This is a genomic window from Lysinibacillus sp. FSL R5-0849 (assembly GCF_038595075.1).
Lineage (GTDB): Bacteria > Bacillota > Bacilli > Bacillales_A > Planococcaceae > Lysinibacillus > Lysinibacillus fusiformis.
The window spans coordinates 4,204,766-4,262,436 of record NZ_CP152004.1 but is presented as its reverse complement, the minus strand read 5'-3'; the positions used below and the strand labels follow the sequence as shown (position 1 = coordinate 4,262,436).

Genomic DNA, 57,671 nt, shown 5'->3' with positions numbered 1-57,671 from the left:
AGGTTGGTTTAGCTAATACAGCTACATTAATTGAACAAGCTCGTGCTAAAAATCCCAACACATTACTATTTGATAATGGGGATTTAATTCAAGGTACGCCACTTGGCTCTTATAAAGCATTAGAAAGTGTATTAAAGCCAGGGGAAGTACATCCGGCTATTGCGGCACTTAACGCTTTAAAATATGATGGTGGAACTTTAGGAAACCATGAATTCAACTATGGTCTTGATTTCTTAAATGAAGTTTTAAATGATGCCAAATATCCAGTCGTAAATGCTAATACTTACGATGCTAAAACAAAAAAGCGTATGTTTACACCTTATGTTATTCTTGATAAAGAAGTAGTGGATAGCACAGGTAAGAAACATACACTGAAAGTTGGTGTGACAGGGATTGTACCAACAAAAATTGTTGAATGGGATGCCATTCATTTAGCTGGTAAAGTTGACATGCAAGAACCTGTTGAAGCAGTAAAAGAAGTAGTTCCTGAAATGCAGAAGGCTGGAGCAGACGTAATTGTTGTTCTTTCACATTCAGGTATTGGTGAGGACACTTACGTGGAAGGTGCTGAAAATGTTGGCTATCAACTAGCAGGAATTGACGGAATTGATGCTTTGATTACAGGGCACTCGCATTTAACATTCCCAGGTGACTACAAAGATTTGAAAGATGTAGATCAAGAAAAGGGAACGATTCACGGTGTTCCAACAGTTATGGCAGGTAGCTATGGTAGCCATCTTGGTATCATTGATCTAAAACTAGAACAACAAGGATCAGAGTGGGTTGTAGTAGATGGTAGTGGGTCATTACAATCAATCAAGCAAGAAGGTTTACAACCATCCACTACGGTATTAAAAGCTGTGAAACAAGCACATGAAGGCACTTTAACTTATATTCGCCAGCCTGTTGGTGAAACAACTGCGCCAATCCATAGTTATTTCTCAATGGTGCAAGATGATCCTTCTATTCAAATCGTCACACAAGCACAAAAATGGTTTATTGAACAGGAATTAAAGGGAACGGCTGATGAAAAAACGCCGATTCTTTCTGCTGGGGCACCTTTTAAAGCCGGTTCACGAAATAATCCATTAGATTATACAAACATTCCAGTTGGTCCACTTGCCATTAAAAATATGGCAGACATTTATCATTACGATAATACTGTAGCCACAATTAAAGTTACAGGTGCACAAGCCGTCGAGTGGTTAGAGATGGCTGCAGGTATTTTTGCAACAATAGATCCGAATAAGACAGAAGAGCAAAATATTATTGATTCAGAAGCACGCTCTTATAATTTTGACGTGTTAGATGGCTTAACCTATCAAATTGATGTGACATCTCCATCTAAATATGACCGACGTGGTAATCTTGTTGATGAAAAGGCGAACCGTATTAAAAATGTACAATATAATGGTAAACCAATTGATTTAAAACAAGAATTCATTATCATTACAAATAATTATCGTGTTGGTGGTTCTTATGGAGCGACATTTAAAAATACGGACGGCTCGAATATAACTAACTATGCCTATGAAAATCGTCAAGCTGTAGTTGATTATATTATGGCAAATAAAACAATTAACCCTGCTGCGGATAAAAACTGGTCATTTGTACCATTCCCAGCCAAGACGAAAGTTGTTTATCTATCTGCGAAAGATGCACAAAAATTTATCTCAGCAGATAGCAACATTGAATATTTAGAAGATGCAGAGGCAGGATTTTCCAAGTATTTAATTAAATAAAACTAAAAGGGAGAGTACGAGTTAATCGCTACTCTCCCTTTATTGTCTTTCGAAAGTATGAAAGCGTGTACCCTGATACGTTAAAAGACCAATGTCACCCTCCACTAGCTGTCCATAATTACGACCATTCACTTTAAATTCCTGACGCTCCCCATGTCGTTCTTCAAACGTTATGAAATAGGAAGTATATGCCGCAGAATTAGTAGAGCCTCCCCGAATATTTGTACGTTTTGACACAACCTTAGCGGGTACAGTTAAGGTTTGTGATTGGTTATTAATAGACCAAGTGACAATAGCTTTAATAAGGCTGAAGGCGATGCTACCAAAAACAATAAAAAAGACGATTGTAATAAAGCTCGATACAAATGTAATTTCGTTATCAAACCATAGCATGTAAAGTTCCCTCTTTCCTTAAAGTAAATCAATAACTAAAGGGGGCTTAATTCGACATCTACCACAATGTCAATCTCATCACTGATTAATACGCCACCTGTTTCTAGAATTGTATTGTAGACTAAATTAAAATCGCGGCGATCAATTTGTGTCTTTGCCTGAAAGCCATATACTTGTGCCCAAGGATTAACACCGTTTCCTGTATATACTGTTGTAAATACGATAGGCTTTGTTATGTTTTTAATCGTTAAATCCCCATGTATCAAAAAAGTTTTATCATTTTGTTTATCAATATATGTAGAGGTGAAAACTATTTTTGGATAGACGTCTGCATCAAAAAAATCTGGAGACACAAGGTGTACATCACGGTCATGATTTTTTGTGGAGACACTAGCCACGTCAATGGTAATAGAGATACTTGCATCCTGCATATGCTCAATATTGGCTGCAGCAATTTCAGCGTTGTACGATTCGAAAGTACCGTGAATTTTAGATATCATCATATGTCGTACAGAAAAACTAAGTGTGGAATGACTGATATCAATAGTGTATTTTTTCATTTAAAAACCCCCTAAAACAGCATTCTACAACGAATGATAAAGGAAACAAATACCATATTCAATGGGTTTTTCATAAATAGGAATGGATAATCACCAATAAAAGTGTAAACTGTGAACATTTACAAGACTTAAAATAAATAGTTAGTCATATTACTGATATCTAGGGCATTGTATTATTAGGAGGACGGACGGTTTAATGATGGAAGGTTCCACCGTAATTGAAAAAGACTGAAAACTAAAGTTACTTTTTGTAATTAAGTATATAAAAGTATATTAATTATGTTATGTAAATAAGTTACTCTAAATTTACATTTCCTGCAATAATCGTTACAATAGTTACATAGAGGTGAAGAAATATGAATGAGACAACTTTATGTCCTCGTTTAGCTAAAGCAATGGATTTAATCGGAAAACGATGGACGGGTTTAATATTATATCAATTATTAGATGGACCACAGCGTTTTAATGAAATAGAGTCTGCATTACCTGTTAGTGGCCGTTTATTATCAGAACGTTTGAAGGAACTGGAAAAAGAAGGACTTGTTGAACGTAAAGTGTATTCTGAAGTCCCAGTACGAGTTGAATATTCATTAACGGATAAAGGGCAAGCACTAGAAGGCGCTATCCGTAATATTGAAACATGGGCAAGTAGCTGGCTTTAAAGTGAATGGCTTGTTCTTTAGGTAGTATTGTGCCAAAAACGACACTTGGAATGACTGTCAATTTTCTTTATAATATTCATCATCTCTGCACAGGACTTACCTGTCTTTTTATGTGAGATAAAAATACCCTTCATTTTACTTGTCAAATTGGGGTTCTAAATCCATACTGGTGTAGAGTAAGAAGGACGTTAGAAAGGAATTAGCTCTCATGACAAAACAACAATGGGCAAAGGATTTAGCGAAGAGCATTAATCCTGCCAATATTAAGTTAGATGAATCATTACAACAATATACAATGACAAAATTAGGTGGCAAAGCAGATGTTTTTGTTCTTCCTGATACAGAAGAAGAAGCAGCATTTGTAATACGCTATGCATATATAAATAATATTCCTTTATTAATGTTAGGTAACGGATCTAATATGGTTGTTCGTGATGGTGGTCATAGAGGAATCGTTGTAACATTTTCAAATTTAGATGAGATTCGTATTAATGGTGAACATGTTTATGCTCAAAGTGGTGCGCTAATTAAAGATGTGTCGAAGCTATCTGCTAAAGCATCTTTAACAGGCTTCGAGTTTGCCTGTGGTATCCCTGGATCAATTGGTGGTGCAATGGCTATGAACGCAGGTGCTTATGGCGGTGAGATTAAAGATATAATTATTTCATCTAAGGTGTTAACAAAAGAGGGAGAAATTTTAACCTTGTCAAAGGATGAGCTTGAACTTGGTTATCGTAAAAGCGTTATTGCGAAGAAAGGCTATTACGTGTTATCCTCTGAGTTCCAATTAGCTCCTGGCGAACAGGGGGAAATTGATGCGAAGATTGCTGACTTAACATTTCAGCGAGAATCTAAGCAACCATTAGAATATCCATCTGCGGGAAGTGTTTTTAAACGCCCACCAGGTCATTTTGCAGGTAAGCTTATTCAAGATAGTGGCTTGCAAGGCAAAGGAGTAGGCGGTGCAGAGGTCTCTACGAAGCACGCAGGTTTTATTGTCAATAAAGGAAATGCTACTGCTTCTGATTATATTGCAACTATTCAAATGGTACAGCGGATTGTGAAAGAAAAATTCGGTATTGAATTAGAAACAGAAGTTAAAATTGTTGGTGATGATCTATAATGTGACGCTCTTCGCTTGAGTCGAAGGGCGTTTTTTTAAGGAGTGAGTATGAGATGAAATTTATATCATGGAATGTTAATGGAATTAGGGCTTGCCTGGGGAAAGGCTTTCTAGATTTCTTTCATCAAATAGAGGCAGATTTTTTTTGTATCCAAGAAACCAAATGTCAGGCTGGACAAGTAGAGCTTGCACTAGATGATTATGAGCAATATTGGAACTATGCCCAAAAGAAAGGCTACTCGGGGACGGCTATATTTACAAAGCATACACCATTATCCGTTATGTATGGAGTTGGCGATGAAGATTCTCAGGATGAAGGTAGAATCATTACTTTAGAATATCAAAATTTCTATTTAGTAAATGTCTATACCCCCAATGCACAGCGAGATTTAGCGAGATTACCACTTCGACTAACTTGGGAAGATCGTTTAGCCGGCTATTTACAAGACTTGAATAGTAAAAAGCCTGTTGTCTATTGTGGTGACTTAAATGTTGCACACACTGAAATAGATTTGAAAAATGCTAAATCGAATGTGGGAAATTCCGGATTTACATATGAGGAGCGTGCTAAATTTTCGGAGCTTTTAGCCAGTGGTTTTGTAGATTCTTTCAGATACAAGCATCCTAATGAAACTGACCATTTTACATGGTGGTCCTATATGAATAAAGTACGTGAACGAAATATTGGTTGGCGCATCGACTACTTTATTGTGTCGGAGCAATTAAAAAATCAGATTGATCAAGCGACTATTCACCCACACATTATGGGCAGCGATCATTGCCCTATTGAATTACAACTACATGTCTAGCATTAAAAATCGTATTTTCTATTGGAAATACGATTTTTTTGTCTTTGCAATAATACATAGAATGAATAAAAAAGGAGACTAATGAAAGGAAAGCCATTTATCTATAAATACGTTTTTTAACAATGCTCTGTAGCCTTCATATAGCCAATTGTTTATACTAGTCTAATAGCGAATGGTGACGAAATTTTGTATTTAAAGATGGATTTACTTACATAACGCACAAATATTTGCTATCGACAATCTTTTAAACCTTGTTTTAAGGATTTTAAGAGGTAGGAAGGAATATAGTGCACAGAGGGGGTAATGAGATGGAAAAGAGAAAGTTCAAATGGAGAAAGTGGCTTATCGTCCTTGCTGGGATCGTAGCGACTTTAGCTATCGTAGCTTTTATCGGATTAACATGGTTTATGAATAAATCTAAGCCGATAATTGATGGCGAATTAGCTGTCAATATTTTAGAGCAGGATGTGTCGGTTACAAGGGACGACAAAGGGGTTCCTCATATTTTTGCTAAGACAGATGCTGATTTATATCGTGCGCAAGGTTATGTTCAGGCACAAGATCGATTATTTCAAATGGATTTAGCACGAAGACAGGCGAGTGGTCGATTATCAGAAATTATTGGGGAAGCAACAATAAATACGGACAAACACTTTCGTACTTTTAGCTTACGCGATGCCGCTGAGAAATCACTCGCAGCCTATGATGAGGAAAGCAAGCAAGTACTAGAGTGGTATGCAGAAGGGGTAAATGCATTTATTGCACAAGCTAAGGAAAATAAAACTTTAAGCTATGAATTTTCATTATTGGGCTACGAGCCAGAGGAATGGACAGTTGTGGATTCTTTAACGATTGGGAAGTATATGGCATATGATTTGGGAGGGAATTGGAATACACTTGCCTTCCGTCATTGGGCTTTACAAAATTTTGATGAAGAAAAGGCCAAAGAATTATTTATTAAATATCCTGAAAATGCTTCATCTATTATTGAGGCAAATATTAAAAACCCTGTAGCGGTAGCAGGACAATTTAATGCAGATCTACTGCCTAATGAATTTAACGGCAGTAATAACTGGGTTGTTTCTGGTGATAAAACTAAATCAGGTACACCTATTTTGGCGGACGATCCTCACCTAGGATTGAGTACTCCATCAATTTGGTATCAGATGCATCTGCAATCTCCACAACAAAATGTTAGTGGTGTTATTTTTGCAGGAATTCCAGGTATTATTTTAGGTCATAATGATGATATAGCATGGGGTGTGACGAATGTTGGCCCGGATGTGCAGGATTTATATATTGAAATACCTAATCCAGATAATCCAACACAATACCGCTACGATGGAAAATGGGAGCAAGCCGAGGTACGTGATGAATCTATTAAGGTGAAGGACGGAGAAACTGTAGATTTTGAAGTGGTGGTGACACGCCATGGTCCGATTATGACGGATCTAGCATTCAAAGATACCAAGCCAACTGCACAATTTTCAATGCAGTGGACAGCGCTTCAATCAACTGCAGAATTACGTGCAGTAATTGGTTTTAATAAGGCGGAATCTTGGGATGACTTTGAAAAAGCTTTAGAAGACTTTAAGGCACCTGCGCAGAACTTCGTTTTTGCCTCAAAGGATGGCACAATTGCTTATAAAGCAAATGGTCAAATTCCTATTCGTAAGCAAGGTGATGGTCAATTGCCAGTTCCAGGTGATTCTAGTGATTATGGTTGGGATGGTTTTATTCCATGGGATGAGCTGCCAACAGTAGTGAATCCAGAGGAAGGCTTTATTGCTACCGCCAATAATCAAGTCGTAGGAGAGGAATATCCTTATCACATTACAGATTTCTGGGCTCAGCCTTACCGTTTTGAACGAATTAAAGAAGTACTTGAGGCGAATGATTCGATAACGGTAGAAGATATGATGAACTTGCAAATGGATCAACATAATCTCTATGCTAGGGAATTTCTTCCTAGTTTATTAACATCTATGAAAGCGCAAGATCAGGATGGTACGTACACAGAGATTATTGCCATGCTGGAGAATTGGGATATGGTGGATGCTAAGGAATCAGGTGCACCACTCGTATTCCATACGCTTATGACCAAATTACAGGAAGTATTGTTTAAAGATCAAATGCCTGCAGATATGTATGACATCATGCATGGTAAATTTAATATTACAGACCAGCTTTTACGCACAGCCTATGCAGGGGGCAAGAGTATTTGGATCGAGGAGCAAGGTGGAGTTGATGCAACAGTTTACAAGGCACTAGAGCTTACCATTGCACAATTAGAAGATCAATTTGGTAAAAATGCATCCAAGTGGCAATGGGGAGATTTCCACCAGCTCACTTTTGATCATACGTTAGGTAGTGCTTCTCCAATTTTAGCTGCCTATTTTAATGCTAAAAAGGTTCCAATTGGAGGATCCAAAGTGACGGTACAGGCTGCTGATAATGATCTTTCTGGTAATGTGGATCATGGTGCTTCTTGGCGTTTTGTTGTGGATGTGGGTGATTTAACTTCTGGCTATCATATTGTTGGACCTGGTCAAAGTGGTCATGTAAAGTCTGATTGGTACCAAGATCAAGTACTCGATTGGGCAGATGGTGATTATCATCGAACTTTTGTAAAACAGGAAGATATTAAAGGTAAAACATTAAAATTAAAAGCGAAGTAACAAAAATGATTAGCGTACTTTTTAAAGTACGTTAATTTTTTTTACTAGGATATAAATCACAACATTCAAATATTCATTTGAATAAGATGGAATAATATGTTACATTGAATACAATCAAACGAATATTTGAATGAGGTGAGGAACAATGCCAAAAGAAATTTGTGAGGTGACGCAAGTACATGAAGAAGCAGTCACTAAGGTACAACAACAAATGCCTGATCTATCAGGGGTAGCAAAGTTTTTAAAAGCATTATCTGATGAAACAAGGCTTAAAATCGCCTTTGCTTTAACGGTAGAGGATGAATTATGTGTTTGTGATGTAGCATCGATTATTGGCTCGTCAGTCGCAACAGCATCACATCATTTACGTTACTTAAAAGATAATAATTTAGCAAAGTCACACCGCAAAGGGAAGCAAATGTATTACTCTTTAGCGGATGAGCATGTATTTCAAATTGTAACAATTGCCTATGAACATGCGAAAGAGGGGATTGCGAATGGTAGCGACGCCAACTAAACAAGAATACAGATTGCAAAATCTTTCCTGTGCTAGCTGTGCAGCGAAGTTTGAGAAAAATGTAAAGGCTATTCCTGAGGTGGAGGATGCACAAGTCAACTTTGGTGCTTCTAAAATAACGGTAGTCGGCAACATTAGTGTGAATCAAATTGAAGAAGCAGGTGCCTTTGATGGGATCAAGGTGTCGCAATCAGCAGTGAGAACAGTCGAAAAATCTACACCTTTTTACCGTAAAAAAGAGAATATTTTGGCAGGGATATCTTTGTTCTTTGTCATTCTAGGCTATTTATTTGTTTCTATGCAGGGAGAAACAAACCCGATTCCAATAGCCATGTTCATCATAGCTATTCTTGTAGGGGGAATTGGTATTTTTAAAACGGGCTTCCGTAATTTAGCTCGCTTTGAATTTGATATGAAGACCCTTATGACAATCGCTATTATTGGAGCTGCTATTATTGGGGAATGGGAAGAAGCGGCAGTTGTAGTCTTTTTATTTGCCGTAAGTGAAGCACTTGAAGCTTACTCTATGGATAAGGCAAGACAATCGATTCGAGGGTTAATGGATATCGCTCCACCGACAGCTATCATTAAAAGAGCGCATGGCGAGCATTTTCATGAGCTTGAACTGCCGACAGAAGATATCGAGATAGGGGATATTTTACTTGTAAAGCCTGGGCAAAAGATTGCGATGGATGGCATTGTCATTAGCGGGCTATCTGCAGTGAATCAAGCAGCTATAACAGGTGAGTCCATTCCAGTGAATAAAACAGTGAATGATGAAGTATTCGCAGGTACATTAAATGAAGAGGGTGCGCTTGAGGTTCGCGTGACAAAGCGAGTAGAAGACACAACAATTGCTAAGATCATTCATCTTGTAGAAGAGGCGCAGGCAGAGAAAGCACCTTCTCAGCAATTTGTAGATCGCTTTGCGAAGTATTACACACCAGCTATTATCATTGTTGCTTTTTTAGTAGCTGTTATTCCACCTTTATTTATAGGAGATTGGCAGCACTGGATTTACCAAGGCTTAGCAGTGTTAGTAGTAGGATGTCCTTGTGCACTCGTTGTTTCTACACCGGTGGCTATTGTTACTGCGATTGGGAATGCTGCAAGACAAGGTGTCCTTATTAAAGGCGGAATTCATTTAGAACAATTAGGACATATTGAAGCGGTAGCCTTTGATAAAACAGGTACATTAACCGAAGGACAGCCAGCTGTTACGGATATAGTGACAATGGATGGTTGGTCAGAGGAATATGTATTACAGCTAGTGGCAGCAGTAGAAAAACAGTCCCAGCACCCTTTGGCAAAAGCTATATTAAATAGATTACATGATAAAAATTTACCTGAGTTAGTGCCTACAGAATTCCAATCAGTCACAGGCAAAGGAGCCTTTGCAACAGTTGATCAGCAGATTATTTACGTAGGTAGCATGAAATGGGTGTCCACATTAGCCTTTATCGATAAAAATATAGAAAATCAGGTTAAAAAGCTACAGGAACAGGGTAAGACAGTAGTAGCAGCGGTTTCGAAAAGCCAACTCATTGGATTAATTGGGATTGCTGATCAATTGCGTCATGAAAGTAAGGATGTCTTACAAAAACTTAATGCCCTAAAAGTAAAACATATGGTGATGTTAACAGGTGATGCAGAGCCTACTGCTAAGGCCATTGCTACATCATTACAGGTAACAGATGTGCGTGCTGGTTTATTACCAGAGGAAAAATTAATGGCGATTAAAGATTTACGTGCACAGTTTGGAGCCGTAGCAATGGTTGGGGATGGCGTAAATGATGCGCCAGCATTGGCCACTGCAAATGTGGGAATTGCAATGGGGGGAGCAGGCACAGATGCAGCTCTCGAGACAGCCGATATTGCCTTAATGGGTGACGATTTAACAAAGCTCCCATACACAATTGGATTAAGCAGAAAAACACTACGCATTATTAAGGAAAATATTATTTTTGCCCTAGCCTTAAAATTAATTGCGTTGCTGCTAGTTATCCCAGGATGGCTAACGTTATGGATAGCAATTTTTGCAGATATGGGCGCAACCCTATTAGTTGTTTTTAATTCATTAAGACTAATAAAAGCAAAAAAATAGTAGGTAAGATGTGATTTGATAGGAAAAAGCAGGAGATTAATCTTACTTTGACACTACTAATTTTGTGCGAATAGATGCTACTAGTGATTCTTGAAAAAGTACTTTTTAAAAGCTATTATAGTTTCAGGAGTAATGTAACCATTCAATATAAAATGAGGCGAAAGTTTGAATAAGTCAGATCCTATTTTAGTAAATGTTACAGAAGAGATTGTGCGTGGTTTAGTAAGCTTTTTACTACGAGGACCGGAATATCAAACATTTTGTAAATGCGAAATCTGTGAACTCGACACGGTGGCACTTACACTAAATGCATTGCCGAGTAAGTATGTTACATCTATGGAAGCTAGAGACGAGGCATTTAAGGAAATGAATACTCCTGAAAGTATTGAGCGCATCAACAAAGAGATTATTCACGCGTTACATGTGGTAAATAAGTATCCTCGACACAAAGTGGAGCCTACTTCTTAAATGAAGAGGCTCTTTTTAAGTTGTACAGGTCGTGATTTTCTGGCATATGTATTTTCAGTTAACTTTTAAGCCAAGCTTGTAGTAAACTAGAGAGTAAGAAAAGGAAAGAGAGGGAAAAGGATATGCCAACACCTAGTATGGAGGACCATATCGAACAAATTTATTTACTAATCGCTAACAAAGGATATGCGCGAGTGTCTGACATTGCTGAAGCATTATCTGTTCTTCCTTCTTCTGTTACAAAAATGGTTCAAAAATTAGATAAAGATGGTTATTTAGTTTATGAAAAATACCGTGGACTGACATTGACGCCGAAAGGTGAAAAGCTAGGAAAGCGTCTTGTGCAGCGCCATGAATTGCTCGAGCAGTTTTTACGAATGATTGGTGTGGATGAAGAGCGTATATATAATGATGTTGAAGGAATTGAGCATCATTTAAGTTGGAATTCAATCGATCGTATAGCGGATCTTGTGCAAGTAATGGAAGAGAATCCAGACATCGTGAAAAAATTAGAGGCATCAAAGACACAGCACAATCTATAAAATGATAGTGTGGAGGAAAGGGAGACAATATGGACGCATTAAAATCAGGTGAAGTCGTTACATTAACGGTATTAGAGCAACAAACATCAAAATGGATTTTAACAAATGGAGTTGAAGAACTACCTTTAAATGCTTCAGAGGTAACAGAGCCGCTAACAGTAGGTGACCGCCTTGAAGTATTTTTATTTGTAGATCGACGAGGGGATTTAGCTGCTACAACAGCAATCCCAGCTTTTACACAAGGAGAATACGGTTGGGCGAAAGTGCTAAAAGTAGTAGAACGTGAAGGGGCTTATGTAGATATTGGTTCCTCTCGAGAAGTGTTAGTTAAAGCAGAGGATTTACCACCATTAAAAGAAGTATGGCCGGTTCCAGGTGATCATTTATTTATGACACTACGCACAGATCGTAACGGTGATTTATTTGGACGATTAGCAACGGAAGAAAAGATTTTGGAGTTATATGAAGGTGCATTTGAAGATTTGCATAATAAAAACATTCAGGCACGCCCATACCGTTTGTTACCAGTTGGCTCGTTTTTATTAGGTGTAGAACATCCATATCGTATTTTTGTGCATGAATCAGAGCGTAATGCAGAGCCACGCTTAGGACAAGATGTAGTAGTTCGAATTATTGATGTAAAAGAAGATGGCTCCATGAACGGTTCTCTTTTACCGAGAAAACATGAGCGCCTTTCCGATGATGCGCAGCAAATTTTGAGCTATCTACAGGATGTTGGGGGCAAAATGCCATTTGGCGATAAATCCTCTCCTGAAGAAGTTCAAGAAATGTTTCATATGAGTAAGGGTGCCTTTAAACGTGCCTTAGGAACATTGATGAAAGCTGGTAAAGTGAAGCAACAGGACGGCTGGACTGAAGAAGTCTAGTGGACGATTAATTAAATTAAGTAATAGCGACAAGAGACATCCTTGAAACCTTCTCTGCTTTTTTACGTACTAATAACTGTATAGTGGTATACATTATACAGGCTAATTATGAGGTTTTATCGAAAGGGGTCACACGATTTGAAAAAAACTTGGATGAAAATACTAACAGCTACTATGTTGGTATTTGGTGTGATGGCACCAGCGACAGGGTTTGCATCTGATAATACGCCTCCGAAAGCAATTGATGAAAAGTTAGGCGTTCCAATCGTTGTATATGGAGCAAATTTATCTGAAGCTGAAAAAGAGTCAGTAAAAAAATCATTAAAAGTCAATGAAGAACCTGAAATCGAAGAAATAACGGTATCAGGTCAGGATCTAGTTAAATACATTAAAGATAGTAATTCAAGTTCCCGCATGTATTCTTCTGCTAAAATTACACGAAGAGATGTAGGGGAAGGTCTAGTAATAGAAATTGTCACACCAACAAATATTACACAGGTGACATCAGAAATGTACGCGAATGCAATGTTAACGGCGGGGATTGAAGATGCTACAGTACAGGTGGCTGCACCTAAGGCGGTAACAGGGCATTCGGCGTTAGTTGGTATTTACAAGGCATACGAGGTTACTACAGGTGAAACGCTTGATATTGAACGAACAGATGTAGCAAATGAGGAGTTATCGGTTGCAACATCTATTGCTGAATCTGCCGGTGTGGATGATGCAAAGGTAGCTGAATTACTAACAGAAATTAAAAAGCAAATTGCTGAATTAAAGCCAGCTACACGTGAAGAAGTTGAAAAGATCGTTCAAGAGCAATTAAACAAGCTTGACATCAATTTAAGTGAAAAGGACCGTCAATTGCTCGTAGATTTAATGGATAAAATCAGTAAGCTGGATATTGATTTCAGTAAATGGTCTGAACAATTAAACGATATTAGTAATACGATTCAAGAAAAGTTCGGCTCTCTTATGGAAGATAAAGGATTTTGGGAGAGTGTGAAAAGCTTCTTTGCTAATTTAAAAGATACTATATCTTCTTGGTTTAACTAACAATGAATAATAAAAGAATCTGTCATACTCATCTACTAGAATGAGTGGACAGATTCTTTTTGTTTAGAACAGTCGCAAGTTTTGTGAAAATCTAAAAGGCTATGGTACTATGAATAAAAGGAGTGGTGAGAAATGGAATTTCAATTACAGCAATTAGCAGGAAATAAATTTGCATTTTTGAATGAGCAAGCAGGGGAAAGACTTGCAGAAATTACTTGGCAGCAAAACGGGCAAGTAATGGTAATGGATCACACATATGTATCAGATAAGCTCCGAGGTCAAGGGGTGGCCAAACAATTGCTTGATCAGGCAGCACAGTATGCGCGTGAACATGGCTATAAGATGGAAGCAGTTTGTTCCTATGTAGTTGCGGCCTTTGCCAAATCAGATGCTTATAATGATGTAAAACGATAAAATAAAGGCAATCTGCTTATAAGGTAAGCGGATTGCCTTTTAATTGCTAAGATAACTCATTCAAGTAGCTCCTTACAGAAGTATCACACCATAAATTAGTACGGTTAAAAGGCCTGCCCCACCTACTAATGAAGCCATGTCTATCCAATCATACGCTAAATCGAAATCCTTCATCATAATCACGCTCCTATTTTTAGTATTAATTCATTAATTCCCTTTACTTGCCTATTATAATCATAAAAAATTACATAATTATGATAAATGTCGAAAATTGAGCTGAATGTTAATAGAAGAATGGTTAGTACGGCGGATATGTAGGCAAGTATATTTCTTATTCTTATATATATGCAGATAGAGATAAAAAAATAAATGTTTATTCTTCTAAGAATAGGGAAAAACTATAGTACAGAGCTAGTTTCTATATTTTTAGGAGGTAATAAATTATGGCTAAACGAAAAGGAACAGGTGTTGTCATTGCAGGATTAGCGGGATTAGCAGCATCTTATTTAAGTAAAAAAGAGAACCGTGATAAAGCACTATCGATGTTTAATAATATGAAATCAAGATTAGAATCTTATCTGACAACAGGTCCTGATATGCACGACAATATTGCAGAACGCGTATCAACAGAGGTGGCAACAGAGGCTGGTACTTCTCCAACGAAGATAGCATCAAATGAAATGGTCGCTGAAGGTGGAGGACATACTGGTGTCCACTTCTATAATGAGGAAATTCAAGATAAGGAAAAATAATGACAAAACCTTCTCATCTATGCATGAGAAGGTCTTTTGTGTGGGAGTAGTATTACTCCAGCAAATATTAATAATACAATTCCCGTAAAGATAAAGCCGCTGATCACTCCAAGTGATAGCCATCCTAACAAGGAAGAACCTAATACTACACCAAGAGAGAAGAATGCATAGAAATAACCATATGCTTTTCCTCGTATTTCAGCCGTTGTAGAATCGATTAAAAGTGAATTGACGGAAGGGAAAAGGAATCCAAACCCAATCCCATAACATGCCATTGCTAGATAAAGAAAAGAGCTAAAATCGGCTTGGCTTATTAATAATTGGCTTAATCCCATTAATCCAATACCGAGTGACAATGTTTTTAGAGGGTTAACCTTATCAAAGATACGATTAGTTGGTAATAAAAAAACAAGTACAGCGATAATACCAAATGTGCTCATCAATGTGCCACTTAAACGAGAGTCAAAGCCTAGAGATTGAACTTTGAGCGGTAGAAGATATGCAATTACACCTTGTGAAAACATTAAGAAAAAGGCTCCTGAAAATGCCTTTAATGTTCCTGTATTATTAAAAAATACACTTATCGGAATATATGTACTTGGTGCCGCTTTTTCTTTTTTTACTTGATTTGCTCTTAGTAAAAAGAAAGAAAGAATCCCTAATAAAAGCATAAAGCTTGCAGTAATATTAAAAACAAATGGGACACTTGTCCGGCTTGCTAGAATACCACTAAAAGCAGGGCCAATAATAGCAGCAATACCAACAAATGCGCCAGAAATAGCACTACCCTTACCTCTTTTTTCTTGCTCAGTAGCGTTTGCTAAAAATGTAAAGGCGGCAGGGACAATGAAGCCTGCAACAAGTCCATGAATAAAACGGACTACTAAAAGCGCAATAGGCTCCTCTACTAAGTTATAAAGTGTTAATGATAAACCTGTTGTTAAGAGACCAACGATGAGTATGATAAAAGGTCCTTTGCGATCCGTTAAAAAGCCTGAAATTATATTACCAAATGTATTGGATAACGAATACATACCTACTGCAAGACCTGTAAGGAATGCTGATGCTCCTAAAGACTCAGCATATGTACTCATAACAGGTAGCTGGGTAAATAGGTCGAAAAAAGAAAAGAAAATAATTACATAAATAAATTTTTTCATAGCTCCTCCCATGAATTAGAACAAATTAGTAAGTTAGTTGCATATATTCCTATTATAACATTTCCAATAAAAAAGAACGCCCAATAAGTTTTCACTTAGTAGGCGTCCTGAAAATTGAAGATTAAGCTTTTGAAACTTCTTTTTTCATTGTTTTGTTTTTAGCAAGATTTACATGCCAAGAAAGTGCTTCCTCTAAAAGGTGAGGCGTTTGATGGCTACCAGTTGCTTCGACAGCACGGTTGTAGTAATCCCATAATTGCTCTTTATAATCTGGGTGTGCACAGTTTTCAATAATTAAAGGTACACGTTCTTTTGGTGCAAGACCACGTAAGTCAGCGATACCTTGTTCTGTTACGATAACATCTACATCATGCTCAGTATGATCAACGTGAGATACCATTGGCACGATAGAAGAAATTGCTCCACCTTTTGCGTATGATTTTGTAACAAAAATACCAAGGCGTGCGTTACGAGCGAAGTCTCCTGAACCACCGATACCGTTCATCATACGAGTACCAGAGACATGCGTTGAGTTTACGTTACCATAGATATCTAACTCAAGAGCTGTGTTGATTGAGATTAGACCCAAACGACGGATAAGCTCAGGGTGGTTAGAAATTTCTTGTGGACGTAAGCAAATTTTATCAGCATATTTTTCTAAATTGCCATATACTTTTTGCTGTAATTCTTCAGTCAATGTAATTGAAGTTGCAGCGGCAAATTTAACCTTACCTGCATCGATTAAGTTAAATACTGCATCTTGAAGTACTTCTGATGCCACGATTAAATCTTCAAATTCTGAATCTGCAAAGCCATCAAGTACAGCGTTTGCAACAGAACCAACACCAGATTGTAATGGCATTAATTGTTTGGTTAAACGACCTGCTTTAATTTCATTGCTAAAGAAGTCTAATAAAATGTTTGCCATAGTTTGTGTTTCTTCATCTGGAGGTACGATTAATGAAGGAGCATCTGGCTCTTCAGAAATAACAATTGCTTTAATTTTAGCTGGATCCACTTTAATACCGATATCACCAATTCGTTGCATAGCGTCTGTCATTGGAATAGCTTCACGCTTACCTTGTTCACCAGGTACATAAATATCATGGATGCCGATTAAAGCTTCTGGATGTGAGATGTTTAACTCGATAATAATATTTTCTGCATATTCTGCAAAGATAGGTGAGTTACCTACAGAGTTTGTTGGAATGATTAACCCATCTTCAGTAATAGCAACCGCTTCAAGAATTAAATACTTAATTGGTCCGATAATTCCTTGGCGCACTAGCTCAGCATTATGAGAAAGGTGAGCATCTACATATAAAACATCACCAGAGTTAATTAAATTACGGATACCAGCGTCTCCTTGGAATGGTCCACGTTTACGAATGGCACCAGCTTCTGCTAAGTACTTATCCACTTCTGGTCCTAATGATGCACCTGTATATACATCAATTTTGAATTCTTCATTTTTTGCTCGCTCAACTAAAGCCATTGGCACAACTTTTGCGTCCCCAGCACGAGTAAAACCACTCATCCCAACTACATCACCATTAGAAATAAGCGCTGCTGCTTCTTCAGCAGTGACAATTTTACTCTCAAGCTCTTTTAAACCTAGGCGTTTTTGAACATTTGCATCCATAAAAAAATCCTCCCCTAAATAATTTTGATGGAAACCGATTACAAAACTAGAAAAAACATTTGAGAATTTTCTGTTTATTCAGTTGTAGTATGACTCCAACCATTTGAATAATACTATCACCAAATTGTCACAATTACTTTATGAATAGCATTAAATTGAGTAAAAAAAGGAAAATCGAGCATTAAGATGATTTTTCGACAGAGAAAACGTTTTATTGTAGAGCTGTATAAATATAGGTAATTTCTACATAAAAACTATGCAAAAATTGTTAATAGGGGACATGAGGGGATCTATTTCGGATTAAAAAAATACAGCGAACAATCCACATAGATTGCTCGCTGTATTTAAAATTAGAAACCTAAAGAACGGCGGAAATAGCTTGCATAGCGTTGGCTAACAGGGATACGAGTACCGTCTTTCATAATTAATAAAAACGTTGAGTGAGAATCTGGTTGAATTTCATCGATGTAGTCAATGTTAACGATGTAAGAGCGGTGACAACGAATAAATGAATCAGGTGCTAAAAATAGCTCTAAATCACTTAGGTTTAAACGGTGATAACCTTCACGAGACATTGTTTTAACAAATGTTTTACGGAGTTGTGTTTCTAAATAAATCACTTGATCATGCTTAATTGGGTACCAGCAATCATCGATTTTAATGGTAATGTAGTTTGTTAAGAATGCTGATGGTTTTTGCGGGAAGATAGCAGTAATAGCTCCTTTAGTTTCGCCTTCCTCCATTAAAGGAATACTCATACCGTAATAAGCTACACCGAAAACATCAGGTTCGATGTACGAGCTAATTTTTTGACCATAGCTTAGGGCTTTGTGAGCCGCTGAACCTTCTTTAATAGGGTCGCCAGGTTTAATTTTTAAATCAACCTTTTTACTTGGCTGGTAATACAAATACTCATTGGTATCAGAGATAGCAATGGAAGTATTCTCGGGAAAGAATTCCTTAATAATCTCCATAATTTCTTCTATTTGTTTTGGTTCCACTTTAAACACCTCGTCTAAACTTTTAAAAATAGTATTATCATCTATTTTACTACATAATCATATAAATTATATAGAGAAGATTTAGGAATAAAATAGAAAAATGTCGATTGACTCATTAGAATGGTGAAATTTGTCTTGTATAATTTGTAAATACATTTAGATAATGACTAAAATATTTTAATACGTATATGGTAAAATTTAATTGTTAGGAATAAGTTTACAAGGTTTCTACTATGGCTATGTGATAAATTAGAACTAGAGTAGCAATTAAAATGTGGTTGAAAGGAAATCGCAGAATATGGTAAAATTCACTGTATAGTCTATTTTCTTGTGTTCTGGTGTTTAAGTTAGGTTATTTATAAGGTAGTTTTTTTAAAAAAATGTGAAATAGGACTCAGTTCTTAAGATAAATTAATAAATACTATTTTCTTATTTTTTATTCACTGGGATTGATGTCAAATATTGTAATGCAGTTCGTGCACTCTGAGGAAAGATGGGGAAGATTATGCAACTACATCAACATTCTATGTCAGAAACGATTTCCAAAAGATACTTCCAAGAAATCGATAATATAAATCAATATATCGGCGTCGAAGAATTTTTTAATATTGAGTCGAAATTAATTTTTGAAATTTACCATTTAGAATCCACCAAAGCGAAAAAATCTTTACATGAATTAATTGATATTCTTTCAATTCGTTTTGGGAAGCAGGTCATTAAAATTGTTCGAGGTTATTTTTCCGTTTTGTCTTCGATCGTTGCTCGAAAATTGCTAGACAATCAAGTACCTTCAAAAAAGGCATTTGCTTTCAATATTGCTTGTAATGATATGATCGAAAACCAAATGAAAGACGCAGAATTTTTGCAATTTGCCGATGATTTAATTGATTTCTTTGTTTATTTTATTGCAGATCGCAAACAACCGACTTTCCGACATCAAACTGTCAACAAAGTGATCATGTATATAAATGATGAATTAGAAAATGATTTAACTGTGGAAAGTATAGCTAATAATTTCCACATAAGTACTAGTCACTTATCACGTATTTTTAGAGAACATGTAGGTATTACATTAGTTGAATACTTAAATGTTCGACGTGTAGAAGAGTCACAATACTACTTACGACATACCAACAAAAGTATCACATCTATATCTGATCAATTCCATTTCTGTAACCAAAGTTATTTTACACGTATTTTCAAAAAGTATACTGGTGTTACGCCGAAGCATTTTAGAGATGAGCTTCATCATGAATTTTACCGATTTGAAATGGCTGAGACAGAATTACAAAATGCATAGCTTTTGAGCATAGAAAAATATGAGGTGCAGAGGTGTTAGCTATACTGCTATAGCTCGCACCTTTTTTTATGAAAATAACAAACATAAATAGTAGCACTTGCTATTTGATAAAGATAGACCCTATAAGGTATACTTCACAGTAGTTGATAAATTATAGTAGGTGGAAAAATGAAAAATTTGAAACTATTTTCAATGCTTGGGCTGGCTGTTTTTGTACTTAGTGGCTGTCAAGCAGTGCAAAACAAAGAAGGTTTTTTCTATAGTATCTTTGTAAAACCTATGGAATTTTTATTGGAATTTTTCGGGAACAATATCTTTGCAGGCAGCTATGGTTTAGCAATCATTGCGATTACTGTTCTAATCCGTTTAGTCTTAATGCCAATTATGTTGAAAAATTATCGTCAACAACAATTGATGAAAACAAAAATGGATGCATTCAAGCCTGAAATGGAAGCAGTTCAGAAGAAAATGAAAGAAGCTAAGACAAAAGAAGAGCAAACGCAATATCAACAAGAAATGATGGCTCTCTATCAAAAGCATGGCATTAATCCATTAAACATGGGATGCTTACCAATGTTAATTCAAATGCCGATTATTATGGGTCTTTATTTCTCAATTTTATATTCAACAGATGTGAAGTCACATGAGTTTTTATGGTTTAGCTTAGGGTCACCTGATATCGTCATGACGATTGTAGCGGGTATTGTGTACCTCGTTCAGGCACGAGTATCATTATGGACTGTACCTGAGCAGCAAAAGGCTCAAATGAAAATGTTTATTTATATTTCACCAATTATGATTGTCTTTATTTCGATGTCATCTATGGCAGCATTACCTTTGTATTGGTCTGTCAGTGGTGCGTTGTTAATTCTACAAACATATATTGGGCGAAAGTACTATTCGCAACATCCAGAAAAAGCAAAATAATTTATTCATGTCGAGGCGCCTCTGTTGCCTCGATTTTTTTAGGGGGACAACATGATGAACAGAAAATGGCTATCATCCATTTTAGTCGCTATTTTTAGTATTGCGGCACTTGTATTTATTATTATAGGGAAATTTAATTTTGCTGTACTTGCAATGACAATTATGTTTGCCATGTCAAATGGCTTTAGAGCAAAAAGTTTTGAAGAACAAGGATATGGAAAAGAAGCAAAATGGATGAAGTATATGGCGATATTTTTTGCGTTAGCTTCAATCATCGTATTCATCATTATTCTTACAGACTAATATTTACAAAATAACAGGTGAATTTCACACCTGAAAATGTGAACAGTGCTAAAATGAGATTATATCAATCAAGTAATAAAATAAGATAAGTATTTACAGAGGGAGGACCTACTCTTTTCGTATGTGCTATTTTTAAAAGGGGCATAAATAGTGAAAAACAATCGTCTTTTGCTCATCATGGGTGCTTTGATTTCTGTTGCGTTAATCGTATCTATTTTTGTAGTTTACAACTATAAAAATAATCAAGTAAATAGTGCATCTAATGAGCAACCAAAATCTACAGAAACAAATAAATCAACAGACCAAGATTCTTCTACAACAGAGAAGACAGACACTACACCTGAAACACCTGAAAAGCCAGAGCAGCAACCAGACGAAAATGGCTATCTGCCTAATCAAACTTTACCTACCGAACCAACGTATATAAAAGGCATTCTGCTAGCAAATAAAATTTATCCGCTTCCTTCTACCTTTGCACCTGAGGAAAATCCAGAAGCAAGACAAGCGCTCAATCAAATGCTAGAGGCTGCCAAGCAACAAGGGTTTGATTTAGTTGCTTTTAGCGGTTATCGTTCTTTTGAATATCAAACAACACTTTATAACAACTATGTTAATCGTGATGGACAAGAGGCGGCAGATCGATACAGTGCTCGTCCAGGCTATTCAGAACACCAAACAGGCTTAGCGTTTGATATAGGAGAGCGTGGAAAAGAAGATGTATGGCTGACAGAGGAATTTGGAGAAACACCAGCAGGGCAGTGGTTATTTGCACACGCTCAAGAGTATGGGTTTATTCTACGATTCCCTCAAAACAAAGAGGAAATTACAGGCTATATGTATGAGTCTTGGCATTATCGTTATGTTGGTAAGGATGTAGCTAAAGAAATTGCTAAGCAAAGCATTACGCTAGAAGAATATTTAGGCGTGAAATAAGAAAAAGGAAGAGATGCGGTTCTAAACGAACAAGCTCTCTTCCTTTTTCATTTTATAAGATAGGAGTTAATAACCGAGATATTGATTCTTTAAATTTGATCAATGAGGAACGGTTTTGGTACATCTCCCACGTCAGCTCTGTACAATCAAAAATATCCTTTTCAAACAGCTCCGCCAGCTGATGCGAAATGTTGGCATCATAGATAAAGGCATTCACCTCGAAATTTAAGCTAAAGCTTCGAACATCGATATTAGCTGTACCAACAGTGGAAGCCTCATCATCGATAATGATAGCTTTGGCATGAATAAAGCCCTTTTCATAGATATATACTTTTGCTCCTGCACGAAGCAGCTGTCCAACATAGGAATATGTAGCCCAATAAACAAACATGTGATCTGGCTTGTTAGGGATCATAATACGTACATCGATACCGGACAAAGTCGCAATTTTAATGGCATCTAAGAAGCTTACATCGGGAATAAAATAAGGCGTTTGAATATAGATATACTTTTGGGCCATATTTATCAGCTTTAAGTAACCAATCTTAATTTGCTCCCAATCGGAGTCAGGTCCGCTTGATACAATTTGTAAACCAACATCACCTTTTTTCGGGATAGCAGGGAAGTAGCGGTCCGAGTAACCCATCTTTTGCTGGGAGCTTGCTTGATTCCAATCTAATAAAAAGCGTGTTTGGAGTGGATGTACAGCACTACCTTCAATACGTAAATGTGTATCTCTCCAATACCCAAACTTTTTTTGTAAGCCTAAATATTCATCCCCAACATTAAAACCTCCGATATAGCCAATACGGCCATCAATGACAACGATTTTTCGGTGATTTCTAAAATTTAAACGGGGATTAAGTAGTGGGAAGATGGAAGGGAAGAAGACTTCTACCTCGCCTCCGGCATTAAGCAATTCTTTGAAATGACGTTTCTTCACATTACGTGAGCCCATCTCATCATAGAGGAGGCGTACTTTGACACCTTGCTGCGCCTTTTTAATTAGTGCTTGAACGATTCGTGTTCCTAAATCATCAAGACGGAAGATATAGTATTGAATATGGATATGGTCCTTAGCCGCTTCAATATCTTTAAGGAGCTGTTCAAATTTATTGGCCCCATCATCAAAAATATCTAGATGATTGTCCTGCGTTAAAACGGCATTGTTTGTTCTAAGGTGCATGTAAATCATCTCTTGATAATTCTCTGCATTTGAAATACGAAACTCAAATGTTTCATTACGAATGGCATCCATTTGATAGTTGATGAGCGTATCGATACCGATATCTTTACGCCCTTCCCAACGGAATAAATGTTTTTTTCGTAACTGTCTTCCAAGTAATAGATACAAAATAAACCCAGCTAATGGTATGAAAAATAGGACGAGAATCCATGCCCATGTAGATGTAGCATCTTTACGTTCTAAAAAAATGATAGTCATGGCTAATAAAATATTAAAAAATAAAGTAAAAGGAACTAAGTATTCTATATCTGTAAAAATGCTCATTCCTACACCTGCCTTTACTATTGATAATAACATACTTAGTATAGCCTACTTCAAATGAGGAAAGAAGATTTTAAATAGCTAGTTAGCATAGAAAAGGATTATCTCTATGATTTACTAGAGATAATCCGAATTGCTTGATAATCATTCTATCGTAGCCATGATCAATGTTAATCAAAACGCAACGATTTTTTAGAGGCTTTAAAAATAAAAATTAAGCTAATAGAAAGAATAGCGATTACTGCTGATGTATAGTAACCGAGACTTGCATGCATTGTAAATAACCAGGTGAAAAATAGTGGACCTAGTATGCGTCCCAGATTATCCATGGAATAAGATAGTCCAGCTGCTGTACCATATTGCCCGCCAGATTCTTTAGAGGATAGTGAAACAACACATGTTCTCGCAAGTGCGTTTCCGGCTGTAAAGACACATAATGCTAGCCCTGCGATAAATAGGTTAGCGGTTAACGTGAATAAAAGCATACCCACAGCCGTTACAATTTGTGCCCCGATTAGCCAAGTTGTCTCACTGCCGTTTTTAATTCGGCGAACGACACCACCTTGTATCGCAGCATCAACAAAGCCACTAAACATAAATAAATAACCAATTTGTAATGGTGTAATTTGAATTTTTTCGATTTGGAATAGTTGGAATGTAGCTTCTACACCTGCTAACATAAATGTTACTAAAAATGAAAACATAAATAAGTAACGCACACGGTATTGTAGCATTTTCCCAGCACCTTTTGGCACAATAGCACGTTTATTTGAATCTTTTCGTTTTTCAGGTTCTTTTAAGACGAAACTTGCATAAATAAATAATAGTCCAATTAATATAGCTGATGCGATAAACGGTAATTGCAAGCTATAATGACCTAGCATTCCACCAATTGCTGGGCCAAAAATAAATCCTAGACCGATGGACATACCCATAAAGCCCATATATTTATTACGTGTCTCCTCGCTAGACATATCTGCAATAAATCCTGTTACAGCCGTATATAAAGCTCCTGAAAATAATCCTCCTACAACGCGGGAAACATATAAAATAGCTAAGTTATCAATAAATAATGAAAAAATAACAAAGCTTAGGCTAAAACCAATTAGTCCCGTTAAGATTAGCTGTTTACGACCTACCTTATCTGATAGCATGCCCCAAAATGGTGCAGTGAAAAAGCTAGCTAATGAATAGACGGTCAGTAAGCCACCAACATGGAGATTATCCCAATTTTGCTGCACAATAACCTCAGGTAAGACTGGAATAATAATACCGAACCCTAGGTAAACGAGGAATTGAACAGACATTAATAATAAAATTGCCTTTTTCATATAGTTCCCTGCTTTCATACATTATTTCAATATGTATATTCTAACCCCGTTGTTCTTGCTATTACAAGAAAACGGAAGGAGAAACATGGATAGACGGCTTTTCTTTTGCTGTGAAATAAAGTAAATGAATAAAATATGGGGGTTTAGGTTAGTTTATAAATGTTTGGTGGTGAACAGGGCAGGGTATAAAAAAATACAATGTCACAAAAAAGAAAAATTTCAAAGCAAAGTTAAATGGTATGATAAACTTGTCAGACATCATACTCGTAGAAAAATGAAACTTTTTTGCCAATTAAACGTTATATAAAATCGAGGAAAGATTGAGGTGGAATGTATGAGGAAAGAAGTAGATTTGAAAAAGATTGTTTCGAATTTATCTAAGTTGGGTGTAACAGCCACTGTAACAAAGTCTCGACTAGAACTTTTAAAAGTGCTAACACCACCAACGCAGACACCGCAAGTTCAAGCTTAACTCGTTTACAATAGAAAAAGGGAAGTCTCTGTACTAGAGGCTTCCCTTTTTCTATTTTTATTCATCTTCATCATGTGTAGTAAACATGTATGTCCGATAGTGGAACCTCATACTAAAGACAAGTCCGATAGCTAGAGCATTCCCCATTAATGAACTACCACCATAGCTAATGAATGGAAGTGGAATACCGGTAATCGGTAATAATTGAATCGTCATTCCTATATTCTCGAACACATGGAATGTAATCATAGCGATAATACCAGCACAAACATATGTTGAAAATGGGTCTTTCAATAAAAGAGTAGTTTTTGTTAAATGATAAATTAGTAGGAAGAAAATACAAATAACAATGCTTGCCCCAATAAAGCCCCATTCCTCACCGATTACAGTGAAAATGAAATCGGTATGGTTCTCTGCAACATATACTTCTCGGTTTCGAAAGCCCTTACCGAAAATTTCACCTGATCCAATTGCATTGAGCGATGTAATTAAATGGTAACCATCACTGGAAGAATAGGAGTAGGGATCGAGCCAAGAATAGATTCGAGCGAACTGATACGTTTTAAAACCGAATGTTTTCTCTAAGAAATCTTGCATATAGAGAGCCATCCATAATAGTGAACCACCTGCTACTACGCCACCTAAAAATGTAGGTAATATTATTTTCCATGAAATACCTGCTACAATAATAAGGGCAGCGGTAATGGCAAAGAATACAAGTGCTGAACCAAGGTCTGGTTGTTTCAAAATAATCGCTAATGGAACGATAAGAGTTAAACCGATTTTTCCTAATAATAAGAAGTCTGTTTTTAATGATTTTAATGAATAGACTTCATGATGCTTACTAATTAATCGTGCCAGTGCTAAGATGTAGAATGTTTTCATAAACTCTGAAGGTTGAATGTTACCAAGCGGTGTATGGTACCAGCTTTTTGCGCCATTGACCGGTGCACCAATTTGACCTTCTCCTTCAGGCATAAATATAAGCAGTACCAATAAGGCAATCCCTGCTCCATACATATACCATGACATTTTTTTATATTGATCTGGCTCAAAAAACATCACTATGCCAATAATTACTGCACCAATTACATACCATTGCATTTGTTTTGGAACGTAGTTAATGCCATATTGACCGGATGTTTGGGCAGATGCAATAGCTAACAAACTAATGACTAGAAAAGTGAAAAGAATAAAAGCAAGGGTCCAGTCAAAACGATTTGCGAAATTTCGTTTATTTTCCATAAAATCCACCTAAATAAAAATAGTATCTCAATATGAGTAAATATAATGCGTTTCTTCCATTTTCGTTTATAATGTTGAAAGAATAGTGCGAATTCAAAATCAGAAAGAAGAATGTCTACTGATAAGATTGCAATTTGCTTTGAACGTTGTCAATGGAACTTTTAAGCAAATATTTTAACTCAATGAGTAATCGAAAACCTGTATGCAAATGCATGTGTAACATTCCTATTATAACGCAAAAAGCACTTTTATGCCTGCGTATATAGTTGTGACGACAATTAACATAAAATGTTTCAAAAAAATCGAGTTTAGTCTTATAATGTAGTGAAGAATGGGGTGATGGTTGTGGCTAAAAAATTAAAGTCAGCTGATGATTTTATGTATCATATTTATGTTCATATGAATGATGTCGATAAATTTGTCATTTTTAGCGGGTTAAAATTCTCGCAATTTGCGGCTTCGCTTGAACCACTGCATCACTTACTTTTATTAAAACATTCCTATGAAGACGGTTCTTTTAATATGCATACACAATTTGAATATGTATTGGATGAAGAGGTACCCCATTTTGTAAAAAAATCGGCTGAGTCCAAGGAACTATGTTGGGTCGATTTTATGGATGAGAAGAGGCTAGACCATCTAACACCGATGGAACAAGGGGAATTGCTTTACATAAGTCATAAAAAAGAACCGATTACATCTGCATTTTTTAACAAATTGCAAAATAGATTCGTCTATTACTCTTCAGATTTAGAAAAAATGACAAAAATTTATTTCCGACATTTAAGTGATTCGGATTTATTGGTGGCAAATGTTTTTAATAGTTTAATTCGCGAAAAGGAACGTAGCTCTGGATTTTGGCGTAGAAAAGTAAAATCAAGTATCCCTACCATTTCACCTGAATTCTTACGTTCTTATCGATCATTTGCTAAAGACGGTGCATTATTATCGTTGTACCGTATTGAAAAACCAAAAGTGGCATATGGGATAGAAGTCCGCAACCTGTCAGAATATTCTTTTCCTGATGAAGTATGGGACGATTTAAATACCATTTTGAAAACTGAGCACGATGAATTGATTTATATTATTTAACGAAATATACACTTAAATCTCACCGTCGAAAATTACGGTGGGATTTTTATGTCATTTGTCAAGACGTTTCGTGATAAACTAATAGTACTCAAGAAGTATGTGGAGGGCACAAAAATGAAAAAAAGAATCGGTTTATTATACGGCGGAAAGTCAGCGGAGCATGAGGTATCCTTATCAACAGCTCGTGCAGTCACTGGTGCTTTGAATTTCGAGGAGTATGAAGTATATCCGATTTTCATAACATCTGAAGGAGAATGGCGACGTGGAGATCGTTTAGAAAAGCCTGTAAGTACTATCGAAGAACTACAATTTGGTGATAATACTACAATTTTAGAAAATAATATTACTGATTTTTTAATCGATGAACATGGCAAATCAGTACAGTTCGATGTTATTTTCCCATTGCTACATGGAACAAATGGTGAGGATGGAACCGTGCAAGGTTTACTAGAAGTTTTAAATCTTCCCTATGTAGGAAATGGGGTTTTAGCATCTTCTGCTGGAATGGATAAAGTGGTTATGAAGCAATTATTCGAGATTGCTGGTTTACCACAAGTGCCCTATACGTACTTTATTCGCAGTGAATGGAAGAATGAACAACAGGCTATCATTGAACGCTGTGAAGAAAGATTAACTTGGCCAATGTTTGTGAAACCTGCAAATTTAGGATCTAGCGTTGGAATTAGCAAAGCAACAAGCCGTGATGAATTAAAAAAAGCAATCGAGGTTGCCTTACAATACGATCGTAAAATTGTTGTCGAGCAAGGTATTATCGCTCGAGAAATTGAACTTGCCGTCTTAGGAAATGATTATCCGGAAGTTTCAGTACCAGGTGAAATTAAACCTGTTACAGAATTTTATGATTATGATTCTAAGTACACGGACGGCTCCACAGCACTTATTATTCCAGCTGAGCTACCAGAGGAAACAGAATCAAGCTTAAAAGATCTGGCAAAACGGGCTTTTAAAGCGATTGATGGTAGCGGTTTAGTTCGTGCCGACTTCTTTGTAACAGCTGATCATAGCGTTTACATTAATGAAGTCAATACATTGCCTGGTTTCACGCCAGTAAGTATGTATCCACTATTGTGGCAACATACAAATGTAAGCTATCCAGAGCTGATCAATCGTTTGATTACGTTAGCCATTGAACGTTTTGAAGAAAAACAACAGCTTCACTATAAAAAAGACTGAGTGGGATTATTGTGAAAAAAACATTAAAACAATTAGCTGCATGGTTAAATGAGGATATGTCGGCTTACGATGATACGGTTGTATCAGGAATTTCCATTGATACAAGAACAATTCAACAGGGGGATTTATTTGTACCATTTCGTGGTGAGCAAACAAATGGACACCGGTTCGTTGCTCAGGCGTTTGAAAAAGGTGCAGGTGCTTCTCTCTGGCAAAAGGATGAACCTAATCCGCCGGAAGGTATACCTTTATTGTTTGTGGATGATCCGGAAGTAGCTTTACAGGAAATGGCACGAGCTTATCGTAATGAACATAAAGCCAAATTTATTGGTATTACTGGCTCTAACGGTAAAACATCAACAAAAGATATTTTAGCGGGTACACTTGCACCGTTCTTTAAAGTTCAAAAGACAATTGGGAATTTTAACAATCAACTAGGTTTACCGATTACTATTTTACAGCTTGATGAAGATACAGAGGTAGCTGTCCTTGAAATGGGAATGAGTGGATTCGGCGAAATTGAATTTTTAACAAAGCTAGCTCAGCCACATATGACAGTTATTACAAATATCGGTGAGGCCCATATGCAGGACTTAGGGTCCCGTGCAGGTATCGCACAGGCAAAGTTTGAGATTATTCAAGGAATGCAGCCGGATGGCCTATTATTCTATGATGGAGATGAACCATTGCTACAGGAATTAGTGGCTAAGGAAATGCATTTAAATGCCGTAGCGTTTGGATTAGAGCCAAATAACCTTTTATATGCTGATCATATTCATGCCAATGCTAATGGTAGTAGCTTTACTACCCACGGTATGATAGAGGGTGACTTCTTTATTTCTGTACTTGGAAAGCATCAAGTGAAAAATACATTGGTTGCCATGTTAATTTCTCATCAACTAGGTTTAAAAAATGAGCAAATTCGTACATCCTTAGAGCATGTAGTATTAACAGATATGAGGATGCAACAAGTACAAGGTACAAATGGTGCATTATTTATTAATGATGCTTATAATGCTGCACCTACCTCTGTAAAAGCGGCTATTCAATTTATCGCTACTTCAACTATTCGACCTGAAAAATGGCTTGTATTAGGGGATATGCTAGAGCTTGGGCCGGATGAACAGCGTTTCCATGAAGGGCTAGCGGAGGAAATAGATGAGCAAGAAATCGATTACGTTTGTCTATTTGGGCCTCGAATGACTCATCTTTATGAAGTATTAAAAGAGCGCTTTGGAGCAGAGCGATTGTTATATGCCGAAGATGATTATACGGCTATTATTGAAAAACTAAAACTTGCTAATGAATCATCTATTGTTTTGCTGAAGGGTTCCCGTGGTATGAAATTAGAGACAATTTTACAAGCTTTTACGTCATAATTTTCATTGAATCGGTGGGATAAATTGCTCACCGATTCATTTTTTTAGAGGTTTCTTTGTTAAACGAGGTGAGGGATTTGTCAATAGGTGTACTATGCATTCATGGCTTTTCAGGTGGTCCCTATGAGATGGAGCCGTTTACAACATACTTACGGACGCATACGGATTGGCTCATAGTAGAACCAACATTATCGGGTCATGGTGAAGCCTTGCATATGGATGGATTTACTGCAAAGCACTGGTTAATGGACGCAGAGCTAGCCATACGGTCATTAGCTAAAAAAGTAGATGAGCTCATCGTTGTTGGATTTTCAATGGGGGGCATTATAGCTTTATATTTGGCGAAACGTTATAAGGTAAAAAAGCTAGTATTATTGAGTGCTGCTGCAAAATATATTAGTCCTAAGCAACTGGTCATTGATTTCAAATTACTTGCGACAGATGCATATCATCATAATTTAACGAATAATGAGCTATTTTTACGTTATCGACATAAGTTTAATAATGTGCCATTAGCTTCAACAATTGAATTTATGAAATTGGTTCGAATCGTGGAACCGTATTATCGGCATATCGAAATTCCTGTCTTTATAGTGCAAGGGAAACAGGATGGAATAGTGCCGTTTAACACAGCACAATTTCTTTATGATGAATTGGCTTCCACTGATAAAATTTTGTATTTTTCTGATAATGGAAGGCATCATATATGTCTTGAGGAAGATTGCTCCGATTGGTTTCCGCGGGTTTTGCTGTTTTTAAAGGATACTTGAAGTAGTCAGATTATTACGACTCATGCGTTATCGTTGCATACGTATTAAAGCCATGTTAGACTAGTGTAAGCAATGGATACATTTTGTGCGAAGACTCTTCATATTTGGTTGAAGAGTACTTTTTTTTGAACACAACGGTTTTATTCTAAAGTGAATAATTACGACAGAATCGAACCGCTCGGTAAAGACCGGGCTTTCCTTTTCATATAAGAGAGCTCTACATGAATGATCATGTAGAGAGAATTTTTAAGTAACGGAAACGTTCCACTACACAGGCTCGAATTTGCCGACAACTTCATCTGAAAATGTAACCATTTGTCAACTTAAAAGGAAAAAAAGGAGATTGAGAAGTTTGACAAATTTTTCAGAATTAAATATTAGCGAATCTACATTACGCTCTGTAAAGCGTATGGGATTTGAAGAAGCAACACCAATCCAAGAAGGTACTATTCGTTTTGCTATTGAAGGCCGTGATGTATTAGGTCAAGCGCAAACAGGTACTGGTAAAACTGCCGCTTTCGGGATTCCACTAATTGAAAAAATCGATCCAAAAAACCCTAATATCCAAGCATTGGTTATTGCTCCAACTCGTGAATTAGCTATTCAAGTATCTGAAGAGCTTTACAAGATTGGCTATGATAAACGTGTGAAATTATTATCAGTTTACGGGGGACAAGAAATTGGCCGTCAAATCCGTGCACTGAAAAATAAACCTCAAATCATTGTTGGTACGCCAGGACGTATTATTGACCATATTAATCGTCGTACGTTAAAATTAGAAGATGTGCAAACATTAGTATTGGATGAAGCAGATGAAATGTTAAATATGGGCTTTATCGATGATATTAATTCCATCCTAGAAAACGTTCCTGCTGAGCGTCAAACATTACTGTTCTCAGCAACAATGCCGCCAGCAATCCGTAAAATTGCGGAAACATTTATGCGTGATCCAGAAATCGTAAAAATTAAAGCAAAAGAATTAACTGTTGATAATATTGATCAATATTTCGTAAAATCTGCTGAACGTGAAAAATTCGATGTTTTATCTCGTTTATTAAATGTTCACCAACCAGAACTTGCTATTATCTTTGGTCGTACAAAACGTCGTGTAGATGAGCTAGCTCAAGCTTTATCTATTCGTGGTTACCTTGCTGAAGGTATTCACGGTGATTTAAGTCAAGCTAAGCGAATTTCTGTATTGCGTCAATTTAAAGAAAATAAAATTGATATCCTTGTTGCGACGGATGTAGCGGCACGTGGTCTTGATATTTCTGGTGTCACACACGTATACAACTTCGATATTCCACAAGACCCTGAATCTTATGTTCACCGTATTGGTCGTACAGGTCGTGCAGGTAAGTCAGGTCTTGCTGTTACGTTTGTAACGCCACGTGAAATGGGTTACTTGCGTATCGTAGAAGAAACTACGAAGAAACGTATGACTCCACTTCGTCCGCCAACAACAGATGAAGCATTAGTAGGACAACAACGATTAGCTCTTGATACTCTTGAAGGTCTTATTGCTAATAACAACTTAGGTGATTACCGTACACTTGCGTCAGAAATACTTGATAATCATGAGGCAATTGATGTTGTTGCAGCTGCTCTTCGCTCATTAACGAAAGAGCCAGATGATACACCAGTAACAATTTCAGAAGAACGTCCATTACCAATGCGTCGTGAACGCTCTAGCAGTAATCGTGGCGGTGGAGATCGTGGTCGCGGTGGTAATAATCGTAACTACGGTGGACGTCGTGACTCTCGTGGTGGAGATCGCCGTAATAGTAATAGTAACAGTAGCAGTCGTCGTGAAGGTGGTCGCCGTGAAGGAGGCCGTCGTGAAGGTGGACAAGGTCGTTCTCGTTCTCCTCGACGTCACGAAGATTAATTTTCGTAAGTGGATATTAAAACCTTGCAGTCATACTGGCTGTAAGGTTTTTTTTCGTATATAGTTGAAACAAAACGGTCATGAATTCCGTATAACCTACTATAGAAAAGAGGGGGAACGACAATGAGAGCTCAACCAGTGCATCAAATTTCCCGTAAAGGGTTAACTGTATGGCGTTTATATGGTGTCATACAAACAGTGGTGCTATTAATTGCAGCAGGAATCGTAAGCTATGGTACTTATTATTTTGAATGGCCAACGTTTATTTATTACATAGCTGGGGCGATTGTAGTATTAAGTGCCATATTATCAGTTTTTATTTTTCCTAAAATTAGATGGGAACGATGGCGATATGAAGTGCGAGAACATGAAATTGAAGTACAACATGGCTTATTTGTAGTAAAACGTACGCTCATACCAATGGTTCGTGTCCAACATGTTGATACGACACAGGGACCGATTTTAAAGAAATATGATTTAGGTAATATCTCCATATCAACGGCAGCAACCGTACATACAATTCCCGCACTTATCATGGACGAAGCAGATTCACTTCGTGCTCGTATCTCTGAGTTAGCAAGGGTGGCGGAAGATGATGTCTAAGGAGATTAATCGTTTACATCCTATATCAGCAGTAATTACGAGCGTCAAAGCATTAAAAAGTATGATATTACCCATTGCGATCATTATCATAACGAATGGCTTTAATTTTTCACTAAATTTCCGTAGTGATCATTTTTTTGATACCATTTTACTCTTCGGTGTATGGGGAATAGCCGCACTCCTTGCATTGATTGGAGGCATTATTAAATGGCGGACATTTGTTTATTGGTATGAGGATGGAGAACTCCGTATCAAATATGGATTGTTTGTTAAAAAGAAGCGTTATATTCCGTTTGAACGTATTCAAAGTTTGAACTATAATGAAGGGATTTTCCACCGTATTTTTGGATTAGTCAAAGTTCAGGTGGAAACAGCAGGGAGTAAAGGTGGCAAGCCTGAAGTAGAACTTACTGCAATTCGTAAAGAAGCGGCAGATGTTATTGAACTAGAAATGCGCCGTGCCAAAAATGAAGGTGTAAACCAACAATATGCAGAACAGACGGAGGTCGCAGACGATTCAATTTCAATTTCCGCACCAACTATTTACCATATGTCCATGCGTGACTTACTAGTGTTAGCCACAACTTCTGGTGGGATTGGTGTTGTGTTATCTGGTCTTGCTGCTATCGCCTCTCAGTTTTCAGATATTATTCCTTATGAAACTGTTTTCCATGAGTTGGCTGATTTTGTGAAAGTCGGGGCCTTTTTAATAGCGATATCGGTTATGTTAATTTTAATAGTAGCCTGGGTTGTTTCTGTCCTTATTACCTTGATTAATTACTATGAATATACAGTCCGTATCGAAGAAGATAAGCTGATCATAACTAAAGGACTTTTAGAGAAAAAGCGTATAACCTTACCTTTAAACCGAATCCAGGCTATTCGTATTGTTGAAAATCCATTGCGTCAATTAACAGGCTTTGCAACGGTTGTTGTTGAGAGTGCTGGAGGTAATGGTGAAGAGGGGAAGGATAAAAAAATTACCTTATTCCCACTCATTAAGAAACAAGATTGTATGCAGACATTAGAGGGTCTTTTCCCAGATATGAATTGGAATCCTTCCTTTACTCGATCACCTAAAAAAGCAAGACCTTTCTTTTATCGCATAGATTTTATTTGGCTTGTCCCTATTATTGGTGCATGTAGTTATTTCTTCTACCCGTATGGTCTATTGTCATTGCTACTCATTCCATTAACGATACTACTTGGGGTTTGGCAGCATAAAACAGCAGGCTATCAAATTGATGGGAAGCAACTGGCTTTACAATATAGAGTATTCAGTCGAATCACATTGATAGTGGAGAAAAAACGTATACAATCGATGGGAAGTACACAATCGTATTTTCAAAAAAGAAAAAATGTTATGTCTATAAAAGCAACAGTCATGTCCGGAGCATCCGGTACAACGGGTAGTGTTTCGAGTCTGGAACAACGAGATGCTGAAACAATATTATCTTGGTACGAACATTAAATGCAAAGCTAATTCTTTCAATTTTATGGAAGGATTAGCTTTTTACATACAAATATTTGGTAATGAAGTTTATAATAAAATAAATAGAACAAAAGGGGTGGGGACTATGTTTAAATATGATATTAATGAAGACGCTTATTTAAAATTATTGGATTTAAGTGATGTTCATGATTTATTTGCATTGACTGATCGTTCAAGGGATACATTACGTGAATGGTTACCTTTTGTAGATGGTGTTCAGACAGTTAAAGATACAGAGGCATTTGTAAAAAAGGCTATGCAACAATACGCTGATAACGATGGGATACAGGCAGGAATTTACTATGATGGACAGCTCGCGGGTGTCATTGGGTATCATCAAATCAACTGGCAACACAAGTGGACAAGTATTGGCTATTGGTTAGGGAATGAGTTTGTAGGCAAGGGGCTTGTAACAAATTCAATGAAAGCATTAATTGATTATGCCTTTCATTATTTGAAGCTACACCGTATTGAAGTGCGAGTAGCGGTTGGAAATATTCGTAGCCGTACGATTCCAAAAGTGTTGGGCTTTCATGAAGAAGGGCGATTAAGGGATGCGGAGTGGCTGTATGATCATCATGTAGACCAAGTGGTTTATGGTATAACGGCAGCTGAGTGGAAAAAAATTAAGATGACCAATGAAGCGACGGTCGCCCTGTAAAAAGCGATTCATATAAAGAGGAGCAGTGCCATGAGATCTAACTTATAACCCATGGTGCTGCTCCTCTCTTAAATTATGGTCTACCCGCCATTTTTTGTTTGCGCCAGCTTAAAATTCTTTTTGGATGTAAATAAATAAGCCCTAGAATGAATCCGGTTACTAGCCCACCTAAATGTGCAAAAACGTTTACATTCGGTTGAAGAAAAGTCATAATGACACTGATAATGATGATTGGTAAAATAAGCTTACGAAGCATTGGCATTGTTCTACGAGTATAATACACTAATGCCCCAAAAGCACCAAAAATTCCAAAAATAGCTCCACTTGCACCAAGACTCGCATAACTACTATCATAGAATATGTAGGTTGCCATGTTGCCAACAATACCCGATACTAAATAAATTGTAATAAAACGGGCTTTACCTGCAATTTTTTCAAGCTCTGGTCCAAAGAGATATAAGGAAAACATATTAAAAAACACATGCATAAACCCTGCATGTAAAAACATAGCAGAGAATACACGCCACCACTCACCTTTTTGAACGAGGAAATTCGCTTGAATTCCGTAATTCCACAAAAGAGTTCCTACACCGGGTAAAAGAGACAATACATAAAGAATTAAATTGATTGCTATTAACGTTGACACAACAGGGTAATACTTTGTATATTGCTTAAAATTTTCTGTTCTACTAAACATGGCTCCACCTCAATTTACAATTATTATACATGCCTTGTTGGAAATAGGTAAAGGAGAAGGTCACATGATTAAGGGAATTGGTCTAGATATTGTAGAAATAGACCGTATTGAAAAAGCGATGAAGCGTACAGATAAATTTAAAGACCGCATTTTATCAACAAGGGAAAAAAAATTATTTGATGGTTACTCAGAAACTCGTAAAATAGAATTTTTAGCAGGACGCTTTGCTGCGAAAGAAGCATTTTCGAAAGCGATGGGTACTGGCATTGGCGAACAATGTAAACTTCATGATATGGAGATATTACGAGGAGAGGCTGGAAAACCCGTTTTATATTTTAAGGGGGAGCTTGCCAATGGTTTTGTTAGTATTACGCATTCCAAGCAATATGCAGCTGCTCAAGTAATCTTATTAGAATAGGAATGAAGTTGTCTAAAAAGGTTAGCCAGTAAATTTAAATATATTGCCTTTTCTACAAATGACATAACTGACAAATACGGTTCATATATTGTCGTAGTGGATTTGAAAGAAGAAAGGGTGAAAGCGTGGGCAACCGAATAGTTAAATGGCTCGTCTTATTTTGTACGATATTACTTCTGTCGGCATGTGGTACAGCCTCACAGGAAAAAGTGTTGAAGAAAGTGAATGGTAAATGGGGAGAGACAAATGGCTATGAATTAAATGCTACGATGGAGATCAAATCTGGTGGGGAGCCTAGAAATTATAATGTAACAGTATGGCATACTAAACCTGATTTCTATCGAGTAGAAGTTATGGAAAGTGGAAAAGATGTTTCTCAAATGATTGTGCGTAATGCGGATGGCGTATTTGTTGTAACACCAACATTAAACAAAATGTATAAATTCCAAAGTGATTGGCCTAAGAAGAATAGTCAAGCATATCTAATAGGAGCTCTTGCAGAAGATTTAGCAGAAGATAAAAATCTTGTCATGAAAGAGGAAGAGAAAGCATATATATTTGAAGCGGCTACTAGAAATAGCTATAAAAATAGTATGCCTCATCAGGTGATTACAGTAGATAAGAAAACTTTACTACCAACTTCTGTTGTCATTATGAATGATGTGAAAGAAGAACAAATTCGAATTACATTTAAGAAAATTAAACTAGGTGTGCAGCATGCTGCCAAAGAGTATGCAGTTGAGCAATTTACAGATAAAGATAAAACTAAAGGTGAACAAGCTACACCAGCAGAGAAAGATGGTAAAGAAGACAAAGAAGACAAAGAAGCAGTTGGTGCAGAAGTAGAATATCAAGAGTTCCAAACTAGCTATCCAGTATTAAATTGGGCACAATTGGCGAATGAAAAAGTCGTTCAAGAAAGTGGTATGGAACGCGTTATCTTAACATTTGAAGGAGAAAAAGCCTTTACAGTTATGCAACAGCCAGTGACAAAGGAAAACTCTATGTTACCAGTATCTTCGCCTGGTGATCCAGTTGATTTAGGATTTACAATAGGTGCGATTACAGATACTTCAGTTAGTTGGGAAAAAGATGGTGTTGAATTCTTTGTAGCTTCCAGTAAACTAACGCGTGAAGAAATGATTGAAGTTGCTACATCTATGACGATAGGTAGTATGAAGTAACTTTTCTAGCTACAGCTTTCTAGTTCATGAAAGCTGTAGCTTATTGACAATATAAAAATTTGTGGTTTAGAAAATGTTAAGTGATTGTCTATAAAGTAAACGTTTCAGGACTAATAAACGTATAATTGTACAAGCTAAATAAAAAATATGTATGTAATACATAATGTTTTAATTAAAAATAAAGAGGGTATTCTTATGAAGACACAGCAATATTTTCGACCAACGAAAGCAATGATAAATCTACAAGCAATCCAACAAAACGTCAAAAATTTAAAAAAATTTATACGACCTAATGTTCAAATAATTGCTGTAGTAAAGGCGAATGCATATGGTCATGGAGATGTAGCCGTAGCACAGGCAGCTCTTGAGGCTGGTGCCACAATACTTGCAGTGGCAACGCCTGATGAAGCATTACATATTCGAGCACATTTTGAAGATCCAGACATACTAATATTAGGTGCATCTCCAGTGTCCTTTGCTCCTTTCGCAGCTCAACAGCGTATTATGCTCACTGTGTATGGAAGTGAGTGGGTACAGCAAGCAGCACCACTTATAGCCAATGAAGCGCTTCCTTTACTGCTACATATGAAAGTAGATAGTGGTATGGGTAGAATCGGCATTCGCTCTGAGCAGGATTTGTTAGCATTGTATCAAACAATTGAGTCTACTGATAATGTAGAGTTGAACGGAATATTTACGCACTTTGCAACAGCGGATGAGAAAGATACAACTTATTTTGATCAGCAAGTACAATTTTTTGAAAGCTGTTTAGCAGTATTGCCGATAAAGCCGCCACTTGTTCATGCATCTAATACAGCAGCTTCATTAGTAAAGGATTCTAACTTGCAGTATGATGCTGTGAGATATGGGATTTCAATGTATGGTTTATCACCGTCCTCCTATGTAGAGAGTATCCTACCCTTTGCCTTACAACCTGCATTTTCACTCGAAAGTGAACTTGTTCATGTGAAGGAAATAAAAAAAGGTGAATCTGTAGGCTATGGAGCTACATATGTTGCGCCAACAGATATGTGGATTGGAACTCTTCCAATAGGTTACGCAGATGGTGTTATTCGTAAGTTAGGTGGACAAGAGGTTTTAATTGATGGACAGAGAATGCCGATTGTTGGACGAATTTGTATGGACCAATGTATGGTTGCCCTACCAAAAGCATATGCTATAGGTGAGAAGGTAACACTTATTGGCCAACAAGGACAGAATAGGATTTCCATCGATGAATGGGCAACTAAGCTTGAAACCATTAACTATGAAATACCATGCATGATCACAGCAAGAGTTCCTAGAATATACTTTTAATAAACACATTTATGCCAATATATTTTAGCTTTCAATTTATGCCAGTATGAAGAATTTGGTCAATTAATAAGCACTGGAGATCTTATTTCTTTTCCGAATGATAGATAAATCATAATTGGTAATAAGTTGCAATAATAATTATTCGTCATATACCTTCGACAGCCAACATATTTTTACAATTTGTACTTCAAATTGTCAGATATTTTGTCATTTCATGTCTTTTCAACAATATCTTTCAATGATAGAATGGGAAGTAATGAAAAGTGTATGGTTCCGTTGGAGGTGCTTGCTGTGTACGATAAAAAGTTAAGAGAAGCTACAATTGCTGTTCAAGACAGACTATTTCTACAAACAAAGGAAGTAATTGAAGGTGAATCTTTTGTGCGTTCTTTAGCGCGCAAAAATTTAATGCAGGAGCAACCAAATCAAATACGGGAAGCTATGATTAAAGGATATGTTGAAATGTCTCATATTAATTTAATGATCGCGAGTGAATGCTTGCATGCAGAATATGAAGCACAACATATGGTGGAGCGTCTCGTAAGCGGGGGATGACACTTTGAATGTAAAACGTGGTGACGTTTTTTTTGCAGATTTATCACCGGTAGTAGGCTCTGAACAAGGGGGCACTAGGCCGGTGCTGATTATTCAAAATGATATTGGCAATCGATTTAGTCCGACTGTCATCATCGCGGCTATCACTGCACAGATTCAAAAGGCAAAGTTACCGACACACGTTGAAATCAATGCTGAAAAGTATGGTTTTGAACGTGATTCGGTTATTTTGCTAGAACAAGTGCGGACAATTGATAAGTCAAGATTGACAGATCGTATTACACAACTTGATCATGCTGTGATGGAAAAAGTTGATGGTGCGTTGATGATCAGTTTAGGTCTAGTTAAATTTTGATATACATATGTGTATAGAAAGCATCGAGATAATTGATATCTCGATGCTTTTTTGTCTTTTCTATTCCTTCAGTTATTTCGTATACTTTGAAATTCTTATGTCATTAGTACATAGGAAGAATGTTGAAATGTTTGATGGTAGCAAAAAATCTCTTCGTTATTATGCTATGACGTATTTGATAAATAATAAAAAAAGATTTAAGATATACAAAAGATTTTTAATAAAAATAGATTATTGAAAAAATTCTTAAAGGTATATGAAAATATACATAGAATATTCCATTTATAAATACTATATAGTTTGTGTGTAATATGTCGAATAAAAGTAAAAGGGTATTACTCCGTAAGGAAATGGAGGGGCAGCAGTGACAAGTAAGTCTTCGGTTGAAATTATTACAGAGTGGGATATTATTACAGCAAGACAACTGGGGCGTAATGAGGCAAAGGCACTTGGATTTGGCACTGTTGATCAAGCTCGTATAACCACAGCTATTAGTGAATTAGCAAGAAATATTTATTTATATGCCAGTATAGGTATAATTGAAATTGAAAGAATTGAGACAGAAACTGAAAAGAAAATAGTAGTTGTTGCAACTGATCAAGGACCTGGAATTAAGGATATTCGCAAAGTAACAGAGGATGGTTATTCTACATCGGGGGGTCTAGGTGCTGGCCTTCCAGGGGTTAAGCGATTGATGGACAGCTTACACATCCAATCTGTCATTGGAGAGGGTACAACAATAAGGACCGAAAAATGGCTGCGTTAGGACGTGAAGAAATTGAAACAATTAGAAGCTCAGTATAAAAAAATATTGTCAGATTATATGTTGAATCAAACAGAAAAAAATCTATATATTGCTCAAAATTTCACACGTCAATTAATTCAAAAAAGTATAGCCCCTGAGGATGTTGTTAGTATTCATAAAAATGCTGTAGAAGCAATATTTCCTAATCGAATGGGTGAATCGCAGCCAGCATATGATTTTCTTATTGAAGTTATGGTGCATTATGGTATGGCACATCGAGAGCATCAAAGCTTACTACAAAAACAGGCTGAGTATGAATTGGAAATGAAGATTGCAACTAACATTCAAAAGACCTTATTAAAATCATATGTGCCTGAGCTACAAAGTATTGATATAGGAATGGTTTCGTTTCCTATTCGTAAAATGAATGGTGATTATGTTCATTTTTTTCATGATGGAGAAGAGTATTTAAGTGTGGCAGTAACAGATGTTGTAGGAAAGGGTGTACCTGCTGCTTTATGTATGTCTATGGTGAAATACGGACTTGAGACATTGAGTTATGCCTATAAAGATCCTTCGTATGTTTTAGAAGTCATTAATAGGGTAATAGAAAAAGGTGTTGATGATAGTATGTTTGTTTCTATGTTCTATGGCTGCTTAGATATTCGCCAAAATATATTTTCCTATGCTTCTGCAGGACATGAGCCGGCTTTACATTATAGAGCCAAGCAAGATGAATTTATTCCTTTAGAAGCTAAAGGCTTATTACTAGGTGTGTTGTCTGAAACCAAATATACATTTCATGAAATTGTTTTAGAGGAAGATGATTTGATCATCATGATGACCGATGGAGTAACAGAATTTAGAGGGCAGGATGACTTAAATTCAAGAGAAATTATTTCAGCACTCATAAAAGAAAACAAGTACTTATCAGCTCAACAATTGTGCTTGCTTCTATATAGAGAGATAGAGAAAATACAGGATTTTAAACTGACAGATGATTTTACTGTAGTTATTTTAAAAAATAGGTTTACGTTTTAATGAAACAGGGAACAGAAAATAGTCTAATAAATATGGTGGAGGTGTGCTATATGGACGTTACAATACATTTTAAAGAAATTGATCATAAATTATTTGGCTTTGTAGAAGGTGAAATTGATACGTTTACGGCATCAGGATTACGTGAAGAATTGGAAGCTGTAAAGATTACAGAAGGATTGGAAATTGAACTCGATTTATCAAAGGTAAATTACATGGATAGTACAGGACTCGGGATTTTTGTTGCCTTTTATAAAAGAACATTACGTGAAAATGGCAAAGTGAAGCTCGTTGGTTTATCGACTAGATTACAAAGATTGTTTGAAATTACAGGACTGAGTGATTTGATGGATATCGAAACTGATAAAAAGGTGGAATTAAGATAATGAAGGAATTTGACTATATTGAAATTAGAGTTCCTGCTAAACCGCAATTTGTCAGTGTTATTCGGTTAACTGTCTCTGGCTTAGCAAGCAGGATTGGCTTTAATTATGATGATATCGAAGACTTGAAAATTGCTGCAAGTGAGGCTGTCACTAATGTCGTGCATCACGCTTATAAAGAAGATGAAGAAGGCGAAATCGTCATCGGATGTGCGTTATACGACAATAAAATGGAATTGATGATTGCTGACTACGGTAATAGTTTTAATTTCGAGGAGATTAAAACTAAGATTGGACCGTACCATCCTGAGGAAAATATTGCAGGGCTAAGAGAAGGTGGGTTAGGGCTTTATTTAATGGAAACTTTGATGGATGAGGTGATGATCAATAACGATGGTGGCGTAACTGTCTTTATGACAAAGTATGTCACTAGGGAGCAGGTGGAAAAAAATGTCGAAAGAATCACTACATAAATCTTCATCCAAAGAAGATGTATTAAAGTGGATTGAATTGTACCAATCAACGGAGGATGATGAAGCGCAAACGAATTTAGTGATTCATTATCGATATCTAGTTGAGTCAATAGCACGTAAGTATTCGAATGGTAAATCTTATTATGATGATATTGTTCAAGTAGGGATGCTGGGTTTATTAGGTGCAATTAGACGTTTTGATCCAAATGTTGGCCGTAGTTTTGAAGCATTTGCTGTACCAACAATTGTTGGAGAAATCAAGCGCTTTTTACGTGATAAAACATGGGATGTTCATGTGCCTAGACGCATAAAAGAAATTGGGCCGAGAATCAAATCTACGGTGGAGGCGCTGACTATTGAATTGCAGCGTTCTCCATCCATTCAAGAAATTGCCGAGCGTTTAGATGTAGCGGAGGAAGAAGTATTAGAGGCTATGGAAATGAGCCGTAGTTATCAAGCTCTTTCTATGGATCATTCAATAGAGTCAGATTCAGATGGTAGCACCGTAACACTATTCGATATTTTGGGTAGGGAAGACGATGGCTATGAAATGACTGATAAACGAATGATTGTTTCCGAGGCAATGGTTGTTTTGAATGAAAGAGAAAAACAAATCATTCAGCTTACATATTTAGAGCAACTAAGTCAAAAAGAAGCTGGAGAACAATTAGGGATTTCTCAAATGCATGTATCTAGAATACAAAGAAAAGCAATCAAGAAATTACAAGAGGCTATTCTAGCAAGTGGCGGTGTGTCGCTCTAATCCATCAATGGGTGTGCTGTGAATCATACTAAACACCTTTTAAATGTTTGAAAATAGTCTACTCATATTCGTTTGAGTAGACTATTTTTTTGCATTTTTAGTAAAGTGTAATGGTAAAATGAAAAGAAAAAGGTAGTGATGGTGTGGAACAAAAGCAAATGTTACAGCTCATTGCAAAAGATGTAGCGGTTAAACCAGGGCAAGTTGATGCTGTTATTAAATTATTAGAAGAAGGAAATACAGTTCCGTTTATTGCGCGTTATCGAAAAGAAGTAACGGGATCTCTGGATGAGGTGCAAATTAAAGCTGTAGAGGATCGTTATCACTACATACAGCAGCTCGAACAACGGAAAGAAGAGGTTATTCGATTAATCCAAGAGCAAGATAAGCTTACACCAGAATTAGAAAAATCTATTCTTTCAGCAACAGTACTACAGCGTGTAGAGGATTTATATAGACCTTACAAGCAAAAGCGTCGTACTAAGGCTACTATTGCAAAAGAAAAGGGCTTAGAACCACTGGCAGATCTTTTAGTAGCTTTTAGTCATGATCCACTAGAGCAACTAGCTATTAAATTCGTCGATAATGATCAAGTAGCTAATACTGAAGACGCGCTAGCAGGAGCGAGAGATATTTTAGCAGAACGCTTTGCTGATGATGCTGCTATTCGTGAGACAATTCGTACGTATTCATTGAAAGATGGCGTACTTGTAACGAGTGTGAAAAATGCAGAAATAGATGAGAAAAATGTATTTGAAATGTACTACGAGTATGAGGAGCCTGTTAATCGAATTGTTCCGCATCGTATTCTAGCGATAAATCGTGGGGAAAAAGAAGATGTTTTAAAAGTTTCGATTCATGTTCCGGTGGATCGCGTATTGATGATCATGTGGAAAGAATGGATACCAGCAACGGGAACATCTCCTGCTATTGCTGAAGTGAAGCTAGCTATCGAAGATTCGTACAAGCGTTTAATTCAACCTTCTATAGAAAGAGAAATACGTAATGAGCTTACTGAAAAAGCAGAAACACAGGCTATTCATATTTTCTCTGCAAACTTACGTAATCTACTATTACAACCACCTATGAAAGGCAAATATGTCTTGGGCGTTGACCCAGCTTATCGTACCGGTTGTAAATTAGCAGTTGTCGATGAAACTGGGAAAATGCTAGAGGTTACCGCTATCTATCCACATCCACCTAAACCAGATGTGGCAAAATCGAAAGCTGTTGTAAAAGCAATCTTAGCAAAATACCCAATTAGTATAATTGCTATTGGTAATGGGACAGCCTCCCGTGAAACAGAACAATTCATTGTTGATGTATTAAACGAGCTGCCTACGGACGTAGCCTACGTTATTGTTAATGAAGCGGGAGCATCTGTGTACTCAGCATCGGATATTGCTCGGGCTGAATTCCCTGATTTACAGGTTGAGCAACGAAGTGCTGTGTCTATTGCCCGACGCTTACAAGATCCTTTATCAGAGCTAGTGAAGATTGAACCAAAAGCAGTTGGAGTGGGGCAGTATCAGCATGATGTTTCTCAAAAGAAATTAAATGAATCATTAACATTTATAGTAGAAACAGCAGTTAACCAAGTGGGAGTTGATGTAAACACGGCCTCTTCATCACTTTTACAATACGTTTCTGGTTTATCTAAAACAGTTGCAGAAAATATCGTGAAGGTTAGAGAAGAGAATGGTCAATTCACTACCCGTGTACAATTAAAGAAAATTCCAAGATTGGGTGCGAAAACTTATGAGCAAGCCATTGGTTTCTTACGTATCTCTGAGGCAAAAAATCCATTTGATTCTACAGGTATCCACCCTGAAAGCTATCATCTTGCAGAACAGATTTTAGGAGAGGCAAAGATCGATAAAAAAGAACTTGGAACGAAGAAGGCGGAGGAAGCTATTGCTGCTTTGGATATTCAACAATTAAGTGGAGTACTAGAGATTGGTGTTGTAACGATTCAAGATATTGTAGATACTTTGATGAAGCCAAGCCGTGATCCACGTGATGCGTTCCCACAGCCATTGCTGAAAACAGATGTATTGAAAATGGAAGATTTAAAAGTTGGTATGGAGCTACAGGGAACTGTGCGAAATGTAGTAGACTTTGGAGCTTTTGTTGATATTGGTGTGAAGCAAGATGGACTTGTGCACATTTCAAAACTTCAAAATAAACGCATTAAACATCCATTAGAAGTTGTGGCGTTAGGAGATATTGTAACCGTTTGGGTTGAACAGATTGATGTTAGTAAAGGGCGGATTTCTTTAACAATGCTTCCTCCTAAAAATCAATTATTAGATTGAGTAATAAATTTTTACCACGCTGTGCATACTACACAGTGTGGTATTCTTGTTGTTGGAGGTGATCAAGTTGGACAATGAGGAACTACAACAGCTTGTATGTCGAATTTCTTTGGAAAGTTTTCAAAAACCATTTATACACCAAGCTTATTTTAATGGAAGGTTACGTTCAACGGGCGGGCGATATCTTTTACAAACGCACAATATTGAGATCAATCCATATGCTTTTGAATTATATGGTATTAAGGAAATTCAAGGCATTGTACTTCATGAACTGTGTCATTACCATTTACATATTGAAGGTAAGGGGTATCAGCATCGGGATAAAGAATTCAGGGAACTATTAAATAAAGTAAAGGCACCTCGTTTCTGTTCAGCGTTACATACTTCTAAATCATCTATAAAAAAACAACGACGCTACACCTATACATGTACTAATTGCCAGCAATTATATGTAAGAAAAATTAAAATGAATGTTGAAAAGTACTGTTGTAGCAAGTGTTTGGGCAGGCTTAAATTATTAGAGTAAAAAAATATTAAAAAAAGATTGACGTATTGTTGAGTTATCCCTATAATAGTAAAAGTCGACAAGATAACGACGACAACATAACACTCATTATTCCGAAGTAGCTCAGTTGGTAGTAGCACCTGACTGTTAATCAGGTTGTCGCAGGTTCGAGTCCTGCCTTCGGAGCCATGGCCCCTTGGTCAAGTGGTTAAGACACCGCCCTTTCACGGCGGTAACACGGGTTCGAATCCCGTAGGGGTCATTTTCATAATTTACTTTGCAAATAATATTGGTCCCGTGGTGTAGCGGTTAACATGCCTGCCTGTCACGCAGGAGATCGCCGGTTCGATCCCGGTCGGGACCGCCACTTATTGGGGTATAGCCAAGCGGTAAGGCAACGGATTTTGATTCCGTCATGCCTAGGTTCGAATCCTAGTACCCCAGCCATTCATTTCTTAATTTGAGCCATTAGCTCAGTTGGTAGAGCATCTGACTTTTAATCAGAGGGTCGAAGGTTCGAGTCCTTCATGGCTCATCTCTTTTAAGAAAAAGGTTGACTTTCTATTGATGTATAGTATAATAAGAAAGTTACTAATTGAATGCGGTCGTGGCGGAACGGCAGACGCGCTAGGTTGAGGGCCTAGTGGGGGCAACCCCGTGGAGGTTCAAGTCCTCTCGGCCGCACCAAAGTCAATTACAAAGTTAATTAATTCATATGCGCCCGTAGCTCAATTGGATAGAGCGTCTGACTACGGATCAGAAGGTTGTGGGTTCGACTCCTGCCGGGCGCGCCATATTTTTTAAAAATAATGCGGGTGTAGTTTAATGGTAAAACCTCAGCCTTCCAAGCTGATGTCGTGAGTTCGATTCTCATCACCCGCTCCAAAAAAAGTGTTGACAACCTCTTGGTTGTTTGATAAGATTAAATAGTTGTCTGATTCGACAACGTTATGAACCTTGAAAACTGAACAAGCAAAACGTAATCAATAAAGTTTTAAGTAGCTAGTTTAGCTAGTGAACGAAACAAAATTTCGGACATCAAAATTGATGCCAGCAAAACAATTTGAGCTAATCAAATTTCTTTTATGGAGAGTTTGATCCTGGCTCAGGACGAACGCTGGCGGCGTGCCTAATACATGCAAGTCGAGCGAACAGAGAAGGAGCTTGCTCCTTCGACGTTAGCGGCGGACGGGTGAGTAACACGTGGGCAACCTACCTTATAGTTTGGGATAACTCCGGGAAACCGGGGCTAATACCGAATAATCTGTTTCACCTCATGGTGAAACACTGAAAGACGGTTTCGGCTGTCGCTATAGGATGGGCCCGCGGCGCATTAGCTAGTTGGTGAGGTAACGGCTCACCAAGGCGACGATGCGTAGCCGACCTGAGAGGGTGATCGGCCACACTGGGACTGAGACACGGCCCAGACTCCTACGGGAGGCAGCAGTAGGGAATCTTCCACAATGGGCGAAAGCCTGATGGAGCAACGCCGCGTGAGTGAAGAAGGATTTCGGTTCGTAAAACTCTGTTGTAAGGGAAGAACAAGTACAGTAGTAACTGGCTGTACCTTGACGGTACCTTATTAGAAAGCCACGGCTAACTACGTGCCAGCAGCCGCGGTAATACGTAGGTGGCAAGCGTTGTCCGGAATTATTGGGCGTAAAGCGCGCGCAGGTGGTTTCTTAAGTCTGATGTGAAAGCCCACGGCTCAACCGTGGAGGGTCATTGGAAACTGGGAGACTTGAGTGCAGAAGAGGATAGTGGAATTCCAAGTGTAGCGGTGAAATGCGTAGAGATTTGGAGGAACACCAGTGGCGAAGGCGACTATCTGGTCTGTAACTGACACTGAGGCGCGAAAGCGTGGGGAGCAAACAGGATTAGATACCCTGGTAGTCCACGCCGTAAACGATGAGTGCTAAGTGTTAGGGGGTTTCCGCCCCTTAGTGCTGCAGCTAACGCATTAAGCACTCCGCCTGGGGAGTACGGTCGCAAGACTGAAACTCAAAGGAATTGACGGGGGCCCGCACAAGCGGTGGAGCATGTGGTTTAATTCGAAGCAACGCGAAGAACCTTACCAGGTCTTGACATCCCGTTGACCACTGTAGAGATATAGTTTCCCCTTCGGGGGCAACGGTGACAGGTGGTGCATGGTTGTCGTCAGCTCGTGTCGTGAGATGTTGGGTTAAGTCCCGCAACGAGCGCAACCCTTGATCTTAGTTGCCATCATTTAGTTGGGCACTCTAAGGTGACTGCCGGTGACAAACCGGAGGAAGGTGGGGATGACGTCAAATCATCATGCCCCTTATGACCTGGGCTACACACGTGCTACAATGGACGATACAAACGGTTGCCAACTCGCGAGAGGGAGCTAATCCGATAAAGTCGTTCTCAGTTCGGATTGTAGGCTGCAACTCGCCTACATGAAGCCGGAATCGCTAGTAATCGCGGATCAGCATGCCGCGGTGAATACGTTCCCGGGCCTTGTACACACCGCCCGTCACACCACGAGAGTTTGTAACACCCGAAGTCGGTGAGGTAACCTTTTGGAGCCAGCCGCCGAAGGTGGGATAGATGATTGGGGTGAAGTCGTAACAAGGTAGCCGTATCGGAAGGTGCGGCTGGATCACCTCCTTTCTAAGGATATTTTCGGAATACAAACCTTGGGTTTGTAAGATTACGTTTTGCGTTCAGTTTTGAAGGTTCATTCTTCTGAATGAAATACTTCAAAACTTGTTCTTTGAAAACTGGATAAAACGACATTGAAATAGTAACAAACACATTTATTTTTTAAGTTTTTTATAGGCTTAATAACATTAAAAGGTTTCAAGACACGAGCAGTTAAATGCGATGTGTATTGAAAGCTGATAGGTTAAGTTATTAAGGGCGCACGGCGAATGCCTTGGCACTAGGAGCCGAAGAAGGACGGCACTAACACCGATATGCTTCGGGGAGCTGTAAGTGAGCTTTGATCCGGAGATTTCCGAATGGGGGAACCCACTACGTTTAATCGCGTAGTATCTTGACGTGAATACATAGCGTCTTGAAGGCAGACCCAGGGAACTGAAACATCTAAGTACCTGGAGGAAGAGAAAGAAAAATCGATTCCCTGAGTAGCGGCGAGCGAAACGGGAAGAGCCCAAACCAAGAGGCTTGCCTCTTGGGGTTGTAGGACACTCAATACGGAGTTACAAAAGAGCGAGTTAGATGAAGCGACTTGGAAAGGTCCGCCAGAGCAGGTAAAAGCCCTGTAGTCGAAAGTTCGTTCCCTCCTGAGTGGATCCTGAGTACGGCGGAACACGTGAAATTCCGTCGGAATCCGGGAGGACCATCTCCCAAGGCTAAATACTACCTAGTGACCGATAGTGAACCAGTACCGTGAGGGAAAGGTGAAAAGCACCCCGGAAGGGGAGTGAAAGAGATCCTGAAACCGTGTGCCTACAAGTAGTTAGAGCCCGTTAATGGGTGATAGCGTGCCTTTTGTAGAATGAACCGGCGAGTTACGATTACGTGCGAGGTTAAGCTTTAGAAGGCGGAGCCGCAGCGAAAGCGAGTCTGAATAGGGCGAAATAGTACGTGGTCGTAGACCCGAAACCAGGTGATCTACCCATGTCCAGGGTGAAGGTAAGGTAACACTTACTGGAGGCCCGAACCCACGCACGTTGAAAAGTGCGGGGATGAGGTGTGGGTAGCGGAGAAATTCCAATCGAACTTGGAGATAGCTGGTTCTCTCCGAAATAGCTTTAGGGCTAGCCTCGTGATGAGAATACTGGAGGTAGAGCACTGTTTGGACTAGGGGGCCATCCCGGTTTACCGAATTCAGACAAACTCCGAATGCCAGATATTTATACACGGGAGTCAGACTGCGAGTGATAAGATCCGTAGTCAAAAGGGAAACAGCCCAGACCACCAGCTAAGGTCCCAAAGTAATCGTTAAGTGGAAAAGGATGTGGCGTTGCACAGACAACCAGGATGTTGGCTTAGAAGCAGCCATCATTTAAAGAGTGCGTAATAGCTCACTGGTCGAGTGACGCTGCGCCGAAAATGTATCGGGGCTAAACGATTCACCGAAGCTGTGGATTGACATCTACGATGTCAGTGGTAGGAGAGCGTTCTAAGTGCGTTGAAGTCAGACCGGAAGGACTGGTGGAGCGCTTAGAAGTGAGAATGCCGGTATGAGTAGCGAAAGACGGGTGAGAATCCCGTCCACCGTATGACTAAGGTTTCCTGAGGAAGGCTCGTCCGCTCAGGGTTAGTCGGGACCTAAGCCGAGGCCGATAGGCGTAGGCGATGGACAACAGGTTGATATTCCTGTACCACCTCCTCACCGTTTGAGAAATGGGGGGACGCAGTAGGATAGGGTAAGCGCGCTGTTGGTTATGCGCGTCCAAGCAGTAAGGCGTGTGTGTAGGCAAATCCGCACACTGTAACGTTGAGCTGTGATGGCGAGTCCGTATGGACGAAGTTCCTGATTTCACACTGCCAAGAAAAGCCTCTATCGAGGTGAGAGGTGCCCGTACCGCAAACCGACACAGGTAGTCGAGGAGAGAATCCTAAGGTGTGCGAGAGAACTCTCGTTAAGGAACTCGGCAAAATGACCCCGTAACTTCGGGAGAAGGGGTGCTCTTGAGCGTGCAAGCGCATGAGAGCCGCAGTGAATAGGCCCAGGCGACTGTTTAGCAAAAACACAGGTCTCTGCAAAACCGTAAGGTGACGTATAGGGGCTGACGCCTGCCCGGTGCTGGAAGGTTAAGAGGAGTGGTTAGCGCAAGCGAAGCTGCGAATTGAAGCCCCAGTAAACGGCGGCCGTAACTATAACGGTCCTAAGGTAGCGAAATTCCTTGTCGGGTAAGTTCCGACCCGCACGAAAGGCGTAACGATCTGGGCACTGTCTCAACGAGAGACTCGGTGAAATTATAGTACCTGTGAAGATGCAGGTTACCCGCGACAGGACGGAAAGACCCCGTGGAGCTTTACTGTAGCCTGATATTGAATTTTGGTACAACTTGTACAGGATAGGTAGGAGCCAGAGATCTCGGAGCGCCAGCTTCGAAGGAGGCGTCGGTGGGATACTACCCTGGTTGTATTGAAATTCTAACCCATGCCCCTTAGCGGGGCAGGAGACAGTGTCAGGCGGACAGTTTGACTGGGGCGGTCGCCTCCTAAAAGGTAACGGAGGCGCCCAAAGGTTCCCTCAGAATGGTTGGAAATCATTCGTAGAGTGTAAAGGCACAAGGGAGCTTGACTGCGAGACCTACAAGTCGAGCAGGGTCGAAAGACGGGCTTAGTGATCCGGTGGTTCCGCATGGAAGGGCCATCGCTCAACGGATAAAAGCTACCCCGGGGATAACAGGCTTATCTCCCCCAAGAGTCCACATCGACGGGGAGGTTTGGCACCTCGATGTCGGCTCATCGCATCCTGGGGCTGTAGTCGGTCCCAAGGGTTGGGCTGTTCGCCCATTAAAGCGGTACGCGAGCTGGGTTCAGAACGTCGTGAGACAGTTCGGTCCCTATCCGTCGTGGGCGTAGGAAATTTGAGAGGAGCTGTCCTTAGTACGAGAGGACCGGGATGGACACACCGCTGGTGTACCAGTTGTCTTGCCAAAGGCATCGCTGGGTAGCTATGTGTGGACGGGATAAGTGCTGAAAGCATCTAAGCATGAAGCCCCCCTCAAGATGAGATTTCCCATTACGCAAGTAAGTAAGATCCCTCAAAGACGATGAGGTAGATAGGTTCGAGGTGGAAGTGTGGTGACACATGGAGCTGACGAATACTAATCGATCGAGGACTTAACCAAAATGTTTGAACCATTCAATGAACCGTTTATCCAGTTTTGAAAGAATAATTTCTTTTATGAAGGGTTTCAAGATACGAGTAGTTCGAGGAAGCAATGGAGAGAGGGAAGGAGCGTACTCAAGTACGTGACTGACTGAACGACAGAAGCTGACGAAGAAATGCGATGTATATTGAAAGCCGAAAATAGTCTAGTGATGATGGCAAAGAGGTCACACCCGTTCCCATACCGAACACGGAAGTTAAGCTCTTTAGCGCCGATGGTAGTTGGGGGCTTCCCCCTGTGAGAGTAGGACGTCGCTAGGCAATAAAAACAGTCAGCTGTGTGCTGACTGTTTTTTTATTTCTATTCATTTCTTTTTATGCCTATTGCTATATTCTATCCAGAATTCGGCATTTTTAATTCCGACTTCTCTTGGATCAAAAATAGGATCGAGGCCAGCCTTTTTTTGTCGATCATAATCTTGTAAAACTCGAATCGCTGGCTTGGTTAATAATACAATAGCAATAAAGTTCAAATAACTCATACTCCCAAATCCAATGTCTCCAAGACCCCACATAAGACTGACAGATTGAACACTTCCAATATAAACAACTAGTAAGAAGATCACTTTTAATACTAATTTTAAAAATGGGAAGCGAAGTTTTTTATCTAAATACACAATAGTTGTCTCTGCAATATAATAATATGCCATTAAAGTAGTGAATGCGAAGAGGAAAATTGCTATAGCTACGAATCCACTTCCAAAATCATTAAATACTGTAGATACTGCTGCTTGTGTATAAGCAGTACCTGCTACAACGCCCGGGATATTTTCAACTAACGGTGTCGTTGTTCCAGGAGGAGTAACATTATACATACCTGTTATGAGAATCATTAAAGCTGTAGCCGTACAGACAATGATTGTATCAATATAGATGGAAAACCCTTGAACTAAACCTTGTTTAGCTGGATGAGATACTTCAGCAGCAGCAGAACTAAAAGTTGCTTCTCCTGCTCCAGCTACGTTTGAAAATACCGAGCGTCTTACACCCCAGGCGATGGCAGTCCCCACTATACCTCCAAAAATTGCATTTGTACCAAAGGCACTTGTCAGTATAAGTTTAACCATATCTGGAATTTCACTTACATTCGCTCCTAATATGATGAGTGTTAAAATGACGTAGGCAAGTGCCATAATAGGAACAACTTTATCTGCAACACGTGCTATGCGTTTTACACCACCGAATATGATTAATCCCAAAAGAATAACGATTAAGGCACCTGTTATAAAGGGCGGAATATGAAAAGCCGTATTAAATGAAGTGGCAATTGTATTCGCCTGGATTCCCGGTACTAGAACACCATATGAAAGACAGATAACAATCGCAACAAATATAGCAAAACCCTTTAGTCTTAAACCCTTTTCGATATAGTATGGAGAACCACCGCGATACTGATCATCAGCCTTTTCTTTATATAATTGGGCAAGTGTTGATTCAATAAATGCACTTGCACCCCCTAGAAATGCCATAACACCCATCCAAAATACTGCGCCTGGTCCACCAGCAGCAATTGCCGTAGCCACTCCTGCGATATTGCCAACACCAACCCGCCCAGACAATGCCATACAAAACGCTTGGAATGATGAGATTCCTTCATTTGACTCTTTACGTTCACGTAATAATCGAATCATCTCAGGAATATAACGAATTTGAACAGCTTTTGTTAGGACGGTAAAGTAAAGACCTACCCCTAATGCTAAGTATACAAGTGCATTTCCCCAAATATAATCGACCAACGCATTAACGATTGTCTCCATAGATGTTTCCCCCTTTTTTTCTTAAATCAAAATCCTTAATTATCACCCTAAAATTTGTTTACTATACATCACCAGCACTCAACTCATCACGCGAATTATGCCTGCAATATGATTGAAGCGTGTGTACGGCTTTAGTTTAGGTAAATGTTTAAATAGCGAAAACCTCCCTTCATGATTTTTAAGCTCACCCTATGTATTGCATGTTTTATGCCATAAAGCAAAAAAGCCTTTTACTCATGAAGATGAGAAAAAGACTTTTACACTTTCATATAGTTTTTTTATGAATAGTAAGAGACCCAACAGTTTCATTCCAAATTTGTTTCATCTGCTGACGGCCAGCTAAAATTTCTGGATGAAATTGAATATGTGCAGTGGCTCTTGTTTTTTCAACAGCTTGGATGGCCAGCTTAATATCATGATTGGATGCTCCTCCATTGAGGCGTTGAGCAATTGTAAGTGCTGCAACTTCTCCCTGCGCTAATGCTACCTTGGCTCCTTCAATTCCTGTAATATTTCCAGCTACATATAACCCCTCTAAATTAGTTTCCATTTGTTCATTATGTAAAGGAATGAACCCACCTAATTGTTCGATATAATGAAATGGACAACCTGCTACAGAAGCAAGCTCTGCTAGAGGGTAAAGGCCACCAGCGATACAAATAAAATCAGCTTTGATACGTTGTTCGCTACCTTTCACAATAGAGCCGTCTGTATTCACAGTTGCTAAAACGACCCCTTCGACCTGATCTTTACCTACGATTTCTATAACCGCTTTACGCAACATAATAGGTATATCCCACATTTTCACACCATTTTTAGGATAAAAGGTAATACCGAGTTTTTTCATAAAGTCATTTTTCATGAATTTGCTACCCATCTTAACAAAAGGGGAGGGAGCCATATGAGCTACATGCAATAATGAGTTCATAACTTCTAAGGGATTGCTATTCCCTTCTGTTAACAAGTTAGCAGGGGGTAATGTAATAGCGGCTACCTGAACACCTGCTAATTGTAATTCCATCGCAATCGCTGAAGAAAGTACATTAACTCCGACAATGACGCCACGTTTACCTGGCTTCACACGATGCACATTTGTCATAACTTGTGCTGCTCCAACAGACATTACCCCTGGTAGCGTCCAACCTGGAATTGGGAAAGGCGATTCGGCAGCTCCAGTAGCTAGTAGCAGATGTTGGGTGCGAAATACACCTTTGGTTGTATGGATGATCCACATGTCATCTATTTTTTCTAAGTCGGATACACTTGTTTGTAATAAAAACTCAACATGGACTGCTTTAGCACGTTCTACTAAACGTTCAGATTCTACAATGCCATTCCACCATGTTCCTGGCTTTTCTTCATATAGTTGTCCCAGTAATCGACCTCCCGCATATAAATATTCATCGATAACAAGGACTGCAATATTTTTTTCCGCTAATGTAATGGCCGCCGCAAGCCCAGCAGGACCAGCTCCAATAATAACTACTTTATTGTTCATGATTCTTCCTCCAGTCTCTTACTGTCGTAGGAAGTGTCTGTCCACTTTTTACAACCATCCCATCTGAGAGAGGGGTTAAGCATGCTCGTTCGCCCTCTAAGCCATTTACAGTGACACGGCATTCAAAACAATGTCCAATATTACAATAAATACCTCGAGGCTGCCCAGTTTCTTCGTGCAAACGTAAAGTCCGTATTCCGTGTGCTAGCAAGGCAGCCGCTAGGGACTCACCTTTGTAACCTTCAAACTCATGATCGTCAAAAGTAAAGGTCACTTTTTCTCTTTGTATTATGTTCCCGAAAATTGGGTGGTTTAATATACGTTCTGTCATCAGTTAACCTCCCCTAAGTCGGAGAATCGTACTGGTCGAATAGGGGCTTGATGTTTTAATGAAACCTCATCATTTTTACGAGGATGATGAAGATTGGCAATTTTATCTACCATAGTACGGCATGTACGACCGCCACAATAGCCCATACCTGCACGCGTTCGTAATTTCAGTTCTCGTGCAGAGCACTTATATTTTGATGCGCTTTCAACTAATTCATCGTAACTAATTTCTTCACAACGGCATACAATCATAGATTTATTTTGCATAGTTCCACCTCTACTCTAAAAAATACTTAACATAGAACATAATGCAAAAACTATGCCAAAGAAAAAAATAGCTACGAAAAGTAAGTAAATCTAGATGGATGTGAAAGGTGTGTATAGAAATATTGACATATATTTAAATAAATTAGACGTCTATGTTTAATTTTTTTAATCGGTTGTATAAAGTGGCACGAGTAATACCTAAAATTTTAGCGCATGTTTTCTTATTACCATTTACTTTAGCAAGCTGGTCTAATATTATTTCTCGTTCATAATGTTCAAGCTGATGGTGGAGCTCTGTCCCTAGAGGAAACTCCCTCTTAACGTCCAATGTTTCATCTTTTGGCATCATCGCTAAAATATCAGTAGGAAGATCTTCCATATGAATGGCCCCCTCATCAGAAAAAACAACGAGTCGCTCGATAACATTAGATAATTCACGCACATTGCCTGGCCAGTGGTATTTTAAAAGAACATTTGCTATTTCAGTTGGGATACCTTGAATAGGTCGATTATATTTAATCGACTTTTCATATAAGAAGTAATTGCTTATTTCTAATATATCTGATGCCCGCTCTCTAAGAGGGGGGACTGTGAAATTCACCACATTCAGTCGATAATATAAATCTTCTCTAAATTTGCCCTCTGCCACTAATTGCTTCAAATCTCTATTAGTAGCTGCTACTAAATTAAATTCGACGTCCATTTCCTTTGTACCGCCAACTGTGTAAAAAGTTTTTTCCTGGAGCAATCGTAAAATCTTGACTTGCATTTCTAGCGGCATCTCACCGATTTCATCTAAAAATAAAGTACCCCCACGTGCAAGCTCTACTTTACCTTTTTTTCCCTTTTGATGGGCACCAGAAAAAGCTCCTTTTTCATAGCCAAAAATTTCACTTTCAAATAGACCGCTTGGAATGGCCCCACAATTGATAGCAACAAAGGGTGCCTCAGACTTTTCTCGAATAGCGTGAACTGCACGTGCAAACAGCTCTTTACCAACGCCACTCTCTCCATAAATTAAAATATTTGCCTCGGTTTTTGCGACCTTTTTTACTTTTTCTAATACTTCTTTAAGCTTTGGACTATTACCACGAATAAGGGTGAATGGGTCAAAGGCTAGGCCATTCGTATTCATCTGTTTCTCTAAATTTAACAATTTCTCAGATGTAATATGAAGCTCTTCGTTTAATTTCTTGACATGGGTAATATCTGTTTCAGCTACCACCGCTCCAATTGTCTTATCATGCAGCATAACAGGATTAGAGTTAATCATGACGACGAGATCTTCCCGTGGAAAATGCTGCTGTTGATAGACAGATTTTCTATGCTGTAAAGTATGTAAAATTTCTAGTTGATCTTCTTTGAAAAAGTGAGTGATTGGCTTACCGATAATATTTTCTCCAGATACTGAAAAAATGCTTTCGGCACCCTTTGTCCAATAAATAACATTTTGTTCAGCATCTATGACCGTACATGATTCATTAATAGTATTTAAAATAGTTTGTAAATAAGCATTTCCGCATTCTAATTCATAGGCAAGGTCGTATGCTAAGGACTCTCTCCATAAATATCCTAAATATTGCTTCTCCTCATTACAAACTAGTAAAAATTCGTAGTCCTTCATATATTCA

Annotated in this window: 52 protein-coding genes, 8 tRNA genes and 3 rRNA genes (2 of these 63 running past the window's edge); 49 read left to right on the top strand and 14 right to left on the bottom strand. The window is 38.3% G+C overall.

Features of this window, described 5'->3' with window-relative positions; genetic code table 11:
* Positions 1 to 1,742, top strand: partial view of a bifunctional 2',3'-cyclic-nucleotide 2'-phosphodiesterase/3'-nucleotidase gene (locus tag MKY80_RS21090; protein WP_342531077.1) — the 3' portion only. 619 nt of this gene lie to the left of the window's left edge; only the last 1,742 of its 2,361 coding nucleotides appear in the window; its start codon lies off the left edge, out of view; it ends in the stop codon at positions 1,740 to 1,742.
* A 39-nt stretch (positions 1,743 to 1,781) separates the two neighbouring features.
* On the opposite strand, the gene MKY80_RS21085 is transcribed toward MKY80_RS21090, so the two are convergent.
* Both MKY80_RS21085 and MKY80_RS21080 read right to left on the bottom strand, forming a co-directional pair.
* A complete protein-coding gene (locus tag MKY80_RS21085; RefSeq protein WP_096365766.1) occupies positions 1,782 to 2,135 on the bottom strand; it encodes a DUF2500 domain-containing protein in 354 nt (117 codons plus the stop codon).
* Between the two features lie 35 nt (positions 2,136 to 2,170).
* On the bottom strand, positions 2,171 to 2,695 hold the full coding sequence (locus MKY80_RS21080; protein WP_008177127.1) for a YceI family protein: 525 nt from the start codon (positions 2,693 to 2,695) through the stop codon (positions 2,171 to 2,173).
* A gap of 356 nt (positions 2,696 to 3,051) precedes the next feature.
* Between MKY80_RS21080 and MKY80_RS21075 the strand changes: the two genes are divergently transcribed.
* The 12 genes from MKY80_RS21075 to MKY80_RS21020 all read left to right on the top strand — a co-directional run bounded on the left by MKY80_RS21075 (position 3,052) and on the right by MKY80_RS21020 (position 14,704).
* Positions 3,052 to 3,357, top strand: coding sequence for a helix-turn-helix domain-containing protein (locus MKY80_RS21075; RefSeq protein ID WP_004231981.1), 306 nt, complete (start codon positions 3,052 to 3,054; stop codon positions 3,355 to 3,357).
* Positions 3,358 to 3,565: 208 nt separating this feature from the next.
* Positions 3,566 to 4,480: a UDP-N-acetylmuramate dehydrogenase gene (murB, locus tag MKY80_RS21070; protein WP_008177120.1), complete on the top strand. Its 915-nt coding sequence runs from the start codon at positions 3,566 to 3,568 to the stop codon at positions 4,478 to 4,480.
* A gap of 53 nt (positions 4,481 to 4,533) precedes the next feature.
* Positions 4,534 to 5,289, top strand: coding sequence for an exodeoxyribonuclease III (locus MKY80_RS21065; protein WP_008177119.1), 756 nt, complete (start codon positions 4,534 to 4,536; stop codon positions 5,287 to 5,289).
* Between the two features lie 308 nt (positions 5,290 to 5,597).
* Complete coding sequence (locus MKY80_RS21060; RefSeq protein WP_096365768.1) at positions 5,598 to 7,967, top strand: penicillin acylase family protein; 2,370 nt, start codon at positions 5,598 to 5,600, stop codon at positions 7,965 to 7,967.
* A gap of 145 nt (positions 7,968 to 8,112) precedes the next feature.
* Complete coding sequence (locus MKY80_RS21055) at positions 8,113 to 8,484, top strand: metalloregulator ArsR/SmtB family transcription factor (protein WP_008177117.1); 372 nt, start codon at positions 8,113 to 8,115, stop codon at positions 8,482 to 8,484.
* Entirely contained in the window at positions 8,465 to 10,588 is a 2,124-nt protein-coding gene (locus tag MKY80_RS21050) for a heavy metal translocating P-type ATPase (RefSeq protein ID WP_008177115.1), read from the top strand. Before MKY80_RS21055 ends, MKY80_RS21050 begins: the two co-directional genes overlap by 20 nt.
* 165 nt (positions 10,589 to 10,753) lie before the next feature.
* On the top strand, positions 10,754 to 11,056 hold the full coding sequence (locus MKY80_RS21045) for a late competence development ComFB family protein (RefSeq protein ID WP_008177114.1): 303 nt from the start codon (positions 10,754 to 10,756) through the stop codon (positions 11,054 to 11,056).
* 122 nt (positions 11,057 to 11,178) lie between these two features.
* On the top strand, positions 11,179 to 11,598 hold the full coding sequence (gene mntR / locus MKY80_RS21040; RefSeq protein ID WP_008177112.1) for a transcriptional regulator MntR: 420 nt from the start codon (positions 11,179 to 11,181) through the stop codon (positions 11,596 to 11,598).
* 29 nt (positions 11,599 to 11,627) lie between these two features.
* Entirely contained in the window at positions 11,628 to 12,485 is an 858-nt protein-coding gene (locus tag MKY80_RS21035; RefSeq protein WP_008177110.1) for a S1-like domain-containing RNA-binding protein, read from the top strand.
* Between the two features lie 138 nt (positions 12,486 to 12,623).
* Positions 12,624 to 13,538, top strand: a complete 915-nt coding sequence (locus MKY80_RS21030; RefSeq protein WP_043990252.1) for a DUF1002 domain-containing protein — start codon at positions 12,624 to 12,626, stop codon at positions 13,536 to 13,538.
* 132 nt (positions 13,539 to 13,670) lie between these two features.
* Positions 13,671 to 13,952 (top strand): GNAT family N-acetyltransferase, encoded by a 282-nt coding sequence (locus MKY80_RS21025; protein WP_008177108.1) that lies wholly within the window; start codon positions 13,671 to 13,673, stop codon positions 13,950 to 13,952.
* Between the two features lie 443 nt (positions 13,953 to 14,395).
* Complete coding sequence (locus MKY80_RS21020; RefSeq protein ID WP_008177106.1) at positions 14,396 to 14,704, top strand: hypothetical protein; 309 nt, start codon at positions 14,396 to 14,398, stop codon at positions 14,702 to 14,704.
* Positions 14,705 to 14,721: 17 nt separating this feature from the next.
* On the opposite strand, the gene MKY80_RS21015 is transcribed toward MKY80_RS21020, so the two are convergent.
* The 3 genes from MKY80_RS21015 to MKY80_RS21005 all read right to left on the bottom strand — a co-directional run bounded on the left by MKY80_RS21015 (position 14,722) and on the right by MKY80_RS21005 (position 18,507).
* Positions 14,722 to 15,864 (bottom strand): MFS transporter, encoded by a 1,143-nt coding sequence (locus MKY80_RS21015; protein ID WP_342531069.1) that lies wholly within the window; start codon positions 15,862 to 15,864, stop codon positions 14,722 to 14,724.
* Positions 15,865 to 15,985: 121 nt separating this feature from the next.
* Positions 15,986 to 17,506: a succinate CoA transferase gene (locus tag MKY80_RS21010; protein ID WP_008177096.1), complete on the bottom strand. Its 1,521-nt coding sequence runs from the start codon at positions 17,504 to 17,506 to the stop codon at positions 15,986 to 15,988.
* A 350-nt stretch (positions 17,507 to 17,856) separates the two neighbouring features.
* Positions 17,857 to 18,507 (bottom strand): LytTR family DNA-binding domain-containing protein, encoded by a 651-nt coding sequence (locus tag MKY80_RS21005; protein ID WP_008177095.1) that lies wholly within the window; start codon positions 18,505 to 18,507, stop codon positions 17,857 to 17,859.
* A 505-nt stretch (positions 18,508 to 19,012) separates the two neighbouring features.
* Between MKY80_RS21005 and MKY80_RS21000 the strand changes: the two genes are divergently transcribed.
* The 4 genes from MKY80_RS21000 (at position 19,013) to MKY80_RS20985 (ending at position 21,970) form a co-directional block, all read left to right on the top strand.
* A complete protein-coding gene (locus tag MKY80_RS21000; protein WP_025114261.1) occupies positions 19,013 to 19,807 on the top strand; it encodes a helix-turn-helix transcriptional regulator in 795 nt (264 codons plus the stop codon).
* A 168-nt stretch (positions 19,808 to 19,975) separates the two neighbouring features.
* Entirely contained in the window at positions 19,976 to 20,734 is a 759-nt protein-coding gene (gene yidC / locus MKY80_RS20995; RefSeq protein ID WP_008177090.1) for a membrane protein insertase YidC, read from the top strand.
* A 51-nt stretch (positions 20,735 to 20,785) separates the two neighbouring features.
* Positions 20,786 to 21,037, top strand: coding sequence for a hypothetical protein (locus tag MKY80_RS20990; protein WP_008177088.1), 252 nt, complete (start codon positions 20,786 to 20,788; stop codon positions 21,035 to 21,037).
* Positions 21,038 to 21,187: 150 nt separating this feature from the next.
* A complete protein-coding gene (locus MKY80_RS20985) occupies positions 21,188 to 21,970 on the top strand; it encodes a M15 family metallopeptidase (protein WP_043990250.1) in 783 nt (260 codons plus the stop codon).
* 52 nt (positions 21,971 to 22,022) lie between these two features.
* Here MKY80_RS20985 and cls read toward each other — a convergent pair whose 3' ends face one another.
* Entirely contained in the window at positions 22,023 to 23,480 is a 1,458-nt protein-coding gene (gene cls / locus MKY80_RS20980; RefSeq protein ID WP_043990258.1) for a cardiolipin synthase, read from the bottom strand.
* Positions 23,481 to 23,647: 167 nt separating this feature from the next.
* Positions 23,648 to 24,808, bottom strand: coding sequence for an MFS transporter (locus MKY80_RS20975; protein ID WP_043990249.1), 1,161 nt, complete (start codon positions 24,806 to 24,808; stop codon positions 23,648 to 23,650).
* Positions 24,809 to 25,142: 334 nt separating this feature from the next.
* On the opposite strand from MKY80_RS20975, the gene MKY80_RS20970 reads away from it, so the two are divergent.
* A complete protein-coding gene (locus tag MKY80_RS20970) occupies positions 25,143 to 25,280 on the top strand; it encodes an Lmo0850 family protein (RefSeq protein WP_164908744.1) in 138 nt (45 codons plus the stop codon).
* Positions 25,281 to 25,337: 57 nt separating this feature from the next.
* On the opposite strand, the gene MKY80_RS20965 is transcribed toward MKY80_RS20970, so the two are convergent.
* Positions 25,338 to 26,525: an FtsW/RodA/SpoVE family cell cycle protein gene (locus tag MKY80_RS20965; RefSeq protein WP_008177081.1), complete on the bottom strand. Its 1,188-nt coding sequence runs from the start codon at positions 26,523 to 26,525 to the stop codon at positions 25,338 to 25,340.
* A 339-nt stretch (positions 26,526 to 26,864) separates the two neighbouring features.
* Between MKY80_RS20965 and MKY80_RS20960 the strand changes: the two genes are divergently transcribed.
* The 8 genes from MKY80_RS20960 to MKY80_RS20925 all read left to right on the top strand — a co-directional run bounded on the left by MKY80_RS20960 (position 26,865) and on the right by MKY80_RS20925 (position 35,604).
* Positions 26,865 to 27,617: a hypothetical protein gene (locus MKY80_RS20960; protein ID WP_008177079.1), complete on the top strand. Its 753-nt coding sequence runs from the start codon at positions 26,865 to 26,867 to the stop codon at positions 27,615 to 27,617.
* Between the two features lie 114 nt (positions 27,618 to 27,731).
* Positions 27,732 to 28,811 (top strand): D-alanine--D-alanine ligase, encoded by a 1,080-nt coding sequence (locus tag MKY80_RS20955; protein WP_043990248.1) that lies wholly within the window; start codon positions 27,732 to 27,734, stop codon positions 28,809 to 28,811.
* Positions 28,812 to 28,822: 11 nt separating this feature from the next.
* Positions 28,823 to 30,190 carry a UDP-N-acetylmuramoyl-tripeptide--D-alanyl-D-alanine ligase gene (gene murF, locus MKY80_RS20950; RefSeq protein ID WP_008177074.1) on the top strand — a complete coding sequence of 456 codons (1,368 nt, stop codon included), beginning with the start codon at positions 28,823 to 28,825 and terminating at the stop codon, positions 30,188 to 30,190.
* A 77-nt stretch (positions 30,191 to 30,267) separates the two neighbouring features.
* Complete coding sequence (locus tag MKY80_RS20945) at positions 30,268 to 30,960, top strand: alpha/beta fold hydrolase (RefSeq protein ID WP_089985772.1); 693 nt, start codon at positions 30,268 to 30,270, stop codon at positions 30,958 to 30,960.
* Between the two features lie 352 nt (positions 30,961 to 31,312).
* Positions 31,313 to 32,848, top strand: a complete 1,536-nt coding sequence (locus tag MKY80_RS20940; RefSeq protein WP_090002031.1) for a DEAD/DEAH box helicase — start codon at positions 31,313 to 31,315, stop codon at positions 32,846 to 32,848.
* Positions 32,849 to 32,971: 123 nt separating this feature from the next.
* A complete protein-coding gene (locus tag MKY80_RS20935) occupies positions 32,972 to 33,451 on the top strand; it encodes a PH domain-containing protein (RefSeq protein WP_008177068.1) in 480 nt (159 codons plus the stop codon).
* Positions 33,444 to 34,922, top strand: coding sequence for a PH domain-containing protein (locus tag MKY80_RS20930; RefSeq protein ID WP_089985771.1), 1,479 nt, complete (start codon positions 33,444 to 33,446; stop codon positions 34,920 to 34,922). The genes MKY80_RS20935 and MKY80_RS20930 overlap by 8 nt, the downstream gene beginning before the upstream one ends.
* A gap of 106 nt (positions 34,923 to 35,028) precedes the next feature.
* Positions 35,029 to 35,604 carry a GNAT family protein gene (locus MKY80_RS20925; protein WP_089985910.1) on the top strand — a complete coding sequence of 192 codons (576 nt, stop codon included), beginning with the start codon at positions 35,029 to 35,031 and terminating at the stop codon, positions 35,602 to 35,604.
* A 73-nt stretch (positions 35,605 to 35,677) separates the two neighbouring features.
* On the opposite strand, the gene MKY80_RS20920 is transcribed toward MKY80_RS20925, so the two are convergent.
* Entirely contained in the window at positions 35,678 to 36,301 is a 624-nt protein-coding gene (locus MKY80_RS20920) for a rhomboid family intramembrane serine protease (RefSeq protein ID WP_036121030.1), read from the bottom strand.
* Positions 36,302 to 36,365: 64 nt separating this feature from the next.
* On the opposite strand from MKY80_RS20920, the gene acpS reads away from it, so the two are divergent.
* From acpS to rrf, 23 genes are all read left to right on the top strand, one after another.
* Positions 36,366 to 36,719: a holo-ACP synthase gene (acpS, locus tag MKY80_RS20915; protein WP_089985770.1), complete on the top strand. Its 354-nt coding sequence runs from the start codon at positions 36,366 to 36,368 to the stop codon at positions 36,717 to 36,719.
* 125 nt (positions 36,720 to 36,844) lie between these two features.
* Positions 36,845 to 37,903 (top strand): outer membrane lipoprotein carrier protein LolA, encoded by a 1,059-nt coding sequence (locus MKY80_RS20910; protein WP_043990243.1) that lies wholly within the window; start codon positions 36,845 to 36,847, stop codon positions 37,901 to 37,903.
* 195 nt (positions 37,904 to 38,098) lie between these two features.
* Positions 38,099 to 39,220, top strand: coding sequence for an alanine racemase (gene alr, locus MKY80_RS20905; RefSeq protein ID WP_043990241.1), 1,122 nt, complete (start codon positions 38,099 to 38,101; stop codon positions 39,218 to 39,220).
* Positions 39,221 to 39,511: 291 nt separating this feature from the next.
* Complete coding sequence (locus MKY80_RS20900) at positions 39,512 to 39,775, top strand: hypothetical protein (RefSeq protein WP_036162355.1); 264 nt, start codon at positions 39,512 to 39,514, stop codon at positions 39,773 to 39,775.
* 4 nt (positions 39,776 to 39,779) lie between these two features.
* Positions 39,780 to 40,130, top strand: a complete 351-nt coding sequence (locus MKY80_RS20895) for a type II toxin-antitoxin system PemK/MazF family toxin (protein WP_008177055.1) — start codon at positions 39,780 to 39,782, stop codon at positions 40,128 to 40,130.
* A 364-nt stretch (positions 40,131 to 40,494) separates the two neighbouring features.
* On the top strand, positions 40,495 to 40,896 hold the full coding sequence (locus MKY80_RS20890) for an anti-sigma regulatory factor (RefSeq protein ID WP_008177053.1): 402 nt from the start codon (positions 40,495 to 40,497) through the stop codon (positions 40,894 to 40,896).
* Positions 40,897 to 40,908: 12 nt separating this feature from the next.
* Entirely contained in the window at positions 40,909 to 41,916 is a 1,008-nt protein-coding gene (locus MKY80_RS20885) for a PP2C family protein-serine/threonine phosphatase (protein WP_089985768.1), read from the top strand.
* 50 nt (positions 41,917 to 41,966) lie between these two features.
* Positions 41,967 to 42,299 (top strand): STAS domain-containing protein, encoded by a 333-nt coding sequence (locus MKY80_RS20880; RefSeq protein ID WP_025114281.1) that lies wholly within the window; start codon positions 41,967 to 41,969, stop codon positions 42,297 to 42,299.
* A complete protein-coding gene (rsbW, locus tag MKY80_RS20875) occupies positions 42,299 to 42,769 on the top strand; it encodes an anti-sigma B factor RsbW (protein WP_008177047.1) in 471 nt (156 codons plus the stop codon). Before MKY80_RS20880 ends, rsbW begins: the two co-directional genes overlap by 1 nt.
* Entirely contained in the window at positions 42,747 to 43,532 is a 786-nt protein-coding gene (gene sigB / locus MKY80_RS20870; protein ID WP_089985767.1) for an RNA polymerase sigma factor SigB, read from the top strand. The genes rsbW and sigB overlap by 23 nt, the downstream gene beginning before the upstream one ends.
* Before the next feature lie 143 nt (positions 43,533 to 43,675).
* Positions 43,676 to 45,847: a Tex family protein gene (locus MKY80_RS20865; protein WP_342531039.1), complete on the top strand. Its 2,172-nt coding sequence runs from the start codon at positions 43,676 to 43,678 to the stop codon at positions 45,845 to 45,847.
* Positions 45,848 to 45,914: 67 nt separating this feature from the next.
* Complete coding sequence (locus MKY80_RS20860) at positions 45,915 to 46,373, top strand: SprT family protein (protein ID WP_342531037.1); 459 nt, start codon at positions 45,915 to 45,917, stop codon at positions 46,371 to 46,373.
* Positions 46,374 to 46,464: 91 nt separating this feature from the next.
* Positions 46,465 to 46,541 (top strand) — tRNA-Asn (locus MKY80_RS20855).
* Between the two features lies 1 nt (position 46,542).
* Positions 46,543 to 46,614 (top strand) — tRNA-Glu (locus tag MKY80_RS20850).
* A 29-nt stretch (positions 46,615 to 46,643) separates the two neighbouring features.
* Positions 46,644 to 46,719, top strand: a tRNA-Asp gene (locus tag MKY80_RS20845).
* Positions 46,720 to 46,724: 5 nt separating this feature from the next.
* Positions 46,725 to 46,799: transfer RNA gene (locus MKY80_RS20840), tRNA-Gln, on the top strand.
* Positions 46,800 to 46,814: 15 nt separating this feature from the next.
* Positions 46,815 to 46,887 (top strand) — tRNA-Lys (locus tag MKY80_RS20835).
* Positions 46,888 to 46,953: 66 nt separating this feature from the next.
* Positions 46,954 to 47,039, top strand: a tRNA-Leu gene (locus tag MKY80_RS20830).
* A gap of 30 nt (positions 47,040 to 47,069) precedes the next feature.
* Positions 47,070 to 47,146, top strand: a tRNA-Arg gene (locus MKY80_RS20825).
* Between the two features lie 17 nt (positions 47,147 to 47,163).
* A tRNA-Gly gene (locus tag MKY80_RS20820) sits at positions 47,164 to 47,237 on the top strand.
* Between the two features lie 197 nt (positions 47,238 to 47,434).
* Positions 47,435 to 48,986: ribosomal RNA gene (locus tag MKY80_RS20815) — 16S ribosomal RNA — on the top strand.
* A gap of 233 nt (positions 48,987 to 49,219) precedes the next feature.
* Positions 49,220 to 52,147, top strand: a 23S ribosomal RNA gene (locus MKY80_RS20810).
* Between the two features lie 186 nt (positions 52,148 to 52,333).
* Positions 52,334 to 52,449, top strand: a 5S ribosomal RNA gene (gene rrf, locus MKY80_RS20805).
* The 16S, 23S and 5S rRNA genes sit together here with 8 tRNA genes alongside, the layout of an rRNA operon.
* A gap of 44 nt (positions 52,450 to 52,493) precedes the next feature.
* Here the strand turns inward: rrf and MKY80_RS20800 are convergent.
* From MKY80_RS20800 to MKY80_RS20780, 5 genes are all read right to left on the bottom strand, one after another.
* Entirely contained in the window at positions 52,494 to 53,945 is a 1,452-nt protein-coding gene (locus MKY80_RS20800; RefSeq protein ID WP_342531035.1) for an alanine/glycine:cation symporter family protein, read from the bottom strand.
* A 265-nt stretch (positions 53,946 to 54,210) separates the two neighbouring features.
* Positions 54,211 to 55,443 (bottom strand): FAD-dependent oxidoreductase, encoded by a 1,233-nt coding sequence (locus tag MKY80_RS20795; RefSeq protein ID WP_107922881.1) that lies wholly within the window; start codon positions 55,441 to 55,443, stop codon positions 54,211 to 54,213.
* Entirely contained in the window at positions 55,433 to 55,774 is a 342-nt protein-coding gene (locus MKY80_RS20790; RefSeq protein ID WP_008177033.1) for a (2Fe-2S)-binding protein, read from the bottom strand. The genes MKY80_RS20795 and MKY80_RS20790 overlap by 11 nt, the downstream gene beginning before the upstream one ends.
* Complete coding sequence (locus MKY80_RS20785) at positions 55,774 to 56,040, bottom strand: (2Fe-2S)-binding protein (RefSeq protein WP_008177031.1); 267 nt, start codon at positions 56,038 to 56,040, stop codon at positions 55,774 to 55,776. Before MKY80_RS20785 ends, MKY80_RS20790 begins: the two co-directional genes overlap by 1 nt.
* A 142-nt stretch (positions 56,041 to 56,182) precedes the next feature.
* Positions 56,183 to 57,671: the 3' portion of a sigma-54-dependent Fis family transcriptional regulator gene (locus MKY80_RS20780; protein ID WP_008177029.1), read on the bottom strand. 197 nt of this gene lie beyond the right edge of the window; the window shows 1,489 of its 1,686 coding nt (coding positions 198-1,686); the start codon falls outside the window, past its right edge; it ends in the stop codon at positions 56,183 to 56,185.

What these genes read in the sequence shown, in the direction of transcription:
- MKY80_RS21085 (WP_096365766.1), bottom strand. Translation starts at nt 2,135, where the DNA reads ATGCTATGGTTTGATAACGAAATTACATTTGTATCGAGCTTTATTACA.
- MKY80_RS21080 (WP_008177127.1), bottom strand. Translation starts at nt 2,695, where the DNA reads ATGAAAAAATACACTATTGATATCAGTCATTCCACACTTAGTTTTTCT.
- MKY80_RS21075 (WP_004231981.1), top strand. Translation starts at nt 3,052, where the DNA reads ATGAATGAGACAACTTTATGTCCTCGTTTAGCTAAAGCAATGGATTTA.
- murB (WP_008177120.1), top strand. Translation starts at nt 3,566, where the DNA reads ATGACAAAACAACAATGGGCAAAGGATTTAGCGAAGAGCATTAATCCT.
- MKY80_RS21065 (WP_008177119.1), top strand. Translation starts at nt 4,534, where the DNA reads ATGAAATTTATATCATGGAATGTTAATGGAATTAGGGCTTGCCTGGGG.
- MKY80_RS21060 (WP_096365768.1), top strand. Translation starts at nt 5,598, where the DNA reads ATGGAAAAGAGAAAGTTCAAATGGAGAAAGTGGCTTATCGTCCTTGCT.
- MKY80_RS21055 (WP_008177117.1), top strand. Translation starts at nt 8,113, where the DNA reads ATGCCAAAAGAAATTTGTGAGGTGACGCAAGTACATGAAGAAGCAGTC.
- MKY80_RS21050 (WP_008177115.1), top strand. Translation starts at nt 8,465, where the DNA reads ATGGTAGCGACGCCAACTAAACAAGAATACAGATTGCAAAATCTTTCC.
- mntR (WP_008177112.1), top strand. Translation starts at nt 11,179, where the DNA reads ATGCCAACACCTAGTATGGAGGACCATATCGAACAAATTTATTTACTA.
- MKY80_RS21035 (WP_008177110.1), top strand. Translation starts at nt 11,628, where the DNA reads ATGGACGCATTAAAATCAGGTGAAGTCGTTACATTAACGGTATTAGAG.
- MKY80_RS21025 (WP_008177108.1), top strand. Translation starts at nt 13,671, where the DNA reads ATGGAATTTCAATTACAGCAATTAGCAGGAAATAAATTTGCATTTTTG.
- MKY80_RS21020 (WP_008177106.1), top strand. Translation starts at nt 14,396, where the DNA reads ATGGCTAAACGAAAAGGAACAGGTGTTGTCATTGCAGGATTAGCGGGA.
- MKY80_RS21015 (WP_342531069.1), bottom strand. Translation starts at nt 15,864, where the DNA reads ATGAAAAAATTTATTTATGTAATTATTTTCTTTTCTTTTTTCGACCTA.
- MKY80_RS21010 (WP_008177096.1), bottom strand. Translation starts at nt 17,506, where the DNA reads ATGGATGCAAATGTTCAAAAACGCCTAGGTTTAAAAGAGCTTGAGAGT.
- MKY80_RS21000 (WP_025114261.1), top strand. Translation starts at nt 19,013, where the DNA reads ATGCAACTACATCAACATTCTATGTCAGAAACGATTTCCAAAAGATAC.
- yidC (WP_008177090.1), top strand. Translation starts at nt 19,976, where the DNA reads ATGAAAAATTTGAAACTATTTTCAATGCTTGGGCTGGCTGTTTTTGTA.
- MKY80_RS20990 (WP_008177088.1), top strand. Translation starts at nt 20,786, where the DNA reads ATGATGAACAGAAAATGGCTATCATCCATTTTAGTCGCTATTTTTAGT.
- cls (WP_043990258.1), bottom strand. Translation starts at nt 23,480, where the DNA reads ATGAGCATTTTTACAGATATAGAATACTTAGTTCCTTTTACTTTATTT.
- MKY80_RS20975 (WP_043990249.1), bottom strand. Translation starts at nt 24,808, where the DNA reads ATGAAAAAGGCAATTTTATTATTAATGTCTGTTCAATTCCTCGTTTAC.
- MKY80_RS20970 (WP_164908744.1), top strand. Translation starts at nt 25,143, where the DNA reads ATGAGGAAAGAAGTAGATTTGAAAAAGATTGTTTCGAATTTATCTAAG.
- MKY80_RS20965 (WP_008177081.1), bottom strand. Translation starts at nt 26,525, where the DNA reads ATGGAAAATAAACGAAATTTCGCAAATCGTTTTGACTGGACCCTTGCT.
- MKY80_RS20960 (WP_008177079.1), top strand. Translation starts at nt 26,865, where the DNA reads ATGGTTGTGGCTAAAAAATTAAAGTCAGCTGATGATTTTATGTATCAT.
- MKY80_RS20955 (WP_043990248.1), top strand. Translation starts at nt 27,732, where the DNA reads ATGAAAAAAAGAATCGGTTTATTATACGGCGGAAAGTCAGCGGAGCAT.
- MKY80_RS20935 (WP_008177068.1), top strand. Translation starts at nt 32,972, where the DNA reads ATGAGAGCTCAACCAGTGCATCAAATTTCCCGTAAAGGGTTAACTGTA.
- MKY80_RS20930 (WP_089985771.1), top strand. Translation starts at nt 33,444, where the DNA reads ATGTCTAAGGAGATTAATCGTTTACATCCTATATCAGCAGTAATTACG.
- MKY80_RS20925 (WP_089985910.1), top strand. Translation starts at nt 35,029, where the DNA reads ATGTTTAAATATGATATTAATGAAGACGCTTATTTAAAATTATTGGAT.
- MKY80_RS20920 (WP_036121030.1), bottom strand. Translation starts at nt 36,301, where the DNA reads ATGTTTAGTAGAACAGAAAATTTTAAGCAATATACAAAGTATTACCCT.
- acpS (WP_089985770.1), top strand. Translation starts at nt 36,366, where the DNA reads ATGATTAAGGGAATTGGTCTAGATATTGTAGAAATAGACCGTATTGAA.
- alr (WP_043990241.1), top strand. Translation starts at nt 38,099, where the DNA reads ATGAAGACACAGCAATATTTTCGACCAACGAAAGCAATGATAAATCTA.
- MKY80_RS20880 (WP_025114281.1), top strand. Translation starts at nt 41,967, where the DNA reads ATGGACGTTACAATACATTTTAAAGAAATTGATCATAAATTATTTGGC.
- rsbW (WP_008177047.1), top strand. Translation starts at nt 42,299, where the DNA reads ATGAAGGAATTTGACTATATTGAAATTAGAGTTCCTGCTAAACCGCAA.
- sigB (WP_089985767.1), top strand. Translation starts at nt 42,747, where the DNA reads ATGTCGAAAGAATCACTACATAAATCTTCATCCAAAGAAGATGTATTA.
- MKY80_RS20800 (WP_342531035.1), bottom strand. Translation starts at nt 53,945, where the DNA reads ATGGAGACAATCGTTAATGCGTTGGTCGATTATATTTGGGGAAATGCA.
- MKY80_RS20795 (WP_107922881.1), bottom strand. Translation starts at nt 55,443, where the DNA reads ATGAACAATAAAGTAGTTATTATTGGAGCTGGTCCTGCTGGGCTTGCG.
- MKY80_RS20790 (WP_008177033.1), bottom strand. Translation starts at nt 55,774, where the DNA reads ATGACAGAACGTATATTAAACCACCCAATTTTCGGGAACATAATACAA.
- MKY80_RS20785 (WP_008177031.1), bottom strand. Translation starts at nt 56,040, where the DNA reads ATGCAAAATAAATCTATGATTGTATGCCGTTGTGAAGAAATTAGTTAC.